At 44.6% G+C, this 57,671-nt stretch carries 46 protein-coding genes (2 of these 46 cut by a window edge); 43 read left to right on the top strand and 3 right to left on the bottom strand.

Going from position 1 to position 57,671, the window contains the following annotated elements:
- The 20 genes from AAEM60_RS21570 to AAEM60_RS21475 form a co-directional block, all read left to right on the top strand.
- On the top strand, positions 1-2,383 hold the 3' portion of the coding sequence (locus AAEM60_RS21570) for an alpha-mannosidase (protein ID WP_341357113.1). It extends 767 nt beyond the left edge of the window; 2,383 of the gene's 3,150 nt are visible here — the last part of the coding sequence; its start codon lies off the left edge, out of view; it ends in the stop codon at positions 2,381-2,383.
- A 152-nt stretch (positions 2,384-2,535) separates the two neighbouring features.
- Positions 2,536-4,305, top strand: coding sequence for a sensor histidine kinase (locus tag AAEM60_RS21565; RefSeq protein ID WP_341357112.1), 1,770 nt, complete (start codon positions 2,536-2,538; stop codon positions 4,303-4,305).
- A gap of 3 nt (positions 4,306-4,308) precedes the next feature.
- On the top strand, positions 4,309-5,796 hold the full coding sequence (locus tag AAEM60_RS21560; protein WP_341357111.1) for a response regulator transcription factor: 1,488 nt from the start codon (positions 4,309-4,311) through the stop codon (positions 5,794-5,796).
- A gap of 163 nt (positions 5,797-5,959) precedes the next feature.
- The gene (locus AAEM60_RS21555) at positions 5,960-6,898 is read left to right on the top strand and encodes a sugar ABC transporter permease (RefSeq protein WP_299744349.1); all 939 of its coding nucleotides are present in this window, start codon (positions 5,960-5,962) and stop codon (positions 6,896-6,898) included.
- Between the two features lie 143 nt (positions 6,899-7,041).
- Entirely contained in the window at positions 7,042-7,896 is an 855-nt protein-coding gene (locus AAEM60_RS21550; protein WP_299744555.1) for a carbohydrate ABC transporter permease, read from the top strand.
- Positions 7,897-7,966: 70 nt separating this feature from the next.
- Complete coding sequence (locus AAEM60_RS21545; RefSeq protein ID WP_341357110.1) at positions 7,967-9,421, top strand: ABC transporter substrate-binding protein; 1,455 nt, start codon at positions 7,967-7,969, stop codon at positions 9,419-9,421.
- A 110-nt stretch (positions 9,422-9,531) separates the two neighbouring features.
- Complete coding sequence (locus AAEM60_RS21540; protein WP_341357109.1) at positions 9,532-10,413, top strand: ROK family protein; 882 nt, start codon at positions 9,532-9,534, stop codon at positions 10,411-10,413.
- A gap of 222 nt (positions 10,414-10,635) precedes the next feature.
- Positions 10,636-11,583, top strand: coding sequence for a mannose-6-phosphate isomerase, class I (gene manA, locus AAEM60_RS21535; protein ID WP_341357108.1), 948 nt, complete (start codon positions 10,636-10,638; stop codon positions 11,581-11,583).
- 164 nt (positions 11,584-11,747) lie between these two features.
- The gene (locus AAEM60_RS21530) at positions 11,748-12,488 is read left to right on the top strand and encodes an alpha/beta hydrolase-fold protein (protein ID WP_341357107.1); all 741 of its coding nucleotides are present in this window, start codon (positions 11,748-11,750) and stop codon (positions 12,486-12,488) included.
- A gap of 25 nt (positions 12,489-12,513) precedes the next feature.
- Complete coding sequence (locus tag AAEM60_RS21525) at positions 12,514-13,830, top strand: sugar ABC transporter substrate-binding protein (RefSeq protein ID WP_299744362.1); 1,317 nt, start codon at positions 12,514-12,516, stop codon at positions 13,828-13,830.
- Between the two features lie 64 nt (positions 13,831-13,894).
- On the top strand, positions 13,895-14,641 hold the full coding sequence (locus AAEM60_RS21520) for an N-acetylmannosamine-6-phosphate 2-epimerase (RefSeq protein WP_341357106.1): 747 nt from the start codon (positions 13,895-13,897) through the stop codon (positions 14,639-14,641).
- Positions 14,595-15,449, top strand: a complete 855-nt coding sequence (locus AAEM60_RS21515; RefSeq protein ID WP_299744368.1) for a MurR/RpiR family transcriptional regulator — start codon at positions 14,595-14,597, stop codon at positions 15,447-15,449. The genes AAEM60_RS21520 and AAEM60_RS21515 overlap by 47 nt, the downstream gene beginning before the upstream one ends.
- A 27-nt stretch (positions 15,450-15,476) precedes the next feature.
- On the top strand, positions 15,477-16,385 hold the full coding sequence (locus AAEM60_RS21510; RefSeq protein WP_299744371.1) for an ROK family protein: 909 nt from the start codon (positions 15,477-15,479) through the stop codon (positions 16,383-16,385).
- Entirely contained in the window at positions 16,382-17,257 is an 876-nt protein-coding gene (locus AAEM60_RS21505) for a sugar ABC transporter permease (RefSeq protein WP_341357105.1), read from the top strand. Before AAEM60_RS21510 ends, AAEM60_RS21505 begins: the two co-directional genes overlap by 4 nt.
- A 6-nt stretch (positions 17,258-17,263) precedes the next feature.
- Positions 17,264-18,157: a carbohydrate ABC transporter permease gene (locus AAEM60_RS21500; protein ID WP_299744377.1), complete on the top strand. Its 894-nt coding sequence runs from the start codon at positions 17,264-17,266 to the stop codon at positions 18,155-18,157.
- Entirely contained in the window at positions 18,157-20,718 is a 2,562-nt protein-coding gene (locus tag AAEM60_RS21495; RefSeq protein WP_341357104.1) for a glycoside hydrolase family 38 C-terminal domain-containing protein, read from the top strand. The genes AAEM60_RS21500 and AAEM60_RS21495 overlap by 1 nt, the downstream gene beginning before the upstream one ends.
- Positions 20,715-22,235 carry a DUF4127 family protein gene (locus AAEM60_RS21490; protein ID WP_341357103.1) on the top strand — a complete coding sequence of 507 codons (1,521 nt, stop codon included), beginning with the start codon at positions 20,715-20,717 and terminating at the stop codon, positions 22,233-22,235. The genes AAEM60_RS21495 and AAEM60_RS21490 overlap by 4 nt, the downstream gene beginning before the upstream one ends.
- Positions 22,232-23,116, top strand: coding sequence for an ROK family protein (locus tag AAEM60_RS21485; RefSeq protein ID WP_341357102.1), 885 nt, complete (start codon positions 22,232-22,234; stop codon positions 23,114-23,116). Before AAEM60_RS21490 ends, AAEM60_RS21485 begins: the two co-directional genes overlap by 4 nt.
- A 62-nt stretch (positions 23,117-23,178) precedes the next feature.
- Positions 23,179-24,750, top strand: coding sequence for an FAD-dependent oxidoreductase (locus AAEM60_RS21480; RefSeq protein ID WP_341358032.1), 1,572 nt, complete (start codon positions 23,179-23,181; stop codon positions 24,748-24,750).
- Between the two features lie 235 nt (positions 24,751-24,985).
- The gene (locus AAEM60_RS21475) at positions 24,986-27,346 is read left to right on the top strand and encodes a family 10 glycosylhydrolase (protein WP_341357101.1); all 2,361 of its coding nucleotides are present in this window, start codon (positions 24,986-24,988) and stop codon (positions 27,344-27,346) included.
- Between the two features lie 274 nt (positions 27,347-27,620).
- Here AAEM60_RS21475 and AAEM60_RS21470 read toward each other — a convergent pair whose 3' ends face one another.
- Positions 27,621-27,938, bottom strand: coding sequence for a DUF948 domain-containing protein (locus AAEM60_RS21470; protein ID WP_341357100.1), 318 nt, complete (start codon positions 27,936-27,938; stop codon positions 27,621-27,623).
- A gap of 165 nt (positions 27,939-28,103) precedes the next feature.
- Here AAEM60_RS21470 and AAEM60_RS21465 point away from each other — a divergent pair, with 165 nt between their 5' ends.
- On the top strand, positions 28,104-28,388 hold the full coding sequence (locus tag AAEM60_RS21465; RefSeq protein WP_341357099.1) for a hypothetical protein: 285 nt from the start codon (positions 28,104-28,106) through the stop codon (positions 28,386-28,388).
- Positions 28,389-29,005: 617 nt separating this feature from the next.
- Here the strand turns inward: AAEM60_RS21465 and AAEM60_RS21460 are convergent.
- The gene (locus AAEM60_RS21460) at positions 29,006-30,754 is read right to left on the bottom strand and encodes a M4 family metallopeptidase (RefSeq protein WP_341357098.1); all 1,749 of its coding nucleotides are present in this window, start codon (positions 30,752-30,754) and stop codon (positions 29,006-29,008) included.
- Between the two features lie 232 nt (positions 30,755-30,986).
- Here AAEM60_RS21460 and AAEM60_RS21455 point away from each other — a divergent pair, with 232 nt between their 5' ends.
- The 4 genes from AAEM60_RS21455 to AAEM60_RS21440 all read left to right on the top strand — a co-directional run bounded on the left by AAEM60_RS21455 (position 30,987) and on the right by AAEM60_RS21440 (position 34,998).
- A complete protein-coding gene (locus AAEM60_RS21455; protein WP_341357097.1) occupies positions 30,987-31,766 on the top strand; it encodes a DUF4047 domain-containing protein in 780 nt (259 codons plus the stop codon).
- Positions 31,735-32,280, top strand: coding sequence for a signal peptidase I (locus AAEM60_RS21450; RefSeq protein ID WP_299744404.1), 546 nt, complete (start codon positions 31,735-31,737; stop codon positions 32,278-32,280). Before AAEM60_RS21455 ends, AAEM60_RS21450 begins: the two co-directional genes overlap by 32 nt.
- Before the next feature lie 82 nt (positions 32,281-32,362).
- Positions 32,363-32,995: a TasA family protein gene (locus AAEM60_RS21445; protein ID WP_341357096.1), complete on the top strand. Its 633-nt coding sequence runs from the start codon at positions 32,363-32,365 to the stop codon at positions 32,993-32,995.
- 347 nt (positions 32,996-33,342) lie between these two features.
- Entirely contained in the window at positions 33,343-34,998 is a 1,656-nt protein-coding gene (locus AAEM60_RS21440; RefSeq protein ID WP_341357095.1) for a cell wall-binding repeat-containing protein, read from the top strand.
- A gap of 162 nt (positions 34,999-35,160) precedes the next feature.
- Here AAEM60_RS21440 and AAEM60_RS21435 read toward each other — a convergent pair whose 3' ends face one another.
- A complete protein-coding gene (locus tag AAEM60_RS21435) occupies positions 35,161-35,814 on the bottom strand; it encodes a hypothetical protein (protein ID WP_341357094.1) in 654 nt (217 codons plus the stop codon).
- A gap of 397 nt (positions 35,815-36,211) precedes the next feature.
- Between AAEM60_RS21435 and AAEM60_RS21430 the strand changes: the two genes are divergently transcribed.
- The 18 genes from AAEM60_RS21430 to AAEM60_RS21345 form a co-directional block, all read left to right on the top strand.
- Positions 36,212-37,459 (top strand): sugar ABC transporter substrate-binding protein, encoded by a 1,248-nt coding sequence (locus AAEM60_RS21430; protein ID WP_299744561.1) that lies wholly within the window; start codon positions 36,212-36,214, stop codon positions 37,457-37,459.
- 59 nt (positions 37,460-37,518) lie between these two features.
- Positions 37,519-38,460 (top strand): sugar ABC transporter permease, encoded by a 942-nt coding sequence (locus AAEM60_RS21425; RefSeq protein WP_341357093.1) that lies wholly within the window; start codon positions 37,519-37,521, stop codon positions 38,458-38,460.
- Positions 38,461-38,474: 14 nt separating this feature from the next.
- On the top strand, positions 38,475-39,308 hold the full coding sequence (locus AAEM60_RS21420; protein ID WP_299744417.1) for a carbohydrate ABC transporter permease: 834 nt from the start codon (positions 38,475-38,477) through the stop codon (positions 39,306-39,308).
- 29 nt (positions 39,309-39,337) lie between these two features.
- Positions 39,338-40,597, top strand: coding sequence for a Gfo/Idh/MocA family oxidoreductase (locus AAEM60_RS21415; RefSeq protein WP_341357092.1), 1,260 nt, complete (start codon positions 39,338-39,340; stop codon positions 40,595-40,597).
- Between the two features lie 100 nt (positions 40,598-40,697).
- Entirely contained in the window at positions 40,698-41,417 is a 720-nt protein-coding gene (locus AAEM60_RS21410; protein ID WP_299744423.1) for a GntR family transcriptional regulator, read from the top strand.
- A 65-nt stretch (positions 41,418-41,482) separates the two neighbouring features.
- Entirely contained in the window at positions 41,483-42,682 is a 1,200-nt protein-coding gene (locus AAEM60_RS21405; RefSeq protein ID WP_341357091.1) for an SIS domain-containing protein, read from the top strand.
- Positions 42,679-43,530 (top strand): tagatose-bisphosphate aldolase subunit GatY, encoded by an 852-nt coding sequence (gene gatY / locus AAEM60_RS21400; protein WP_341357090.1) that lies wholly within the window; start codon positions 42,679-42,681, stop codon positions 43,528-43,530. The genes AAEM60_RS21405 and gatY overlap by 4 nt, the downstream gene beginning before the upstream one ends.
- Positions 43,523-44,494: a 1-phosphofructokinase gene (pfkB, locus tag AAEM60_RS21395; RefSeq protein ID WP_341357089.1), complete on the top strand. Its 972-nt coding sequence runs from the start codon at positions 43,523-43,525 to the stop codon at positions 44,492-44,494. The genes gatY and pfkB overlap by 8 nt, the downstream gene beginning before the upstream one ends.
- Entirely contained in the window at positions 44,472-45,398 is a 927-nt protein-coding gene (locus AAEM60_RS21390; RefSeq protein ID WP_341357088.1) for an ROK family protein, read from the top strand. The genes pfkB and AAEM60_RS21390 overlap by 23 nt, the downstream gene beginning before the upstream one ends.
- Before the next feature lie 61 nt (positions 45,399-45,459).
- Positions 45,460-46,629: an N-acetylglucosamine-6-phosphate deacetylase gene (gene nagA, locus AAEM60_RS21385; protein WP_341357087.1), complete on the top strand. Its 1,170-nt coding sequence runs from the start codon at positions 45,460-45,462 to the stop codon at positions 46,627-46,629.
- 334 nt (positions 46,630-46,963) lie between these two features.
- On the top strand, positions 46,964-50,383 hold the full coding sequence (locus AAEM60_RS21380; protein WP_341357086.1) for a S8 family serine peptidase: 3,420 nt from the start codon (positions 46,964-46,966) through the stop codon (positions 50,381-50,383).
- Between the two features lie 215 nt (positions 50,384-50,598).
- Positions 50,599-51,660 carry a ribosome small subunit-dependent GTPase A gene (gene rsgA / locus AAEM60_RS21375; protein WP_341357085.1) on the top strand — a complete coding sequence of 354 codons (1,062 nt, stop codon included), beginning with the start codon at positions 50,599-50,601 and terminating at the stop codon, positions 51,658-51,660.
- A gap of 44 nt (positions 51,661-51,704) precedes the next feature.
- Complete coding sequence (locus AAEM60_RS21370; RefSeq protein WP_341357084.1) at positions 51,705-52,994, top strand: helix-turn-helix transcriptional regulator; 1,290 nt, start codon at positions 51,705-51,707, stop codon at positions 52,992-52,994.
- Positions 52,995-53,116: 122 nt separating this feature from the next.
- Positions 53,117-53,281: a hypothetical protein gene (locus AAEM60_RS21365; protein WP_341357083.1), complete on the top strand. Its 165-nt coding sequence runs from the start codon at positions 53,117-53,119 to the stop codon at positions 53,279-53,281.
- A 235-nt stretch (positions 53,282-53,516) separates the two neighbouring features.
- Positions 53,517-54,101: a hypothetical protein gene (locus AAEM60_RS21360; protein WP_341357082.1), complete on the top strand. Its 585-nt coding sequence runs from the start codon at positions 53,517-53,519 to the stop codon at positions 54,099-54,101.
- A gap of 621 nt (positions 54,102-54,722) precedes the next feature.
- On the top strand, positions 54,723-55,967 hold the full coding sequence (locus AAEM60_RS21355; RefSeq protein WP_341357081.1) for a hypothetical protein: 1,245 nt from the start codon (positions 54,723-54,725) through the stop codon (positions 55,965-55,967).
- A complete protein-coding gene (locus AAEM60_RS21350) occupies positions 55,954-57,192 on the top strand; it encodes an arginase family protein (protein WP_341357080.1) in 1,239 nt (412 codons plus the stop codon). Before AAEM60_RS21355 ends, AAEM60_RS21350 begins: the two co-directional genes overlap by 14 nt.
- Positions 57,167-57,671, top strand: partial view of a hypothetical protein gene (locus AAEM60_RS21345; protein ID WP_341357079.1) — the 5' portion only. 749 nt of this gene lie beyond the right edge of the window; the window shows 505 of its 1,254 coding nt (coding positions 1-505); it begins with the start codon at positions 57,167-57,169; its stop codon lies beyond the right edge, outside the window. The genes AAEM60_RS21350 and AAEM60_RS21345 overlap by 26 nt, the downstream gene beginning before the upstream one ends.

Genomic DNA, 57,671 nt, shown 5'->3' with positions numbered 1-57,671 from the left:
GGAAAAGGCAAGGAGGACATTCTACACAGTCCTAAGGTTGATGGATCTTTATCCTGACTACACCTTCCTGCAAAGTCAACCTCAGCTTTACGCATGGGTCAAGGAGGAAGACCCGGAATTGTTCGAAGCGATCAAAGCGAAGGTCGCCGACGGTCAGTGGGAGGTGGAGGGCTCCATGTGGGTGGAAGCCGACTGTAACATTCCGTCCGGTGAATCCTTCGTCCGGCAGCTTTTATATGGGAAAAGGTTTTTTGAGAAAGAGTTCAATAAGAAGACGCGGACATTATGGCTTCCTGACGTATTCGGCTACAGCTGGTCCCTTCCGCAACTATTAAGGAAATCCGGCATTGATACGTTCATGACGACGAAAATCAGTTGGAACCAATACAACCGGATGCCCCACGATACCTTCCAGTGGAGAGGGATCGACGGATCGGAAATCCTGACCCATTTCATTACGACGCCTGAACCGGGAAGACCCGCGGACTCATGGTTCTATACGTATAACGGGCTGATTACGGCTGAAACCGTAAAGGGCATTTGGGAAAAGTACCGTGATAAAGACTTGAATAAAGAACTGCTCCTGGCATATGGATACGGAGATGGAGGCGGCGGCGTCAACCGTGAGATGATTGAAATGAAACGCCACCTCGATACCGTTCCAAGCATGCCGTCCGTAAAATCTGTCAATGCCCATGACTATTTCGAGAAACTTCATGATACAGTCGGGAAATCCGATCAGTACACTCATACGTGGGATGGGGAATTATATTTGGAGTATCACCGGGGTACGTATACCAGTCATGCGAAGATGAAAGAAATGAATCGCAAGCTGGAATACGGGTACCGTGAAGCGGAACTTCTCTCTTCCTGGAACAGTGCTGTGAATGGATGGGATCACTATCCACAGGCGCTCCTTGAAAAAGGATGGAAGATGATTCTGCTCAATCAATTTCACGACATCATCCCGGGTTCATCAATCACAGAAGTATATGAGGATGCCCATCAAGATTACGAAAAAGCTTCTGGAATCAAAGATACGATAATTACCTCTCAAGAGAACCAGATCTTTGATGGGGATAACCATTGGTCATTTCTCCATCCACATCAATATACATCACCGGTCCTCGTCACCGTGCCTGAATCCAATGGTGTTTATGAGCTGGATGGGAAAAAGGTCGAGACCCAGACTCTGTCTAATGGTGATACCCTCGTCCTGGTACCTGAAACGAAGCCTTTCTCCTATCATACACTCAGTTTGGCAGGGAAGGGGGAGAAGGAAAAGGGGATGTTAAGTAACATTGACTTGAATGAAAGAAGATGGGAAACACCGTTTTATCACATCCGCTGGAATTCAAATGGTCACATTACAAGTCTCTTCGATAAAGAAGAGGGGAGGGAGATGATTCAGGAGGGAGCAGCGGGCAATGTGCTGAAACTTTACGAAGACAAGCCGCTCGCCCACGATGCCTGGGACATTGACCTATACTATGTGGAGAAATCGACACCTATTGATTTCCTAAAGGAGTGTACTATACTTGAAAATGGACCATTAAAAACAACTGTGGCATTCACATGGAAAACTCCGCAGATGGAGATTTTCCAGAAAATCCACTGTTATACTCATACAAAACGCATCGACTTCGAGACAGATATCGATTGGACGGCCAGACAGCAGCTTCTCAAAGTGGAGTTTCCAGTCAGCATCCGGTCCACCGAAGCGATTTACGATATCCAGTTCGGAAACGTCAAACGCCCAGCCCATTGGAACACTTCTTGGGATATGGCGAGATTCGAGTCGGTTGGTCATAAATGGGCGGCACTCAGCGAACCTTATTATGGGATCGGTTTAATGAACGATAGTAAGTATGGCTACTCGATTAAAGATAATGTCCTTGGCCTTTCTTTACTAAAAGGTCCTGTATATCCAGACCCCAAGGCGGATATAGGGCATCACCATTTCACCTATTCACTGTATCCTTTCGCTGGACAAACGTCCAAGCATGATATAGAGCGGGAATCCACTTACCTGAACACACCGTTTCGGATCGTCCAGGGAGAAGTCCGATCAGGATTTCAGGAACCCTTTCTGTCAATTTCCGGCCATGGCGTCATCATCGACACGGTGAAAAAAGCGGAAGATCGTGAATCCCTGATTGTCCGTCTTCATGAAATGGAGGGTGCACGCTCGTCCGTCACCGTCACCAGCTCATTGCCGTTAAGTGCATGGCGGGAAATCAATCTTATGGAAGATGAAAGCATCACGGATTTCAATGAAATCCCATTATGTTTGACGTTCAGTCCTTATGAAGTCAAGACGATTGAAATCGCGATAAAGGGGCAGAACTCTGGGCGTCCCAATTGGAGTGAACCACGGTTATAAGCAGCTCGTTGTTCCGGCACCCATCAGGGAAGTCACCATCATCCGGACAGGACCACCGGATTTGCCCATTTGATCAAATCGCAGGTAAAGAACAGGGAACAGGCGCTTTCAGGCTGCTGTTCCCCTTTTGCCTTATGTTAGGGGTTACATAAATGAAAGCGTTCCTATTTTTCAAACGAATAAGCAAGAGAATGTTCTATCGGGTGTTTTTAACCTATTCCCTCATCATTTTCCTTACCATGTCTACCTTGTTTGTCTTTCTATCAGAATACTACTCTGACTTTATCGTTCAGCGGGAAATTGATAGACAAGAAGCGGTGATCGATGAGATCAAATCGGACATACATGCCAAGCATCAATTCGTCAGTCAGGGTATCCGTCAGCTTTATCAAGAAGAACGGTTGATTGAAGATTTGGCTTTCGCGTTACAGCATGACTACCAAGAATACATCGGCTATCGTTTAGATAAATTCTCAAGCAGTGATTCCTTTGTTCCTTATAATTTCGATATTTATGTGAAGAACTATTTTTCCAGAGATCCAGAGTCCGTCGCCTTGCAAGTTCGAAATGAAAATTTAGGAACAGAATATATGTACCTGTTTGATCATAGTAGGTGGAATCAACATAATCAACCTCAAGAAGACACGGGTGTGATGGTAGAAAACCAACCCCTTTCCAAGGAAACGTATGTCGTGCCCAAAGATATGTATGTTGTGGAAGAACAAATAAACGATCCCGTTTCCATGGACCGGTTGGGAAAAGTACGGGTCTTTTTCAGTTATGAGAATATAGATCGGTTATTATCACTGAAAGAGACCCCTTCCAAAGGATCTTTCTTTATTACAGATATGAAAAAAGAACTCTATTATTCTTATGGAAATGCTCCTGAAAAGCTTCTAAAGGATTTATCCTATCGTGCGGTTCAAAAGAAAATAGACTTGGATGAGCGTTACTATATTCAATCCTCCATCGAGCCGACGAGTCAGCTCATGATCACCGCTGTCATTTCAGAAAAGGAAATGGCCCAGCTCCTTACCTATAAATCAACCATTCTTTCTATTATGGTTTTGTTGACGGTTTTGTCTATTTCCCTTCCTTACATCGCATTGCGTGGCTACTCTAAACGAGTGGATGAGATTCTTAGTAAGATGAAGGAAGTACAAGAAGGGAATTTATCGGCAAGAATTATCACCGCTAATGTAGATGATGACCTAACAGATATATCTCACACCATTAACGAAACATTGGATGATCTAAATGACTACATTGATCGAGTCTACTTATCCAAGTTGAAACAAAGAGAAGCGGAATTGGCCAACCTTCAGGCGCAGATTAATCCCCACTTCTTATACAACACACTGGAAGCCATACGGATGAAATCATTGGCCGAGGGTGGGCGGACATCGGCCAAAATGATTGTCCAACTGGCTCAGTTATTTCGCTATTCATTGAAAACAGAAGACCTTGTCAAGGTTGAGAACGAAATCAACCATGCACACCAATATATTGAATTATTTAAAATACGATTTCAGAATCAGCTCATCAACGATTTCCACGTAGAAGATAAAGTGAAGGATTATTATATGCCTCCATTTGTCTTACAGCCCTTGATTGAAAATTACTTATTGCATGGATTCAGGAGGGATATTGAAACCAACCAACTAACGGTCTCCATTTATGCGGATAGAGGTACCCTTTTCATAAACATAGAAGACAATGGAAGTGGCATTGAGCAGAAAAAGTTGGAGGATATCAAAGCAAGGCTGAAGCAGGAAGAAGGAAACTCCGATTCCATCGGATTGGGAAATGTTCACAGGCGCATTCAATTAAAGTATGGTTCCGGTTATGGGGTGGAAATCCGTAGTCTGCCTCATGTCAAAACTTCCGTCACGGTTAAATTACCGCTAATAAGTGAGGTGTAGAAAGTGATTAGAGTTATGCTGGTTGACGATGAACCGCTTATTCTTGAAGGATTGAAGTATATACTCGATTGGGAAGACCTCGGATTTACCATTGTAGCGACAGCAAAGGATGGCCTGGAAGCGCTCAAGCTATCCAGGGAAGTGGAATTTGATGTATTAATCACTGATATCAAAATGCCCGAACTAACCGGCCTGGAGTTGATCGAGAAGATAAACAAGGAAAAAGAATCGATTAAGTCCATTATTCTTTCAGGCTTTCAAGAGTTCGACTTAGTGAAAAAAGGCCTGGAACTTGGTATTGAGAATTACCTGTTAAAGCCCATTAATGAAGAGGAGCTCTTGTCTACCATCCTTCATTTGAAAGAAAAAATAGACCGGATATCGCTAGAAGAAGAGTCTATCCTTATCCTCAGGGATCACTCCATTTGGAGGTGGCTGATGGGAAAAATGACGGACAATGATTTTAAAGAAAGAATCTCGTTCTACCCAAGGGTCAATATTCAAACACCTCTTCGTCTGGGTTTGGTAAAAACTGAATTGGAAGAAGCGATACACCTCCAGAAAACGATCGAGGAAGAAACGAGTACATTGGCGGTCACGACACCTTCAGGGGATATTCTGCTTATATGGTCTGAAGAGTCTTTTGAAGCAGAGAAAGCGGAGGTCTCCTTGATTGTTGAACATGAGTGTAACGGGAAAGAACACGTTGTTGTCATGAGTAGAAGAGTAGATGTCATCGATGATGCCCAGAAGGTGTACAGGGAGTTAGAAATGGCGTGTGAATTGAAGATGCTGCTGCCGGATCAAGATCATCGTATAGCAGAGGAAATGCACCTGAAAACGTCAACATCGGACAAGCAGACGATCAACTATTTGAAACCGGATATTCTGGAGCACTTAGCGAATCAGGAATATGATGCTGTTCGGAAATATTTAAGTGGGACCTTCACTCAGCTTGAACAGGATAAAGAGGTATTCATTATTAAAAGCATGATGCTGGAATATTTCTTTCAGATGAAAAACAAGTTTCTGATTTCCTTGGAGTATACTCAATACGTTCAATTAATCCATCAGATCCTTTACCTTCATGGCAAGGAAGACGCCCTTGCCATCATGGATCAGTGCATCAGGTACATTGAACAGGAGGATAGTGGAGAAGAGAGGAAAAGTCCAATTATTCAAACGGTTCTTACGTATATCCATCAGAACTACTCTGAAGACATGTCCTTGAAAACACTCGGTCATCGTTTTCACATCAACCCTATCTATTTAGGACAATTATTTCAGAAGGAAGTCAAAGATTCGTTCACCAAATATCTGAACCATCTGAGAATTGACAGGGCCAAGAAACTCTTGATGACTTCACATGAAAAAGCGGGTCATATCGGTAAAAAAGTAGGTTATACAGATGCTACTTATTTCTATAAACAGTTTAAAAAATACGAACGTGCAACCCCTTCCGAGTGGAGGAAACAACATTCACAGGCATGAGAAAAAGTCTCTTTTTAAGAGGCTTTTTTTCATAGTTTCCTGAAAATATAGTTTATTTTCAGGATTGTATTTATTTTGACCAGTAAATCTAAGATATCTCAACTTTTTATCATGTAAGGGTTTTCATATAATTGACGTATAGAGTTAAGAAAGGAGGAAAAACATGAGCAGAGTCAATCGATTTGTTAAAAATGTGTACGATAACCGCATATGGCTATTCATGATTTTACCAGGGTTCATATGGCTCATTGTCATGAAATATATTCCCATGTTTGGGCAGATCATTGCATTTAAGAACTTTCGGTTTCACCCGGATGGCTTCTTTGCCAGCGTATTTCACAGTGAATGGGTGGGATTCGAAAATTTTCAATTCTTGTTTAGTACAAATGATGCGTTTGTCATAACGAGAAATACCTTACTCTATAACATCCTCTTTATCGTAGTCGGACTGATCTTATCTGTAGCCGTAGCCATCATATTAAGTGAAATCACGAAGCAGAAATTAGCCAAAATCTATCAGACTGGAATGTTATTTCCTCATTTCTTATCGTGGGTGGTAGTGAGTTACTTTGTATTTGCCTTTCTAAGTGTAGACAAAGGATTATTTAATAGTGTTTTGGCTTTCTTTCATATTGAGCCCGTTTCGTGGTATAACGAACCAAAATATTGGCCTTATTTCATCACCGTCATCAGCCAGTGGAAAGGCGTAGGATTCAGCAGTATTGTGTATCTTGCCGCTATTGTCGGTATCGATCGTACGCATTATGAAGCTGCGATGATCGACGGAGCCAATAAGTGGCAGCAGATCCGTCACGTCACCATCCCGATGATCATGCCGCTCATTGTCATATTGACGATACTGAATATTGGCAGCATCTTCAGTGCCGATTTCGGGTTGTTCTATCAAATCCCCCGTGACTCAGGTCCCCTTTACTCTGTAACGAATGTTATTGATACATATGTTTACCGGGGATTGATGACAATGGGAGATATAGGAATGAGTACAGCGGCTGGTTTATACCAAGCAACCGTTGGATTTATCTTGATTCTACTAACGAACTATATTGTGAGAAAGATTGATGAGGATAATGCCTTGTTCTAAGAAAATATCTTAGAGAGAAAGGAGAGTACTAGATGGAGACATCTACTAATGTCACGACGAGTTACCAGAAGGAAACAGATAAGAAAAAAACGAAGAAAAAAACGTATAACCCTTATGGATTTTCAGGTAAGACGAGCATCTTCATGCATCTATTGCTTGGTACCTTCGCCTTTCTATGTATCTTTCCGTTTTTATACGTGATCATCATTTCCCTTAGTAATGAACAATCTTTAGCGGAAAATGGTTATCAGCTTATTCCGGAACAGTGGAGTTTAGAGGCCTATAAATATTTATGGGAAATGAAGGCCCAGGTTATAAGAGCTTATGGTGTAACGATCTTAGTTACGGTATTAGGTACGTTCATCAGCGTGACGGTCATTGCGTTATACGCCTATGCGATATCAAGAAAACAGTTTGTATTCAGAAAGCAATTTACGTTTATCGCCTTTTTTACGATGCTATTCAGCGGAGGGATGGTTCCATTCTACATCGTGATGACCCAATTCCTTGATCTGAAGAATTCGATGTGGGCCTTGATTCTCCCGATGGCGGTCAATGCTTTCTACATCATTATCATGAGAACGTTCTTCCTAAGATCCGTACCGGAAGCCATCCTTGAATCGGCCCGCATCGACGGAGCAGGAGAGTGGAGAATTTTCTTAACCATTGTGCTGCCGTTATCTGTTCCAGGGATCGCAACCATTGCACTATTCAATACCCTAGCGTATTGGAACGATTGGTTCAACGCTCTCCTTTTCATTGACGATCCGAACTTGATACCATTGCAATCTCTTCTAATGCGGATTGAGAACAATATGGACTTTATTAAACAGAATGCCATGCTTTCAAACCAAAACAGCTCAATCCTGGAATCAATTCCACAAGATTCAGCCAGGATGGCCATGGTAGTGATTGCCACTCTTCCGATTGCTTTATCGTATCCGTTCTTTCAGAAGTACTTTATAAAAGGACTGACTATTGGAGGAGTAAAAGATTGATCGTATTCATAGAAGGAGAACAATTCCTTTTTTGATAGAGCAACTATATTAAACGAACTGGGGGATGGAAATGAAAAAAGTAGGGGTATTTTCACTTGTATTGGTGCTGCTTATAGGGATGCTGGCAGCGTGTAGCGGAAAAAGTTCAAGCGGGGAAACATCAGGTGACTCCACCGATGATCATGTTACTCTGACCTGGTATTTAATCGGAACTCCTCAAAAAGATGTTGACGATGTCATGAAAGAAGTGAACAAGTACACGAAGGAAAAGATCAACACCTCTATCGACCTGAAACTCCTGGATTGGGGAGAGTATAATGACCGGATGCAGGTGATCACAACTTCCGGGGAAGAGTATGATATTGCCTTCACAAGCTCATGGGCCAACAATTACGCGTTGAATGCAAGAAGGGGAGCCTTTGTTGGATTAAATGAGTTAATGGATGAATACGGGAAAGACATGAAGAAACTAATTGATCCGGCATTCCTTGAGGGAGCCAAGATCGACGGGGAACTTTATGCAGTACCGACGAATAAAGAAGTAGGCCAGCAAGCCGTCCTTTCCTTTAATAATGAACTGGTGAAAAAACATGGACTGGATATTTCAAACGTGAACTCCATTGAAGATCTGGAGCCACTGCTCGCTGTCATTAAAGAAAAAGAAAAGAATGTCACACCTATTGCCACATTTGATGCGTATCTTCCTTTCGACTCCATCCTTCAAGAGGAGTTGCCATTTGCCTTCCGTTTGGATGGAAACACGGATGAGGTTGTGAACAAGTACGAAGAAGATATTACGATGGAAACGTTAAAAACGATGCATGAATATTATAAAAAAGGCTATATCCAAAAAGATGCAGCAACAAGCACAGACTCATGGCCACTGGAAACGGCTAACTGGTTCGTCCGGAAAGAAATTTATCAGCCATACGCAGAGGCCATCTGGTCCAGATCAGCAGGATATGAAATCGTGACGAGAGAACTTCATGAACCGTATATCTTCAATAACTCGGTCACGGGTTCCATGCAAGCCATTTCAGCCACTTCTAAACACCCTGAAAGAGCCATGATGTTCTTAAATCTATTAAACTCCGACGAATATTTAAGGAACTTGCTCGATAAAGGAATCGAAGGGGTTCACTACGAAGAGAACGAAGATGGAACGATCAAGGACTTGCCTGCTCGTGTTGAAAACTATAACATGCCGAGCTTTGCCATCGGGAATCAGCTGATCCTGAAGCTTTACGAAGATGATCCGGCAGACAAATGGGACGCATTTGAAGAATTCAATGAAAGCGCAAAAGCGTCTCCGGCACTTGGTTTCTACTTTGACTCCAATCCTGTTCGAACGGAAATTGCAGCAATCTCGAATGTCACAAGTGAATTCTCTCCTGCCTTGTTGAAAGGTGCTGTAGATCCTGAAGAATACTTACCGGCTTTCAATAAAAAGCTGGATGAAGCCGGAATGCAAAAAGTACTGGATGAAATTCAAAAGCAATACGATGAGTGGAAGAAGGAACAGTAGAAGCGCTTCATACTAGGAGCATCTGATTACGTGATGAGCAGCAACAGTAAATAATTTGAAGAGAAGGGTTCATACAAATGGGAACCCTTCTTTCAGTTGGAGGGAGAGCCATGTTATATGGTGCAATAGAAGCCGGTGGAACGAAATTCGTTTGTGCCGTCGGGAATGAGAAGGGGGAAATCATCAGCAGGACGGTCTTTCCGACTCAAGATCCTGAAACAACATTAGGGAACGTCTACTCATATTTTTCAGACTACACGTTAACTTCGATTGGAGTGGGCTGCTTTGGTCCAATCGAATTAAATAAAAACAAGGCAAATTTTGGGCAGATTTTAAATACTCCTAAACTTTTGTGGAAGAATTTCAATATCTATCAAGCCCTCTCCTGTCACTTTTCTGTCCCTGTTTTTGTGGATACAGATGTGAATGCAGCTGCATTGGGAGAATTTCATACAGGAGCTGCACAGGATTCTGACAGTTGTTTATATATAACCGTCGGAACGGGTATCGGAGCGGGATTTGTCCAAAATGGAAAAGTGTCTAAGGGACTCTTCAATACCGAAATGGGCCATATTTATGTACCTGTGCATCCGGAAGATCCTTTTGAAGGCGGTTGTCAGTATCATGGAAATTGCTTAGAAGGCATGGCTTCTGGTTCGGCTATCCTTACCCGATATGGAAAGAAAGGATACGAGTTGGAAGAGGTGAAGGCAGTTTGGGAGCTTGAGGCCTACTACCTGGCCCAAGCCATCGTAAACTACAGCTTGATCCTCGCCCCAGAAAAAATCATATTGGGCGGGGGGGTCATGAAGCAAACCATCCTTTACACACTCATTCGAGAAAAAGCAGCAAAACTTCTTAACCACTATGTCCAAATAGACGACTTCGAACAGTATATTGTGCCTCCCCAATTGAATGACAATCAGGGAGTGATCGGCTCGCTGTTGTTGGCTAAAAGGGACATGGGGACAGGCACCCTGTCCCAAAAATGAAAGAGACGAGGGGATTCCCTCGTCTTTATTAAGGTTCTGGGACAAGGGACCTGTCCCCCCCGTCCCACCACCCTGGGACAAAGGGCCACAACCCCGTCCCCCAAAAAAATAAAAATAATTAAAGGGTTTTCATTCATACATCGGGAACATGAATCATAGTAACCAAAGTGTCCCTTCTTTTCACCTGGAATGGAGGGGCGAATCTATCATGAGGAGGCTGCTATGAAACAACCATTATTTCTTAAACCTGTATTTCACGAGAGGATATGGGGCGGAACGTCATTGAAGTCGAAGTTCGATTATGAAATTTCCTCGGAGCTGACGGGAGAGTGCTGGGCGATATCGGGACATCCGAACGGCCAGAGTACCGTGAAAAATGGTACGCATGCGGGAAAGACGGTCGGGGAGCTTTGGGAGGAGAAGAGGGAATGGTTCGGTGATCATCCTTCGCCGGTCTTTCCGTTACTCACCAAGATCCTGGATGCCAATGACGATCTTTCTGTTCAAGTTCATCCGGATGACGAGTATGCCAGAGAGTATGAAGAGGGAGAGCTCGGGAAGACGGAGTGCTGGTATATCATCGATTGCGATGAAGGGGCGGAGCTGATCTTCGGGCATAAGGCAAGGACGAAGGAAGAGTTTGTGAGGATGATCGAAGACGGAAAGTGGGACGATCTTCTACGGAGGGTACCGATCAAGCCAGGGGATTTCTTCTTTGTCCCGAGTGGAACCATCCATGCTCTTTGTAAAGGCACGTTGGTCCTTGAGACCCAGCAGAACTCGGATACGACATATCGCGTCTATGATTATGACCGGCGGGATCAGGACGGGAAGACCCGTGAGCTGCATGTCCGTCAATCCATTGATGTCACGGCGGTCCCTCATCAGACGCCCGAAGTGAAGCACAAGGTGGAAAAGCGTGATGGGGCCGAGGTGACCACTTATGTGGAGGCGGATTATTTCACCGTTTATAAATGGCGCATCAATGGCCGGGCCTCTTTTCAACAGGATCAACCCTTTCAGCTTGCCAGTGTGATAGAAGGCGGGGGAATGCTCCATGTAAGTGGAGAAAAGCTCTCGTTGAACAAAGGCGATCATTTTATTTTACCTTCTGGAATGGATCATTTTGAGCTTGAAGGCGACATGGAGATCATTGTATCCCACGTATAAAAAGTGAACAGGGCCCTCATTTATGAGTGTTCGAGGCACCACTATGGATTTTTGTGGAGCATTATTCCACCAAAAAAATAAAAAATGGAGAACATATTCACAAAAGCGCTTTCATATGCTAGGATAGAAACAAGCTAGGAAATCTCAACCATGGAAGGGGGAAAATGGTTTCGTTGATTTCAAGTTTAAGAGAACACCAGATGATGAGTCATACCTTAGGCAAAAAACTACTCTACTATACCCTGGAAGTTAAGCAGGGACACAGTGCTGCGGTGGATATCTTGTTTGTCCAGGATGGTAGGGATTACATCGAACTGGGTCAACTTCATCAGGCACTGCATCAAGTCTTACAGGGGGAAACCGGCAGGGGTCTTCATCTCCTTCTCGTACTCGTTCCTCCATCCACCTCAGAAGAACGCTATCATTATTATCATCCATCAGGCAAACACCATGATCAGTATATTCAATTCTTCAACCAAGAGCTTGTGCCGCACATTGAAAAACGGGTTGAATCTACAGGAAAAGAAAGCCGGAAGACAGGACTGCTGGGAGATTCCCTCGGGGCTGCGATCTGTCTCACGATCGCATGTGATCAACCACAGAAATGGACCCATTTGCTCCTTCAATCCGGAGCGTACACAGATTTTCACGCTTGTAAAATTCGGAATATTGAAACAAAAGCACCTTGGCATGTGTATCAGACCGTCGGAATCCAGGAAATATCCGTCATCTATCCGATCACAGGCGAAGCCTTCTCCATCCTCTCGGCCAATCGCGCTCTTCATGAAAGGCTTCAACTCATCACAGAAAACCATACATATGTCGAAGAAGATGAAGACCATTTATGGGATTTCTGGAGAAGGGACCTTCCAAGGGCACTGCACTCATTTTTAACAAAGGGGTAACAACAGCAACTAAAAGGGGAAAGGGATGAACAATATGTTTAAAAATGGAAAGTTTCTATTAACGCTCATGTTGATGTTTGCTATGCTATTTACAGCTGCCTGCAACAGCAGCAGTTCAAGCTCTTCTGAAGGACAAAAAGAGGGATCGAAAGATGATCCGGTGGAAATCGAATTCTGGACCATGCAGTTATCTCCGACATTCGATGATTATTTAAACGGTGTCATCGCCGATTTTGAAAAGGAAAACCCGAATGTGAAAGTGAAATGGGTCGACATTCCTTGGGGCGATATGGAAACGAAGATTCTTTCAGCGGTCGCTTCAAAGACGGCTCCTGATGTAGCGAACTTGAATCCTCAATTCGCGGCTAAATTAGCAGAACTTGATGCACTGGTGAATATGGATGAAATGGTACCGGAAGATGTAAAGAGTGAATACTTCGAGAACATCTGGACTTCCAACACGTTTGATGGGAAGACGTTCGGTATTCCTTGGTATCTTTCTTCTCAAGTGACGATGTACAACTCAGAGATCTTCAAGGAAGCAGGATTGGATCCTGAGAAAGCGCCGGCAACGTTCGATGAGCTGAAAGAAGTGTCTAAAACGATCAAAGATAAAACGGGTAAATACGCATTCTTCCCGGCCCTTGATGGAAGTCACCTTCTAGAGACAATGGTGATGATGGGCGTGGACTTAACCAATGAAGATATGACGAAAGCGACGTTTAACACGGCTGAAGGGAAAGAAGCGTTCAACTTCTTCGTGGACCTTTACAAGAATGATCTGATCCCTCGTGAAGTGTTGACGGAAGGCCATTCAAAAGCGGTTGATTTATATCAAGCGGGTGAAATTGCGATTTTGGCATCAGGTCCACAATTCCTGACGATTGTAGAAGAAAATGCTCCTGATATTTTAAAAGCAACGAAAACGGCTCCGATCATCACGGGTGAAACAAATAAGAAGAACGTAGCGGCGATGAACGTCGTTGTACCGAAGCAATCCGAGCATCAGCAAGCAGCAGTGGACTTCTCGATCTTCCTGACAAATGCTGAAAACCAGGTGGAATTTGATAAACAGACGGCAATCCTTCCATCCATCGAAACAGCGTTAGACGATCCATACTTCAGTGAAGAGCCTGCAGATGCGACTCCGATTGATAAGGCGCGTATCGTGTCAGCCGGTCAATTGAAGGACAGTGAAGTGCTGATCCCGCCGATGAGTAATTTCGAAGAGCTGCGCACAGCCATGAACGAAGCCCTTCATGCTGCGATGCTTGGGGATATGACAGTGGATGAAGCATTGGAACAAGCCGAAATGAAATGGAACGAAACACTATCTAAATAAGGGAATGACGGAAAGGGAGTCTATCTCCCTTTCTGCATTTCAATGAAAGCACGGTGATGACAAGATGATCAGCAAGGAAATCGTTTTTGAACAACTGAAAGGAAAGCTGGTGGTTTCCTGTCAGGCTCTGGAGAATGAACCGCTGCACGGAGCGGATGTCATGGGGAAGATGGCAAAGGCAGCGTACGTCGGTGGGGCATCGGGGATCCGGGCGAACAGTGCAGCTGACATTCAAGCGATCAAGCAATATGTGGACTTACCGATCATCGGTTTGGTGAAACGGGACTATCCGGGAAGCGAGGTCTACATAACAGCTACCCGAAAGGAAGCGGATGAACTCATCCAGGCAGGGGTGGACATGATCGCGATGGATGCGACAACCAGACCGAGGGCGAACGGTGAATCCTTGGAAAGTCTGATGACGTATCTGAAGGCGAAAGGTCAAACCATCATGGCAGACGTTTCTACATATGACGAGGCTGTGAATGCGGCAAGACTTGGGGCAGATTGTGTCAGCACCACCATGTCAGGGTACACACCCTATTCACCCCAGCAATGCGGACCCGATTTCATTCTATTGAAAAGATTGGTTGAAACACTCCACGTACCGGTGTTTGCTGAAGGCCGGATTTCGACTCCGGAAGATGTCAATCGTGCACTTGATTTAGGTGCTCATACGGTTGTGGTAGGATCTGCGATTACGAGGCCACAGGAGATTACGAAAAAGTTCGTGGAATCCATACAGAATAGAGGAGGGACACAAGATGCACGCACAAACGGCGTCAAAGAGCAAATTAGGCGGATTGATTAATAGTTACTTTCCTTCCTTGACGAAATCGGAACAGAAAGTAGCGGCAGTCGTGCTGGACCAGATGGAAAAGGCCCTTTACTATTCCGTCACCGACCTTGCAGATGTGGCAGAAGTGGGGGAAACGACGGTGTTACGGTTCTGCCGGAAGATCGGCATGAAGGGCTATCAGGAATTCAAGTTGGCGATCGCCAAGGATTTATCCTCCCTTTCCCAAGAAGAAGAATCAGACCCAAGTAAACCGACGGGGTTCATTCATTCGATTGCTTCCTATACGAAGAATGCCATTGATGAAACCGTCAATAAATTGGATGATCCTTCTTTGGAGAAGGCGATACAACTACTGGCCGGAGCAGGGTCCATCCACTTCTTCGGAGTCGGAACATCAGGTCTGACGGCTCTGGATGCGAAAAATCGCTTCTTGAGAATCGGATACCGTTCCGACGCCGTCATTGACCCCCATATTCAATCGATGACGGCTGCAACCGTGAAGGAAGGGGATGTGGTGGTCGGGTTAAGTATTTCAGGGAGTACGAAGGATACCATTGATTCCCTGTCACTGGCGAAGGAAAATGGGGCGAGTGTGATCGCCATCACCTACTATGCCCGTTCACCGATTACGAAGCTTGCCGACGCGGTTCTATTAAGCGGAGGGAAAGAATCCCCCCTTGAAGGCGGGTCGATGATTGCGAAGATTTCACAGCTGTTTGTCATTGATCTATTATGTACGGGCCTTGCCCTCAACAATAAAGAGTTCTCCCTCGGGATGAAGGAAAAAACCGCAAGAGCTGTCGTGGACAAAATCTATTAAGTAGCCAGGGGAAAAGTGGGTGACATAATGAATGCCATCGGAATCGATGTAGGGGGTACTGGAGTCAAAGGATCGATTATCCGTGAAGATGGGACGATCCTCTATCATGAAATGGTCCCCACCGATATTTCACAAGGTAGAGAAGGAATCCTCCAATCAATCTATAAGGTGATTGACTTACTACTGCACAAAGATCAAACAGTCATTGGAATTGGAATCGGCACCGCAGGGCGTGTCGATCGGGAGAAGGGGGAAATCGTCTTTGCGACGGCCAATCTCCCTTCCTGGCAAGGGACCAATGTGAAAGTGGAGATCGAAACAAGATATGGGCTGCCCTGCGTCGTGGAGAATGATGCCAACGCGGCTCTTATAGGAGAGCTTTGGAAACGGGAAGGAAATCCCGAAACGGCGGTCATGCTGACACTCGGTACTGGAGTCGGGGGAGCGAATGCCATAAACGGTCAGATCCTAAATGGCCATCATCATCAGAGTGGGGAATGGGGACATGTTGTGCTCGTTCCCAATGGAAAGCCATGCAATTGCGGGAAGAGGGGATGTCTGGAGCAATACCTGTCGGGTACAGCACTGGTTCAGGCCGTTCTCACCGAAACGGATCTTTCTTTCCGGCATGGCTCGGAGATATTTGAGGAATATTCAAATGGAAATCAACAGGTCAAACAGGTGGTTGACCGATATCTGGATCATCTGGCCATTGCGGTATACAACATTTCGGTGGCCATCGATCCGGAAGTCGTGTTCATTGGTGGAGGAGTCATCGATTCCAAGAGCCATTGGTGGGCCGGCTTCCAACATAAATTGAAGGAATATTTTGTCAAATCCAGCATTTATCCTGCTGTCCTGGGTAACAAAGCTGGAATGCTTGGAGCCGCGAAGCTACTATTTCAAGTGATGGAGAAAAGAGGGGAGTCCGTTTGAGAAATCATCCGTTAACACCATTTCTATTTTTAATACCCGGCGTCATCATCCTGGGTGCGTTTATCTTCTATCCCATGCTCAATGCCATCTGGTTGAGCTTCACCAACTATAATATCGTGACAGAAGCCGAATTCATCGGGCTTGAGAATTATAAAGAATTATTTTCCGATGCTCTATTTTGGAAAGTGCTCGGCCAGACCTTATTATACTTACTCATTGTCGTCCCGGCCCTTGTTATCCTCCCGATCTTTCTCGCCATCTTAGTCAACCAGCAGGTAAAAGGAATCGGATTCTTCCGTTCCGCTTATTATGTACCGGTTGTCACATCGATGGTCGTGGTGGGGATCGCATGGAAATGGGTGTATGCCGATAAAGGGATCCTGAATTACATACTGGAATCGGTCGGCCTCATATCAGAACCGGTGAATTGGCTGACGTCGACGTCTACGTCCATTTTCGCCGTAATGGTTGTGACCATTTGGAAAGGGCTTGGCTATTATATGGTCATTTACTTAGCGGGACTGCAATCGATCTCTGATGATCTATATGAAGCAGCGGAAATCGATGGGGCAAGCAAATGGAAACAAATCTGGCATATTACGATTCCTCTATTGATGCCTTCCATCATGATTGTCACCATTATGTCATCCATCTCCGCCATGAAGGTATTCGAAGAGATTTACGTCATGACGGGCGGCGGGCCGCTGAACAGCTCGAAAACACTCGTATTCTACATTTACGAAGAAGCCTTCGATAAGCTGCAGATGGGCTATGCAAGTGCAGCCGGGGTGATCCTATTCATCATCACACTGATCTTCTCAGTGATCAATATTACATTCATGAGCAAAAAAGAATCTGCGATAAAGGGGTGATTCTCCATGAGTTCTCCTTCTCTTGGAACCAGTAAAGAAAATCCAACCGTACTTTCTGTCAAAAAGCCAATCAATGTCAAAAAGGTGGCGAAACGCGTTCTTCAATACGCGACCCTCCTATTCGTCACACTCATCATGGTCGGTCCATTCCTATGGCTCCTGGCGACGTCCCTGAAATCAGGCAGCGAGAACATCTTCTCGTACCCGCCACAATTCATACCTGAAAAAATCACGTTCGGAAACTATGTGGAAGTGATGGAATTCTTCCCGTTCTGGCGTTACTTATTCAACAGTGTCATCGTGTCGGTTGTCACTGTCCTATTGAATATCGTGTTCTGTTCATTGGCGGCCTATCCGTTGGCACGGATGAACTTCCGCGGGAAAAACATCGTCTTCGTCCTGATCCTCAGTACGATGATGGTGCCGTTCCAGCTTCTGATGATCCCGATTTATCTCTTGGCTCTGGACTTGGGTCTTCAAAACACGTATGCAGGTTTGATTCTTCCCCATGCCACAACGGCCTTTGGGATTTTCCTTATGCGTCAGGCATTCCTTACGATTCCATATGAGCTGGATGAATCGGCACGGATGGATGGGGCCAATGCGTTCCAAATTTGGTGGAGAGTCCTGATGCCGTTGGTGAAACCTTCCCTCGTCACCCTTGCGATCTTCACCTTTATGATGGCATGGGGCGATTTCCTCTGGCCGTTGATCATTTTAAATGACACAAGCATGTACACCTTACCGCTCGGAGTGAATACATTGGCCGGTTCCTTCTCGGCGAACTGGCGTTATATCGCAGCAGGATCGATCATTTCGATTCTTCCGATCATCATCATCTTCTCCATCCTGCAGCGCCACTTCATCGCAGGCGCCATGAAAGGGGCGGTGAAAGGATAATGGATAACAAGTTGACCTGTCATATCGTCTTTCAAACCCACTGGGACCGGGAATGGTATCTGCCCTTTGAAGTGTTCAGGCATCGATTGGCGCAGGTGATGGACCGGATCGTTTCCGGTCTTGAAACCGGTGAACTGAAGCAATTCGTCCTGGATGGTCAGATGGCCGCTTTAGAAGATTACTTTGATGTGTGTGAAGGCGCCATGAAAGAAAAAGTCCTTCATTTAATAGAAGAAAAGAAAATCATCATCGGACCATGGTATGTACTCGCTGATGAGTTCCTGGTGAGCGGGGAATCCCTGATCCGGAACCTTGAAGTGGGAATGAAGCTCGCCGGCCAGTACGGGGAATCCCAGAAGGTCGGGTACTTACCGGATACGTTCGGGCACGTGAGCCAGATGCCTCAGCTTTTAAAAGGCTTCGGGATTGGTAACGCGATTTTGTGGCGTGGCATTCAAGCCCGGACGTCCGAATTCAACTGGGAATCACCGGATGGATCCCGTGTCTTTACGGCCTTTTTGCCGGAAGGGTACTACCAGCCGTTACTGAATGAAGACAATGTAGAAGAGCAAATGAAGACCTATGTGGAAAAAGTCACACCGTATGCGACGACTTCCCATATTTTGTTGACCAACGGCGGCGATCACTTGATGCCGAAGCATGGGGATTTGATGGGACGAATAGAAGATCTTCAAGGAGAAGTGGAGTATAGATCGAGTACGTATGAAGAATTCTTGGCAAGCGTCCAAGCCGAGATATCAGCCGACCTTCCCCTGTATGTAGGGGAGATGAGAAGCAATGAACATATTTACGTCCTTCCGAATGTCCTTTCGACGAGAAGCTATTTAAAGCAGCAGAATCAAGAAATGGAAGACGAGCTGACAGGGTATGCAGAACCCCTTGCCGTTCTTTGCAGCAAAGGGAAGTATCCCCACAGATACCTGGAGGAATCGTGGAAACTGCTGATGCAGAATCAACCCCACGACAGCATATGTGGCTGCAGCATCGATGAAGTCCATCGGGAAATGGAGACGAGGACGATGATGTTGAAGCAGAGGCTGGAGTCCATTCAGATGGGTTCCCTATCTCATGCCGGCGTTCAGGATCCGATGTTCTCAGGAAACGGAGCGAGGAAGCCATTTGAAGATAACAGTGTGTTCACTGTCTTCAATCCTCATCCAAGGTCGTTCAAGGGCTGGGTTTCGGGAGAAATCTGGTTGAAAGAAGATCGGACGTTTCATTTGAAAGATCATACTGGAAAGTTCTATACCCCTGTCATCAAGAACAAGAGGAGTGGAAGGCATTTTGCTTCGCCCCTCGATGCGTTTCCCGATTTTAAAGAAGGAACGTTTTACGACGTTGAGTTTTATGTTGAGCATCTTCCGGGCACCTCCCTTTCAAGCTTCAGGGTAGAAGCGGGGGAATACGAGGAATTGCTGGAGGCGAAGGGCGAGGCAGTAGAAAACGAGTTTTACTCCGTTGAATTGAGTGGGGATGGAACCCTTGTGTTAGTAGATAAAGAGACAAGGAGGAGGCACGCTGGATTACAACGATTCTATAGTTCACTTGACGCAGGGGATGAGTACAACTACTCCCCACCGGTGAACGATGTAAAGACGTATGCGGAGCGTTTTTCTTCCCCGACCGTGAGGAAGTCATCCGGCGTTCAGGAAATGACATATGAGCTGAAGCTTGAAACCCCGGCAGGATTGGATGAGACAAGGACCGGTCCATCTGATGGATCTGTCATGACCACCATCCAAATCAAGATTACCTTACGGGCTGGTGATCGAAAGATGTATGTGGCCTACACCATCGACAATCACTCGAAGGATCAACGTCTTCGTGTGCAATATCCTTTAGGGGGTTCCACCCGTTACACATATAGCGATACAGCATTTGATGTAGTGAAGCGAACAGCAAGGAAAGAGGAACAATTTGATGCTCCGAAGCAAAATGAAGTTCCGGTGGTAGTCGAGCCTTCCCTTTCTTTTGTTCGGTCAGAGAGCGGGTTCACGTTCTACCATCGTGGTTTACAGGAATACCAGGTGACAAGCTTAGGGGAACAAGATGCGTTGGATATCACGTTGATCAGGAGTGTCGGCTGGCTGTCCCGGGATGATCTCAGAACCCGCGGCGGAGGGGCCGGTCCGAGTATGGAAACGCCTGAAGCCCAATGTATCGGCCGCTATACGTTTCATGCCGCATTTGAATTTACACCGGATAAAGGTCTGGGACGAGTAGCGACGGATGCTCATGTCTACCGTGTACCGCCTAGGATTTATCCCGGGGAGACACAAGAAAATGAGTTAACGGGGTTAGTAGAATTTGATAATGAAGAAGTGCAGTGGAGCTCACTCAGACGGGTTGCGGATGGAGTGGAGCTCCGTCTATGGAACCCGACAGATCGGGTGCAGCCTGTGACGTTCAAATCCCATGCCGAGGGGATCGAGCGTGTGGATTTTCTGCATGAACGATTGAACACGGTAGAAAACGCGGCGGATCAGCTCAACCCGAAAGAAATTACTACTTTCCTATTAAAAGGAGGAAGGAATGCATGAACAGAAAGATTGCCCTCCTGCCTGTCGATGGTAGACCGGTGACAAGGGAGCTCCCGAAGCAGATCGCATCGATCGGAAATTGGGAGGTGTTGATTCCAGATAAAAGCTTACTCGGCTTTTTGAAAGAGCCCGGGGATATGGCTGCACTGGAAAAGTGGATATGGAAAGTGGCGCCTGAAGTAAACGGATTTGTCCTGTCCATTGATATGCTGGGCTATGGCGGCCTCGTTCCGTCACGTGTATGCCTGGATGGGAAAGAAGCCATCATACAGCGAATCGGCGTCCTCCGCTCATTGAAAGAGAAGTACCCTGACAAAGCATTGATGGCGTTCAGCTCGACTATGCGCATTTCCAATAACTATGTAAACGAGGAAGAGAAGGAATATTGGAGTGATTATGGAGTCGAGCTTTGGGAGTATTCGTATCACGTTCACCGCTTTGATAAAACCGGGGATGTCGACTCCAATCAAAAGGTCCGGGACTTAAAGGATCGGATACCTTCAGACATTCTGGAAGACTATTTATCAACCAGACTGAAAAACTTTCAGGTGAATGAATCCCTGTTGGAAATGGTAGAAGGCAAAATCATCGATGTCCTTGTCTTCCCACAAGATGATACTTCTGAATATGGGCTGAATATAGGGGAGCAGGAAGAGCTCTCAGATCAAGTGGCGGAACGGGAATTATTCCAAAACGTCTTTATCTATCCCGGAGCCGATGAGGTCGCCAATACGCTTGTGGCAAAGATGATCTATCAGCTGGAACAAGTGGAGTTTCCGACCTTCTACCCTATCTACAGTGGGGAAATCGGGGCATTGTCGACTGCGATGTATGAGGACCGTCCGATATGTGAATCCGTGAAGGGTCAGATTTATGCCTTTGGCGGCTATACGGTCGATCAAGGGGCAGAAGCGGATATCGTGTTCGCCGTCAATGTTCCCGGAAAACGCCAGGGAGACCTTGCCCTGCAGAAATTCCTTGGAGAAGTCGACACACCGCATCGCAACATCGGTGAGTGGATCAAGCGCATCGCTCATTATCTCCGTCAGGATAAGCTGGTAGCGGTAGCCGATACCGCCTATGCCAATGGGGTGGACTCAAGGATGCTTCCCAGACTTCTTGCAGAGATAGAGGTTTCCCGATTAGCGGGATTCGGAGGCTGGAATACAGCGGGAAACACATTGGGAACAGTCGTTGCACAGGCAGCCATGGTCCATTTGCAGAAAAAGAAGGCCACTCTCCCCCAAGAAGAGGTAAAAGCGAGAGTACTGGAAGAAATGACATTGCGATTACTGGATGACTACGTCTATCAGTCGGTTGTCCGTCAAGGGGTGCGTGCCGGGATCGATGAGGCAGCAGTGGGTCATGAAAAGCTTTTGATTACAGTGAAGGAAGCGTTCTTGAAAGAGTCTGGGGCGTTTCTGGCAAAACACGGTCTTTCCTTTCCCCTTGAAGACGTTTATCTGCCCTGGAACCGGACCTTTGAAATCGGCTTGAGGTGGAGGGATGAGTCATGACGCTCAGGATCGGTGTCGATTTGGGCGGGACCAATATCCGTGCGGCCCTCCTCGATGAAAAGGGGACGATTCTAAGGGATGTAAGGGAGAAAACAGAAGCCCATGTGGGACCGGTGAGGATCATTGCGAAATTGATTTCACTAGTGGAACGTGTCAAAGGGGAAGAGCAGGTGAAGGGGATCGGGATCGGGTGCCCGGGACCCCTGGACGCAAAAATGGGCACCATCCTCTCACCTCCCAATCTACCGGGATGGGACAGGATTTCACTGGCATCGATTGTGGAAGAGCATTTTCAATTACCCGTGAAGGTGGATAATGATGCGAATGTGGCTGCAGTGGCCGAAGCATTGCTCGGAGCAGGTGCCGGGTGTGAAAGCGTGTATTACTTGACCGTGAGCACAGGCGTCGGCGGGGGGCTCGTCATTAATGGAAAGGTCTTTCAAGGGGCGGATGGATACGCGGGAGAGGTGGGGAATATGATTGTCGTTCCAAACGGGATCAGCCACCCTTCTTTGAACGCCGGGGCCCTCGAAACCCTCGCAAGCGGCACCGCCATTGGATTAGCGGGTGCAGGGAAGGGGATTTACGGTGGGGCTGAGGAAGTATTCATGGAAGCCAAAGCAGGAAATCAGGCTGCCCAGACGATCATTGATGCGGCCATTGAATATCTGGCCATGGCCATCGCCAACCTGACTCATGCAATCAATCCTGAAGTATTCGTCGTGGGTGGTGGAGTCATGAATTCAGAAGAACAGGTCCTGCTTCCCCTAAGGGAAAAAGTAAAGGGATATGTCTATCCCGGCTTGAAAGAAAGCGTCACCATCGTTCCGTCACAGCTTGGATCGAATGCAGGCGTGATCGGTGCAGGGTTCATCATTTAATCAAACGTTTGTTTAATGCTTGTAACAAGGGGAATCGCTCCCTTTTCTAAAGAGGTGAAATGATGTCAGAGAATATAAAAACAGATATTGTCATCATTGGTGGGGGAATCGGTGGCTGCACGGCGGCCTTGGCTGCGTCAAAACGCGGTCATCGAGTCATCCTGACAGAGGAAACTGATTGGATCGGCGGCCAGTTGACCAGCCAGGCTGTCCCGCCCGACGAACATCAATGGATTGAACAATTCGGCTGTACCAAAACGTACCGTCAATTCCGCAATCGTGTAAGGGAGTATTACCGGACACACTACCCGTTAAAACAAGAAGCCCGTCAAAATGAAAGGCTGAATCCCGGGAATGGCTGGGTCAGCAGGCTCTGTCATGAGCCGAAAGTGGCTCTTAGTGTTCTTCAGGAGATGCTGGTTCCTTATGTGAGCAGTGGGAAGTTACAGATCTACACACATTATCGGGTAGTGAAGGCCGCCGTTGAAGGGGATGATGTTCAATCTGTGACCGTTCAGCATACTGGAAGCAGAAAGGAAATAGAGCTTCAGGCACACTATTATCTCGATGCCACGGAAGTAGGCGATCTCCTCCCCTTAGCTGGAGTGGAGTATGTCACAGGTGCCGAATCCAAGCGGGATACCGGGGAGCTCCATGCACCCGAAGAAGCAAGACCGCAGGATATGCAGTCATTCACCTATGTGTTCGCGGTGGATTATGTAGAGGGTGGGAATTTCGTCATCGACAAACCGGAGCAGTATGAGTTCTGGAAAGACTACCAGGCACCATTCCTCCAGCACAAGCAGCTAAGCTGGTTTGCACCCGACGCCCATACGGGAGGTTCGAAGGAATTCGCCATGTTCCATCATGAAAACCTCTGGGGACTGTGGGATTACCGCCGCATCATAGACCCGTCCTTCTTTCAAGAGGGGATGTATGAAGGGGATATTTCGCTGATCAACTGGCCCCAAAATGATTACTGGTCAGGATCGATCATCGACGTCAGTGAAGAAGAATATGAAAAACATATCCATGAATCCAAACAATTGAGTCTATCCCTGCTTTACTGGCTGCAAACCGAAGCACCGAGACCCCATGGTGGAAAAGGGTATCCGGGACTGCGTCTGCGGGGGGATATTTTAGGGACAGAGGATGGCCTGGCCAAGTATCCCTATATCCGGGAATCCAGGAGGATCAAGGCCGTCACCACTGTTGTGGAAGATCATATCAACGCCAACGTCAGAGGGGATCAAGGCATCCAGCACTTTGAAGACTCCGTAGGGATCGGGTGCTACCGGATCGATCTTCACCCTACGACGGAAACCAATACCTTCTTCTATGCCGAAAGCTATCCGTTTGAAATTCCATTAGGTGCGCTGCTGCCTGTAAGGGTGAACAATGTATTACCTGCATGTAAGAATATTGGCTCCACTCATATTACGAATGGCTGCTTCCGCGTTCATCCGGTGGAATGGAATATCGGGGAATCAGCGGGCTATCTTGCCGCCTTCGCCATTGAAAAGGGAGTTCTTCCCCGCAAAGTAAGGGAGGATGAAGGGTTGTTGCAACAATTTCAAGAGATGCTTATGCAGGAAGGGATTGAATTGCGCTGGCCTGAGGTAGGGCCGATTTGATTGGAAGGCCCCATTAGAATGGATTGGGTGTATCTAATGGGGAGTCCGATTCAGCATCAATGGTAATGATTAAGTTCTAGATTCATTCGTGACCATTTATCTATTTTGGGTGAATTAATCCAACTTATCTAAATTTTGTGAAGAATTATTCCTTTTATTCTGAAAATTATGATAGTATTGAATTGCCACATCATGATAGCGCATACATACAAAAACGACTATATGGAGGTATTGTATGAAGAAGTGGTTGGTAGGAAAGAAAATGGTGGTGCCAGCTATGGCAATGGCATTGGTCGTCCCTGCATTTCAAGCCCCGGCACTAAAAGTGGAAGCAGATGAAAGCGAAGAGACGAAGGTAGTGGATGAAGATGGCATCAGCATCACCGTCGATGCTGAAAACAATCGCAACAACACGAACAAGCTGGTATTATTTGATCCTACGTTCAGTTATTTTACGGAAACCAATGGATCATCGTATGAGGTGATTCTGGAGCAGGAAGAAGGCTCAAGTTATCAAGTGGTCGAGTCAGGCAAAGGAGATAGTGCGATTCCTGAGGATGGTATCGTCCTTTCCACTGGTCCCCAAACGACAGATGAGATCATGACGTTCTTAAAGAGCCTGGATGAAGGGGAAACGGTTTGGATCAATGAGCCGGTGGAAAGAACGTATTCCGCTGTCCTCGATGACGTGGATCCAACAGATGAATCCAATCCGGATGGAGCGCCGTTCCCGGGTAACCGCGGAGCGAATCAACTTCTTGTATATACACCGGCATTCGGGGCAAGCACCGGCACTAATCCTTATGGGTATGAAATCACGGTAACCGGGGGAGTTGTCACGAAAGTCGGTGGAGGAGACAGTGCCATTCCGGCTGACGGGTTTGTCGTGAGTGGTCACGGGACGGAAGCGGAATACTTGAAGAAAGCGGAAATCGGCATGAAGGTTGAGTATGATGCTGAAGGGAATATCAAATTGATCCGTGATGCGTCCACCTATATATTCAAGAGCGAACAAAATTTACAGGAAGCGAAGCAAAGCATCGCTCGTGCAGAAGAAAACTTCATCGATGCAGACTTTGAAAAGGCGAACGCTTCTATCAAGCTGGCACAAGAGCTCCTGAAAAAAGCGGATGACATCCAAAACGAAGATCCGCAAAAGGCGCTGGCATATACAGAGCAAGCCACTCAGGCTGCATACGACGCGTATTATTATTCCCTGCCATCTGAAGTGGGCGAACAGAGAGCGATCTGGTATCGCCCTGAAGAGAAGGACCTTGACGATGTCATCACGACATTGGACCGCATGGAGGAAGCGGGATTCAATTCCCTATACCTTGAAACCACCTTCTGGGGATATACCATCTTCCCAAGTGACACCATGGAAGCGTACGGATTACCGAAGCAGCACCCTAACTTCGCCGATCAGGATTACGGAAAGTACGGATCGGACATTCTGAAAGCCTTCATCGAAGAAGGAAAAGAGCGCGGGATCACGGTTCAATCATGGACGGATGGCTTCATGATCGGCCACAGCAGCCTTGGACTTCCATCACAGTTCAAGAAGTATCCTGAGTGGAGTGCCGTTCAGCGAAATGATGAGCCGGGAACACCAGGTAGTGACTCAAGCAGCAATTATTATTGGTTGGACATAGCCAATCCTGAGGTTCAGGACTTTATGCTGGAAATCTATAAAGAACAGCAGGAGGACTACGAAATCACCGGTGTCAACATTGACTATATGCGCTATCCACACCATTCTTTTGATAAGAGCTATGGGTTCAGTGCATCGAATCGTGAGCGTTTCGAAGAAGAGTTCGGGGTAGATCCTATGAATCTGCAAGAATCCGATGAGCTATGGGAAGAGTGGGAGCTTTGGTTGCGCGAACAGGAGAATGTGTTCGTGGAGAAGCTTCATGATCAGAGTAAAGGAATCGACCCATCCTTCATGATGACCGCGACTCCGGAGCCGGGTCCTGAAGCTGTATTGATCAGTGACTGGGTGGACGATATCGACGGCGTCATCCCGCAGGCATATGGGCATGATTTCAATAGTATCCAGTCCACGGTGATCGCGAGTAAGAAACTGACGCCGCCATCGATGATGTACTACACAGGAATCTATTCGTTCTATCATCATCTGGGAGAAAAAGCAGCCGTCAATGATGTATTGGCAGCAGCATACGGAACTTCAGGAGTGAATATGTTTGCTTTCGGGCAGGCAAGCGCTCCTTCCGTGGACGCTTTGGGTAAAGGACCATGGAGACACCAGGCCGTCAATCCTGGAGAGACACCGAAAGAAGCCGTCCTTGCTACGGTCAAGCAACTGAAGGAACAGACAGCCTCCATCTATATTCCAAAGGGAGCCGTAAACAAAGAAGAAGGAAAGGAACTAGAAAACAACCTTCGTAAATGGGAAAAGATTATAGAGCGCCCTGATCAATCATTGGAGATGGAAAAAGTAGAAGAAGAGTTTGAGAAGTCGATAGAATTGGTGAATTCAATGGAAACGTTGAATGAAGTAGTCAAAGAACGAGTAGTAGAGAAGATGAACAAAGTGCATAAATGGTTGAATTATCACTATGAGAAGCAACAATAGGTAAGTAATGGGACGGGGGGACAGGCACCTCGTCCCATTTTTTTTGTATTTCTATTAAACTGCTTAAAGGATGTATTATACATTTCGTCTCGTGTAGACGTTGTATTCTGTTGGTTTGGGTCCACTTCGAACCCTGTTCCAAGGAAGGGTTGGGCGGGTTCTCACGCGCTTCTATATTCACAATGAAGAATAATCTTCTTAAACCGTTTTGAAGGCGATTAAAATTTCCACAAGAAAGGAAAGAGGCCGGTTGTCCCGGCCTCTTCTTTCGTGCTCACTTCAATTTAATCTGCACCGAATTCCTCTCCTGCGCATGAATGGTTTTCGGATTCCTCTTTTGCAAAGCGTTCCTTTTCACCGAACTGGTCACATTTTGTAACATATCACCCACATCGTGAACGGACTCTAGTAAAGGGTCGACGGCTTTCATTTTTCCTTTTACGTCATCCGAGATCTGGTTGGCTGTATGAATCAGTTCTTCTGCTTCCTCTGTCACTCCGTTCACGGCTTTCCTAGCGTCAGAAAGCGTCTTTTCCGTTTCAGCAAGTGTTGTCATTACTCTTCTTAATAAAGTGGGAACTAAATTAGGCATGACCACGTTCATCTAGAAGTAGTGATCACCATGAGGGATGTGGATACGTTATTTGTATCAAGACCCTCCAGTCTTTGTGTTTGCATTTATCCCATTAGCAATACTTTTGTGAAATGATGGTATAAACCTCCACGCTTCCCCATACTTTGAAATGAGGTGATGGAGATGGAGATGCAAAAAGAATTAAATGAAGTGCATACAAGAGGAAATGGGATGGCGGTGTCGGCCCTTGTTCTTGGGATAGTCGGGTTCGTACTTGGTCTCGTGCCGTTTCTCGGATGGTTCATGCTTCCTGCCTGGATCCTTGCGATCGTCTTTGGTGCCGTGGGCTTGAAACGTGGGCAGTCGAAGGGGATGAGTTATGCGGGTCTTATTCTTGGAATTGTAACTTTCATTTATAAATTTGGGTTTTGGATCCTTGTGGCCGCAGGGTCTTCTGCAGGAATGTAAAATGTAGGGGTAATTGAACCTTACCTCTTTTTTTAATGGTGGGACGGGGGGACAGGCACCTCGTTCCATTTTTTAGTTGTAACAGTTACTGCGTCGGGCTGGGTTTTGAGATTGAATTGATGCTCATCAGATTCTAATCTGTCTATTTGGTCCGAATACTGACGGTAAGTTGCGGAATTTTTAATTGAGATGAGATATTGAGAGTTCTATAGATACATATTTGGGCCGGAAATGATGATGGAGGGCCTCTTTGCTGAATAATTGATCCTGATTGGACTATATTCAATCCTGTATTCGGATAATTGATCCTTTCTTGAATTTATTGATCCTGTTTTCGATTTATTAATCCTCTTTATAAATAATTAATCCTACTTGTCGAATTTTCTTTAGGTGGTCAGGTAAACGTGATTCCTCTGAAACTTAGATGTTATCTGTCTAGAATAATGGAAGAGTCTATAAGGAGCCTGTGCTCTAAAACGACCATCTAAGGAAAAAGACTTCTATCTATAGTAAAGAATCTAAAATGAAAAAAACGAGGGGGTCTAACCCCCTCGTTTCTATATGGTTTCTGGGACAAGGAACCTGTCCCTATGTCCCACCATCAGCCTTCAGTCTAATTATTCTGCCGGCACCCCAACAGCATCATAAGCATCGATGACTGTTTGTGTCTGCGCTGACGGTTGTCCATTCTTATCCGGAAACTTATCGCGAGTAGCCTGGATGGCAGCTTCGCGCATTTCTTTAAATCCAGAAGAAGGTGTCAGATACTTTGTTAATGCGCTGTAGTAGATAGCGCCTGTTTGACTGGCACCAAGTCCAGTGACGGTTACGCCGTTGTGTGTACCACCTTCGGAAATCAGGTAGGCAGCTTTATTGTTGATACTGCTGTTAATATGCACGCCGCCTTTATCTAGTTCTCCTACATAGCGGTCTTCATAGTGATCCGGATAGCGGTTATCCCTCATTTCGTATGCTGCAGGGAGTGTTTTGGAACGCGGATCTTTCATTGAACGAAGACCACCATCTCCTGCTGTATTTGGGGTATAAATATCCTCACCCATTTCCCACTCTGAAGGATTTGTATAAGAACCGGAAGAGTACATTTCAGATATTTCTCCAAAGATATCCGCTAACGATTCATTGATGGCACCTGATTCATTTTCATACGTCAAGTTTGCTGTATTTTGAATGACACCGTGTGTAATTTCGTGACCTGCCACGTCCAATCCACCGGCTAATGAACCTAGACGGATCCCATCACCATCTCCGTACAGCATTTGCTTTCCGTTCCAGGCAGCGTTATTCCACTTAGAACCGATATGAACCGTACTGATGTATGGCATACCCTTATTGTCTATACCGTTACGCTTGTGGGCACCTTGAAAGTATTTGTTTATTTTATCAGCATTTGTATGGGCTGAAACAGCTGCCGGGTCATAGAAGAAATTAGTAGAACTTTTTGTATTGATTTCAAATCCAGTGAATCCCAGAAGTGCTGAAAGCAGGATGAATGGTGTTTCAGGCATACGGCGGGCATCAAACGTCGCAATAGGGACAATATTAGGCTGACCAAATGATCCCCCCGCGATAGAACCGCCATATAAATAGCTGGTTCCAGTTGCCATATCCTTTCCTACAGGGAATGACTGCATTTTTCCAAATACGTTTAATCCTCTTCCTACCGCTACAGAAAGACTTGTTGGGTCCACTTCATGCATAGCGTTGAAGTTGTTTACTACCTCTCCGTTTGTTGCATCCACGAAGTAATGGAAATAGCCTGGAGTCGGGGTGGAAGTAGATACTTTCACTAAATAGGTTAAGTAGTATTTCCCTTCATACGGATAAATCGTTAACTCTGTGTCGATGCCATCGTACGTTTTTAGTTCATTTAGTCCTATTTCGGATGCTACAGCTGCTTTAGCGATGTTCTCTGCTTCTTCCTTATCAAGTTCTGCTTCCGTTGGGATGATGGTACGGGCAAGCTTTTGTGTAACGTTACCAAACGATGCGTATACATTGTTATTTTTATCTAACGCAACGGTTTGGCCGGAACCGTAAATCGGAATGCCATTATACTGCTCGACAGTACGCACATGGTATGTACCTGTTTCGCTATCCGCTTCCTCGCTGATAATTTTGAATTGCTCTCCTGCAGTCAGGGATTTTGTTTTCTCGAGTACTTTTGATTGAAGGAACGCCTTCACAACCTCTTGTTTACTCAGTCCCTCAGCTTGTACTGAAACGACGCTTGATGATCCTGCAAATCCAGGTACAGATGGTACTAGTCCTCCTAATGTTACTGATAATGCCAGTACTGCAGGAATGGCTGCTTTTTTACTCATTTTCTTCTGCTTTTTCTTTTTCAAGCACTTTCACCCTCTCATCGAGATAAGATATCTAACAATTTAAATTATTGAGAAAATGAACAGTGAAATCAATTGGGTTATTTCTTGTCTGATTTCATGCGGTTTTTTCGATTCACGGCTGAATTCGACAAAATCTCTTCCTGTTTTTCAATGAGAATAACCCAATTTCATTTGTTTAAACATTCTGTATACTTAGAGTCAAATGAGTGGTTCAGCAAAGGGGAGTGATCATTTGAGGGGCCGAATCCATAAAACCATTCTACTGTCTTCTTTATGTTGTATGGCCTTTTATGCCGGGACTCAGCTGGTAGGAGAAACAGAAGCGGCATTTTCAAGCCGGGTTTCAACAGATCCGATCACCATGAGTGCGGCGTTTGTTTTTCCGGCAACCATTCACGAGCTTGAGGAACGAGCACAGAAGGTGTCAAAAAGCATGGAGCACACTTTTCATACCGTCGTTGCTCCTTCACCCGAGGCATCAATGGAAGAATTACATAGGCAACTGGATGAGGTGACAGCCATGAAAGAGGAGCTGACTCGCCAACTTGGCACTCTGCAAAATCTGTATGATGAAGTGTCCGCGTATCATATGGACATTCAAAACCAGGGAGTAACGAACGCCCATACATATGATTATGTACGTGAGGGTTTTCAGCATGTTGCTGGAATGCTGGAAGTGGTACAAGCAACAGTCGATTTTTCACATATAGAGGCCATTCGTACTTCTATCCTATTGCAGATACAGAACCTGGAAGATCAAGAGAAACCTTCTATAGAATCAACCCAGACTAATCCAGACCCAGAAACCCCTTCTATAGAACAACCTCAGACGAATCCAGATCCAGAGAGCTCTGAATCTCAGGATGAAGCATCAACGGAGATAACTGATGAAGCACCAACGGAGATAACTGATGGTGAAAAAACGGAAATTAATGAAGAAACATCTACGGAAATAACGAATGATAAGCAGGTGACAGCACATGAAGAAGAAACTGTGGAGTATAGTCAGTAGTGTAATAGGAACAATCCTCCTTGTGATGATATGTTTGGCAGCATTTATTGTTCTTTCTTCTAGACTATCAGGAGGGGAACCGACCTTTATGGGATACCAGGTAAAAGCAGTATTATCAGGATCCATGGAACCGACATTCAAAACAGGGTCCATTATTTCCATCAAGCTGGGGGATCAGCGTACTTCTTATAAAACAGGCGATATCATTACCTTTCGCATGGAAGATAAGCTCATTACACACAGAATCACCGATGTCATACAAGAGAATGGACAAGCAGTGTATAAAACCCAAGGGGATAACAACAACGGGCCTGATCTATGGACGGTTCCCGCACAAAATATCATCGGAAAGTACACAAACTTTACGATTCCATATATAGGATATGCACTTAATTATGCCAATTCAAAAGCCGGCTCAGCTCTATTGTTAATTGTTCCAGGGATCTTATTGCTGATTTCTGCATTCCGTTCCATTATCGTTGCGAAGAACGAGCTTGAAGGAAGCAAAGCATGATGTCTTGGTTTCATCTCCTATGTATCAACAAAAATACATAAGAGTTTACTATATTTTTCTATTCATAGAGGAGGATTTATTGATGAGTTTTACAAAGAATGTAAGTAAAGGAATCATGAGTGCAGCGTTAGGTTTATCATTGATTGGGGGAGGAACATTTTCATACTTTAGTGATGCAGAGGCAACACAGAACACCTTTGCTGCAGGTACACTGGATTTAGCGATGAATCCAAGCACCGTTGTTAACATCGATAACATCAAGCCGGGTGACGAAATTTACAGGGAATTCACTCTGAAAAACAATGGAACACTTGATATTTACCAAGTTTTATTAGACACAAAGTATCAAGTGGAAGATGTAAAAAGTGATAATACAGGGGACATGGCAGAACATATTAAAGTAACGATCATGTACAATACAAGCAGTGCGACCAACATTGCGGTTGAAACAACATTAGCTGAATTAGTAGGAGAAACACCGGATGTAACGGCAATCGGTTCGTTTCTTGGAAGTAACAACGAGACTGGTGCCCTGCCAGTACCAGATGGAATTCCTGCAGGAGAAGAAGAAAAAATCTTTGTACTATTCGAGTTTGTAGATAATGGCGAAGATCAAAACCAATTCCAAGGTGACACACTAAAAGTTGACTGGACATTTGACGCCAAGACAGGAAGTTCAACCTACCACGACGACACAGACCCGGATAATAATTAATGGGACATGGGGACAGGCACCCTGTCCTAAAAATGGATAGAGACGAGGGGATTCATCCCCTCGTCTTTATTTTGGGTCGAGAAGGGCTGGGTCGAGACCACTTATATCATGAAGGAGTGGCAAATAGTAAGCTAAAGGAAAGGGTTCACCATGATCCTAACAATAAAAATAGCAAAGATTCCATCCATAAGCTTCTTATTAAAAATAGATTTTTCGTGGGGTCCTGCCCCCTGGCACCCAATAGAGTGGGTCAAAAGTTATGTTTATAGATAAAAAGTAATATTAACCCAAATACATAGTATAATAGACTTGTTGTAAAAATAACCCAAATTCTAAGGAGGCAAAATGTGAGGAAAATTCTAAGCATTCTAGGTATGATTACGATGTTGTTAGTATCTGTATGTACAGGGGGAACGGTGAAAGCTTCTACTGTACAGGGAGATACTTTGGAGAATGCGGAACCAATCAATCTTGACCATGAGTATGAAGGAACCATGGAATCGACTGAAGATGTAGACTTTTACCGTTTTACACTCGATAAGACCGGAAATACGGTTATTCAATTTAATCGAGTGGAAGGCGCTACATGGGATGTGGAAATCACCGATGAAAATGGTGACCCTTATACGCATTTTAGTACTAGATATCATTCAGGGGTCACGGGTGCTGAAGAGGTGAATATCGGCTTGCCTGCGGGAGAATATTTTATCAAGGTGAGCACTGACTATCACAAATCCCCAGGGGTCCCATATACGTTCATGGTCCAACAAACCCAAAACGATTATTATGAAAAAGAATTCAATGACAAAATGGAAGCAGCATCTTCCATGCAATTGAACAAAACCTACAAAGGTCACATACAAACATATGATGACAAAGATTATTTTACATTTACCTTAGATCGTACCGAGAGGATTGCTTTCAGTATAGAAAGAGATAATGAAGGATCATGGAATGCCCTCCTTGTGGATGAAAATGGGAAGGAATATGTCAATCTGGACACAGACGTCCATTTTGCCGAGTATGGTCCTGATGTAGAACGGTTGGAGCTTCCTGCTGGAACGTACTATGTGAGATTGGAAAACAATTGGGGTACCCCGAACATGCCATATGCGTTTAAAGTACAGGAGTTAACAGACAGGATACAGGGAGCGAAGCGCTACGACACAGCAGTAGAGATTTCAAAGCAGGGCTTCAAAACCTCTGACACGGTTGTGTTGGTCTCAGGGAATGACTTCCCAGATGCCCTTGCAGGTGGACCACTGGCTTATTATCACAATGCCCCGATTCTGTTGACGGATAAGGAAAAACTTCCGATTGCTTCCTGGAGAGAGGTTCAACGACTCAAAGCGAAGAACGTGATCATCCTCGGTGGTGAGGGAGCCGTTTCCAATCAGGTTGTGGATGAATTGGAGTACCTTGATATTTCTGTGAAACGAATCGGTGGGGATAACCGTTACGAGACAGCTGCGTATGTTGCGAAAGAAATTCCATCCACAAAAGCTGTGGTCGCAAACGGTAAAAACTTTCCTGATGCCCTGGCTGTAGCACCATACGCTTCAAAGAATAGCATCCCGATTCTATTGACTGAAAAAGCTTCGTTACCGGATGCGACAAAAAAAGCACTTGCAGGGAAGGCAAATACCATTATTGTAGGTGCGGCAGGTGCAGTCAGTGAGTCAATAGAGAATCAACTCCCAAGCCCGGTTCGCTACGGTGGAATAAATCGCTATGAAACAGCTAAGTTGATTGTTGAAAACCTGGCACTGGGGAAAAACACGGGATATGTTGCGACAGGAAAGAACTTCCCTGATGCCCTTGCAGGATCTGTATTGGCAGCAAAAAATAACTCGCCTATTTTGTTGGTCAGCGATAACTCTATACCAAGTCCGACCAAATCCCTCTTGATGGGTTATTCTTATTACATGGTATGGGGTGGACCGGGTGCGGTTACCGATAACGTTGTGAAGGAATTGGATGCTAATTTGATACAAATCAAATAAGTGATAAAGGAAGCATAGGGATATCCTGTGCTTCTTTTATATCTCTGCCTTTGGTTATTTCATCCCATCTGCAATCGATCTGAAGTCTCCTCAATTTTAGGTGTAAGGAACTTTATATACACCTTATCCTTCCGTATTTCAAACATATGCAATGCCTGTTTATTACGGTAGGGCTTTTTCATAGTCACCCAACAGCTCATAGTTGTAGCCTACCTGATAATGCAATTGGTCTAATCCCCATAGAAGCTCTTCTTCGAAACACCATTTGATGGCGTCGAGACAATAGGCCGTCGAATCCTCGAGTTGTCCTATGCCGGTCAGTACTCTGGCCATGTTATAAAATATTCGGCTTTTAATGGATTTATCCTGTAATAGATCAGTTGTTTGTATACACGTTTCAACTTGCTTGAAATAATAGAGTGCTTCTTCGTAGAGGCACAGTGAAAAGTGGATGGTGCCGACGCTGGAAAGGATCTGCATTTCTCTTTCGGACATCGCTTTTTTGCCATTGGCGCTCATCTGAAAAGCGTGATCTAATAGTTCAAAGGAGGTCTCTGGATCTTTTTCTACTTCATATTGATAGATCCCTTTATGCCAGTAAAGAAGCTGGAGGTTTTCGTTATCTCTATAGAAAAGTGGATTCTTTTCCTCTGTCTTGACCAAATCCATCATTTCCTCGTAGTGTCGGTTGACCCTCAGATATCTTAACTGTTTCTCTACTTCCTCAACATAATCCAGCCGCGGGGTGGTTCCGATTTCAAAGAAAGTTAACGTCGACGCCAAGTTTGACAGCGATCTGATACAAAGCCGTGGCACTGGTATAGATGTCTCCTTTTTCGATCCGGCTGATGAGTGGCTGGGTGCAGATCTACTCAGCAAGTTCCCCTTGTGTGATCTCGACAATCTTTCTCATTTCCTTTATATTCGGGCAGGTTCCTAAATATAGGGGCATTTGGGACAAGGAACTTGTCCCCCCGTCCCAATGTAGAATTCTGTCGATATAATTTTTAGAAAATTTAAATTAAAGTGTTCATCTTCCGGAATGGAGGTGTTATACTTTGTTTAACTGGTAATGACATCATTACGAATCTGAGCATCCTGAGTTTTATGCCAGGTAATACAACCCTTATACTTTAACTGGTAATAACATCATGACAACATGTAGGGTAGTACTTGTTTGTGAATATCACTCGAAGAAAGAGGGGGAAACATGGTGAGAAAGGGTCTTATGGTTTTACTATCGTTAGTGCTTGGAGTGTTTGGATTACTGGCAGGATGCAGTGACAGTTCTTCAGGGGAATCGAAGGACGGAAAGGTCGAGATCAGTTATGGGTTCTGGGATAAGAAGCAAGTACCAGCGATTGAAGAAATCATTAAGCAATTTAATGAAGAGCATCCGGACATTAAAGTGAAGACGGAGCTGATTCCCTACGGGCAGTATTTTCAGAAGCTTGAGACTGCCGCAACCGGGGGCGCATTGCCGGACGTGTTATGGATGAACGGTCCTCATATTGTTCAATATGCGGAAGGGAAGGTACTTCTGCCACTGAGCGATCTTGCAGAAAAAGATGATTACAGTCTGGATAATTATCCCGAGTCGCTCATTGATCTGTATACCGTAAATGATGAGGTATATGGAATTCCTAAGGATTATGATACGACAGGGTTATGGTATAACAAGAAAATTTTCGACGAGGCCGGTGTCTCTTATCCTGATGATACATGGGATTGGGATATGTTAAAGGAAGCGGCAAAGAAACTGACGAACAAGGATAAAGGGGTATGGGGCTTCGCTGCTGTGATGGGGAATCAAGGTGGTTATTATGATCTGATTTGGCAAAACGGAGGCCACGTGATTTCAGAGAGTGGAAAGTCGGTTGGATTTGATCAGCCAGAGGCGATCGAGGCATTAAAATACAATATTAGTTTCATAGAAGAGGGATTATCTCCGACTCAAGCCCAGATGAATGAAACGGCAGCTTCGGATCTGTTTTCATCCGGGAAGATTGCCATGATGTTCGATGGTCCTTGGATGGTACCGGAATATAAGAAGAATCCTGATTTGGACGTAGCGGTTCTGCCTAAAGGAAAGCAAAGGGCTGTTTCGATTCATGGATTGTCCAATGTCATCGCAGCCAATACCAAGCATAAAGAAGCTTCGTGGGAGTTTGTGAAGTTCCTGGGTTCCAAAGAGGCAGCCGAAGTGTTTGCAGAAACAGGTACGGTCATACCTGCCTTTAATGGTACTCAGGATGCCTGGTTGAATTCTGTTCCGGAGTTGAATCTTCAAGCGTATATCGATGGAGCTGAGTATTCGAATCCACTTCCAAGTGTGAAGAACACAGGGGCAATCTGGCAGTATGAAACAGATATCCTCAAGAAGGCCTGGGCGGGTGAAGAGAGTGTAGAGAAAGTGGTAAAAGAGCTGACTGAGAAAGCAAATAAAGAACTGGAAGAGTAGGGATGCGATGAAGGGAAGAGGGATCTTCTCTTCATTTTCTAACAAAGGAGGAGAATAAAATGGAACCGCTTCCTCTCCAGGTTGAAACGAAGCGAAAGCTTCACGTGCTTTCGTATGCCAGTACCAAGAAACGCTCAGATTATCTTTGGGCTTATATCATGATCGCTCCAACGATGCTCGGACTCTTTGTCTTCTATTTATGGCCGATGCTTCAAACGTTTTACTTCAGTTTTACCGAGTGGGGGGCATTTGGCACATACAAATGGATCGGGTTAAAGAATTACTCACGGATGTTTTCGGATGTGAATCTTCTGCAATCATTCAAGAATACAGGGATCTATATCCTTTGTACCGTACCATTGGGGATATTTCTTTCGATTCTTGTCGCTGTTTTGCTCAATCAAAAGATTAAGGGGACAACGGTTTATCGGACTTTGTACTTTCTGCCTGTCATTACTATGCCTGCAGCGATCGCTATGGTGTGGAAGTGGCTTTATAATTCCGATTTTGGATTGTTGAATTACTTGTTATCCTTTATAGGAATAGATGGACCTCAGTGGTTGACGAATCCGGATATCGCCCTGTATTCGATTATCGCGGTGGCGATTTGGAGCGGGATCGGCTACAACATGGTCATTTTCTTATCGGGACTGCAGGGGATCCCGAAAACCTATTACGAAGCGGCTGAAATCGATGGGGCAGGGCCCGTGACGATGTTTTTCAAAATCACTTTGCCATTACTGTCTCCGGTCATTTTCTTCGTGTCGATCATGTCGTTGATCGGAGCCTTTCAATTCTTCGACCTGATCTTTATGATGATTAGTAAAAGCAGTACGGCATTGGAGAACACGCAGTCCATCGTCTATCTCTTTTATCAGCATGCCTTTGTATTGAACGACAAAGGATATGCAGCTGCGATTGCGGTCCTGCTATTAGCGATGATTCTCATCATTACCGTTATCCAGATGGCACTGCAGAAGAAGTGGGTTCATTATGATTGAGGAGGGGATGGCATATGCAGAAGTCGATACAGTTTATTAGGAGTAAGTCTTTTCTCATCCATTTCATCCTTATCATGGGCTCGATTGTGATGTTGTTTCCCTTTGTGTGGATGATTCTCACGTCATTGAAAACCTATGCAGAGTCCATTCAGGTTCCCCCTGTGATGATACCGGAAGACTTTCAGTGGAAAAATTATGAAGAGGTTTTCACGCTGCTTCCATTCTTTAAGTTTATGTTAAATACCTTTATCATTACGGTGCTTCGGACGGCGGGGCAGTTATTTCTATGCTCCCTTGCTGCCTATGCCTTTGCACGGATTGTGTTTCCAGGAAGGAATCTCCTGTTTGTCCTGGCGTTATCCGTATTGATGGTGCCGGGTCAGGTGTTCCTGCTTCCCCAATATATGATCATGGTGAAGCTTGGTTGGCTCAATACGCTTCAAGCCGTTGTGGTGCCTGGGTTATTTAGTGCCTTTGGAACATTTCTCTTAAGACAATTCTTCATGGGATTACCGAAGGAGTTGGAGGAGGCGGCCAGACTTGACGGGTGCAATCATTTTCAAATCTATTGGCGCATCATGCTGCCACTCGCCAAGCCGGGTTTGATCGCCCTTGGTATCTTCACGATTCTATGGTCGTGGAATGAACTGATGTGGCCGATGATCGTGAATAGTTCACCGGATGCCATGACATTGGCCGTAGGATTATCCTCTTTACAGGGGCAGTATGGCACCAACTATCCAATCTTGATGGCAGGCTCATTCTTGGCTGTTTTACCGATGTTGATTTTGTTTATCATATTACAGAAGCAATTTATAGAAGGAATTGCGATTACGGGTGGAAAATAAGTTGATAGGCAACTAAGGGAGGAATGACAATGAAAGCAGCATTAATCGGGGCCGGGAGCAGAGGTTTCTACGCATACGGATCCTATGCACTCCAGTATCCTCATGAAATCGAGTTTATCGCTGTGGCGGAACCAGATCAAGAGAAGCGGGAGAAATTTGCGGAAGCACATGGCATCCCTGAGAATATGAGATTCGAAGACTGGCCCGATCTGTTGGATCAAGATAGGCTTTGTGAAGCACTGTTGATCTGCAGTCCGGACCGGGACCACTATAAACCTGCCATGCGAGCCATTGAAAAGGGTTATAGTATTTTATTGGAGAAACCGATGTCACCAAGTCCCCTTGAAACATTGGAGATTGCTGAAGCAGCTGAAAAGCATGATACACTGCTGAGCGTATGCCACGTGATGAGATATGCCCCATTCTATCAGTCTCTTAAAGACGTGATTGATCGGAAGGTAATAGGGGATATCGTTTCCATTCAATGGAATGAAAATGTCGGCTATTTCCATCAAGCCCACAGCTTCGTCCGTGGGAACTGGCGCAATTCCAAGGAATCGAGTCCGATGATTCTACAGAAGAGCTGCCATGACATGGATATGCTTGCCTGGCTGATAGGCACGGACTGCAGAAGTGTTTCTTCCTATGGGAGTCTTTCCTATTTTAAAGAAGAGAATGCTCCCGAGGGATCCACCCATCGATGTCTCGATGGGTGTAAAGTGGAGAAAGAATGTCCGTATTCCGCAGCGAAATGGTATCTTCATGACCGGGATGTGTGGCCTGCGAATGTGGTGTCCCCGAATCCGAGCATCGAAAGCCGTTTGAAGGCGATCCAGGAAGGCCCCTATGGACGTTGTGTGTACCGCTGTGATAATAATGTGGTGGACCATCAAGTTGTTAATTTACTGTTTGATGGGGATGTCACGGTTTCGTTCACGATGACGGCCTTTACGAAGGAAACGTACCGCAATTTCAAAATCATGGGTACAAATGGGGAAATCAGCGGCCATGACGCTGACAATGAAATAATCATCAAGCATTTTGCCGGGAAGAAGGAAGTGATTCATCCTCCAACGGTAGATGGCGGACATATGGGTGCCGATACGAGCATCATGCAGGATTTCATCAACCGGGTTCGCACGAAGGATAAAGGGACACTGACCTCAGCCAGAACGTCTTCCCAAAGTCACTTGATCGCTTTCGCAGCGGAAGAATCAAGACTGAAAGGTGCGACCATCGAATTAAAAAAGTTTCAGGATGAATTGGAGAAAGCAAAAGAAAATGCCTAATGGAAATATCTATCATGCCATCGAGTGATAATTGTCGCAATTTTATGTATAATGGTTATACAAATGGTTATGACAAAGATACCACTAAAAGGAGTTTAACATGATAGAAAAAGATAATCGCCTACCCTTGTATTACCAACTTATGGATGAGCTATTGGGTAAAATTGAAAGCGGGGAGCTTGCTGAGCAGGAGCAGTTACCCTCTGAACGGGAGCTATGTGAATCATATAAAGTAAGTCGGACCACCGTTAGGCAGACAATGCAGGAGCTCGAAAAGGGAGGATACATCTACAAGGTTCACGGTAAGGGATCCTATGTGTCCCCGAAAACGTATAAGCAGAGTCTTGTGGAATTCTACAGCTTTACAGAAGAAATGAAAAAAATCGGAAAGCAGCCATCGACGAAGGTCGTTTCCTTTGAAAAAGTACCTTGTGAAAGTACCATAGGAAAAAAGATGAATCTGACAGCGGAAGATGAGGTCTACAAGATCACCCGATTAAGACTCGCCGACAGAGATCCAATGATTTATGAAACATCCTTCGTACCAGTGGGGCGTTTTCAACACCTCACCAAGGAAGAGTTGGAGATCACCCCAATGTATGAAGTTTTCCGGTCGAAGTATGATGTGAATATCACACGAGCACTGGAAAGCTTTAATGCCGTCAGTGCCCAGGCAGTCGAGGCAGACATGCTGACGATTGAGGAGTATTCCCCCTGCCTGAGGCTTGAGCGTATAACCTTTGAAGAAAATGACGTCATTGAATATACCATCTCTATCGCAAGAGGGGATAAGTTTACGTATACGGTGGAACTAAAATAGGTACTTAAAGGTATCTATTCATTCTAACTGGTAATGACAACATTATCAGTACAGGAGGAAAACGTATGGAACTTTTACATTCAAACAAGTGGGAACATCAGCATTCCGGTGCAGTCCATACATCAAGAGAAATCACCCAACAGCCAAGACTTTGGAAACAAACCATCGAAATCATGCTGAAAGATCAAGACGAACTGAATCCATTTTTTAAGAGAATCAAAGAGAAGCATCCTCACATCCGAGTCATATTGACAGGTGCGGGCACATCCGCTTTTGTGGGGGAAACTTTACTCCCCCATATGAGAAAGCTTGCGAAAAGCCAAGACATGGCCCTGGAGTGTATTGCCACGACGGATGTGGTTTCCAACCCCCATCTATATTTAGATAGGGATGTGCCGACCATGATGATTTCGTTTGCCCGATCGGGAAATAGTCCAGAGAGCCTGGCTGCCGTTCAATTAGGCGAACAACTTGTCGATGATTTTTACGGGGTCGCTTTTACTTGCAATAAAAATGGATTATTGGCGAAGAAAACAAAGGAGAAATCCAATCACCTCGTCATCTATATGCCGGAGGAAGCGAATGATCAGGGATTTGCCATGACCAGCAGCTTTACGACAATGCTACTTTCCTCGTTGCTTCTATTTGAAAATGAACGTATTCTTGCCATGAAGGATCTTATAGAGAAAATCAGTCAGTCTGGTGAAGAGATTATTAAAAGTGCGGCACAAGAGGTAGAAAAATTGGCTGCTACCTCCTTTTCAAAAGTCGTTTATTTAGGATCCGGCGTATTTCAGGGACTGGCGAGGGAGTCCTCTCTTAAACTACTGGAACTGACAGGGGGAACCATTTCATCTTTCTTTGATTCTTCACTGGGCTTCCGGCATGGTCCCAAGTCGATATTGGACCAGGGGACAATGGTGTTTGTATACCTGTCGAGCGACCCTCACACAAGGAAGTATGACCTGGATATCCTGAAAGAACTTTACGGAGAACGGAGTCGGGGGAAAGTCGTGGCGGTCTCCTCCATTAAGGATGATGACGCCGAGAATCACTGTGATGTTTTTCTTTCGGTAGGTTTGGATACGATCAGAGAGGATATTTTCCTGACGTTACCATTTGTTATGTATGCCCAATTGTTTGCAATGTATAAATCAATCCACCTGGGATTCTCCCCGGATAATCCCTCTCCATCTGGGCTCGTGAATCGAGTCGTGAAAGGTGTCAAGATTTATCCTTATGAGAATGGGGGAGACAAAGTATGATTCATTCAAAGCGGTTGATTCTGGCCGATGCTCAGTCAAAAGGATATGCAGTCCCTGCTTTCAATGTTCATAATCTGGAAACGCTCAAGGCAGTCCTTGAAACTGCCCAAGATCTTCGTTCTCCTGTCATGATCGCAGCGACACCCAGTACCGTCCGATATATGGGCAAGAACTTCCTGATCAAGATGATGGAAGCGGCGGTGAAAAGCTATGATTTTCCTGTCTGCTTCCACCTTGATCACCACGAAAATCTGGATGATATCAAGAATCTGATCCATATGGGCGTTCAATCCGTCATGATCGATGCCTCCCACCATTCCTTTGAAGAAAACATACGGATTGTCAGGGAGGTCGTCGAATATGCCGCACCATTTGGCGTGGCGGTAGAGGCTGAGCTTGGTCGATTAAGCGGCATGGAAGATGACATAGAAGTAGACGAGAAGGATCAGATCTATACCAACCCGAAGCAGGCAGAGGAGTTTGTCAGGAGGACCGGCATTGATTCGCTGGCCGTTGCGATCGGTACTGCACATGGTTTATATAAGGGAGAGCCCAAGCTTGATATAGACCGGCTGGCGGTCATCCAGCAGGAAGTGGATGTCCCACTTGTCCTTCACGGTGCATCGGGGCTTCCTGATGAGCTTGTCCGCGAGACCATTGACCGGGGCATATGCAAAGTGAATGTAGCAACGGAATTAAAGATGGCGTTTGTCAAAGGGCTCCGCAGTTATCTTCAGGAGAATCCTGAAGCCAATGATCCACGCTATTACTTTAAAGATGCGGTTGTCCAAATGAAACAGGTGGTAGCGGAGAAAATAAAACTTTGCGGCAGTTTCAATCGTGGGTAGGTCCGTGATAGCAACCGTCACGTTAAACCCGGCGATCGATGTCCGCTATACTCTGTCACAGTTTCAAATCGGAGGGGTCAATCGAGTTTCTTCTATTGAAAAAACACCAGGTGGTAAAGGTCTTAATGTCACCAGGGTGCTATCCGGGTTAGGGAATCAAGTTACATGCACGGGATTTCTTGGTGGGAAAAACGGAGAATGGATTCAGAACCAGCTATCGCATATGAACCTTCACGATCATTTTGTTTCGATACAAGGGGAAACAAGGTCTTGCCTCGCTGTTCTCTCAAAGGGGGGCCAGACCGAGATCCTTGAACCGGGACCAGTCATTGGCACAGATGAAATCGAGCGTTTTAATCGAATGTTCGCTTACATCATGGATACAGTAGACTTTGTCGTTGTGTCCGGAAGCTTGCCGAGAGGAATACCGAACGACTTTTACAAAGGGCTTTCAGAAAAAGCCAATCAAAAAGGAGTTCGAATGCTATTGGACACAAGCGGGCCGGCCCTAACTGACAGTATGGACGGGAAACCTTTCTTGATTAAACCGAATAAGGATGAATTCAATGACTTGATAGGGAGAAAGACAAACTCTAAAAGTGATATGCTTCAGCAGGCACAATCCATATGTCAGAAAGGAGTTCCATACGTGCTGCTTTCCCTTGGGGGGGAGGGAGCCTTCTTAGTGAGTGAGAACAGGGTCCTCTTTGCAAGGATACCGAACGTGAACGTGGTGAATCCTGTCGGGTCCGGAGACAGCATGCTGGCGGGGTTCACCCACGCTTATTCCCATGGTTACCCCATAGAGGAAGTGCTAAAATGGGCTTGCGCATGTGGGATGTCAAACGCCATGTTGGAAAAGACAGGTTCCATAAATCCGGTTCATGTAAAACGATTTGTAAAGGAAATTGACGTCATTGAAATGATTGGGGGAATGGAAGATGAGTCATATCGCGTGTTTTGACATCGGGGGAACCTTTATTAAATATGGTGTTTTTGATGGACATGGACACCTACTTTCGAAAGGAAAGACAACGACCCCCATAAGCAATGAAATCGTTGATGTTCTAAATGAAAAAGTGAAAACGTTTCAGCTTGATCAACCCATTTCTGCCATCGGGATATCATCTTGTGGATTGGTTGATCATAAAAGGGGGATGATATTATTTTCAAATAATATAGAAGGATATAGTGGGGCGCAGCTTGGAGAAAAGTTGTCTCATTTGACCCACTTGCCTGTATCCGTTGAAAACGATGTGAAAAGTGCATGCCTTGGCGAGATGTGGCAAGGTGCCCTCAAAGGGAAGCGTGACGCTGTGTTTCTGACCCTCGGTACTGGAATCGGCAGCAGCATTGTGATGGATGGTCAAGTCATGCATGGCTCTGGGGGACTTGCGGGAGAGCTTGGCCATACCGTCATTGTTACAGGGGGGAAACCGTGCAGTTGCGGCAGAAAAGGCTGCTTTGAACGGTATGCATCCACCTCCGCTTTTGTCCAGGACTATAAGGATGAAGCCATACGAAATGTCATCGGAGTGGAAAACGTTTCAGGTGAAACGATCATGGAGCTTGTCATGGCGGGCGATCCAGTCGCCCTTGGCGTTTATCAACGGTTCATCCGTTATATTAGTATAGGAGTATCCAACGTGATTCATCTTCTCAACCCAGAAAAGATCATCATTGGGGGCGGGATCACAGAGGGTACCGGTCCTCTTTTCCAAGATATAAATAACCAAGTACGGAATGAAGTTATGGATGTGTACGGGTGTGAGGACAAGGTTATTGCTTCCGCCTTGGGAAATGATGCTGGATTATACGGAGCATGTTACCTTGCCTTAAACCGGTTGAACATGAAAGAATCAGTCTAGAAAGCAGCACCTCTGATGGTGTTGCTTGTTCTGTTTATTTATATTAAAGGGGATGAAGAACTTGAAAGCTGTGAAGGCTGACCACATATATACACCGGAAGGAATAGTTGAAAACGGGTACCTCCTCATTGAAGATGGGCGGATTTCAGGGATAACAAAGGAACCTCCATCATGTCCCATCATCGCTTTACCCGGTTGTTCTGCCATACCAGGAATGATTGATCTCCATATTCATGGAATCGCGGGACATGATACGATGGATGGAAGTGTCTCTTCCCTAAACGAGATGTCTAAGTCCCTTGCCAAATACGGCGTAACAGGGTTCCTGCCTACAACACTCACCCACGATCCCGAAAGTATCCGCAAGGCGGTTGGAGCAGTAAGAAGTGCCATCGGTCAAACGACAGGAGCCGAAATTCTCGGTTCCTATGTGGAGGGTCCATATATCACACCTGAACATAAAGGGGCACACCCTGTCGAGTACATGCGGGAGCTTTCTATTAAAGAAATAGAAGACCTGATTGATGCGTCGCATAACACCATAAAAGTCCTCACGATTGCGCCGGAAAAAGCTCATGCCATGGAGGTCATCCGCTACCTAGCGGGTAAGGGGATCCATGTTTCAATTGGTCATACCAATGCAGACTATGAAACCACGAATCTTGCTGTCTCCCATGGAGCAAAAGTCGCGGTCCATACATTCAACGGAATGCGGGGCTTCAAGCACCGTGACCCGGGATGCCTCGGCGCGGTCCTGACCAATGATGACTGCCTGTGTGAATGCATCGCAGACCTCCATCATGTCCATCCGGGGGCGGTCAAACTATTACATAAAGCAAAAGGAAGAGACAACATCCTATTAATAAGCGATTCCATGGCTGCCACCGACTTACCTGACGGTGATTACACTCTAGGAACAATGAACGTGAAAGTCAAGGACCGGATTGCCAGGACCGTAGAAACCAACTCCTTGGCGGGTAGTACAACGAATCTGTTAGACTGTCTTAAGAATATGACAGAGGTGCTGGACCTCCCCCTTGAGGACATTTTGCCAATGGTCGGTCTAAACCAGGCAAAGCTACTAAACATCGATCACGAAATCGGGACCCTAGAAATCGGCAAAAAAGCCAATATCGCCTTCATAGACCAAAACTGGAACGTCCAAGCCACATTCGTCAATGGGGAAGTGGTGTGGGACATGGGGACAGGCACCCTGTCCCAAGAATTATAGAGACAAGGGGATTCAACCTCTTGTCTTTATTTGGTTCTGGGACAAGGGACCTGTCCCCCCGTCCCAATCAAGGCGTAGGTTAGGGTACTTTCCCTATGTTTTATCCACTTGGGGTTATTTTAAATATATATTTATACAAATAAGGGATTTAATGTTTAAATAATCAGACTAATAGACTATTAAATGGAATTCTCTCTTCACCAAACCGGTATTAAATACCTTTAAAATTAAAAAGAAAAGTGCTTGAAAACCCCCATTTACGCAAGCGATCTCTCTATCTACTATTAAAAATAAGAATAGTTAGAATACAAGATAGTAGAGGGGAAGTAGAGTCATGAAGAAAAAGGTCGTACCATCTTTATTGGCATGTGTGATGGCTGCAGGGACGTTCGGGGCATCAGCAAGTGCGGAGTTTCAGTTTTCCAAACAAGAGAAGGTTCCACATTCCGTTTTGGCGGAGAAATCGAATCCATTTGCGGAACTACTCAAAGAGAACAATGATCCATTGTACGGTGTGGATCAGTCTTCCTTCGATCCGAATGAGAATGTAAGGATTGTCGTTGAGGTTGAGGTGAACAAGCATGCGAAGTCGTCGACGCACGCTCAAGTTGAAAAGGTGAAGAATGTCATTTCGGGTAAAAAGGACTCAAAGTCTAAAGTGAGACACACATTTTCAAAAGGTTTCAGTGGCTTCAGCGTGGATACAACACTTGGTGAGGTTCAAAAAATCGCTAAGCTGGATGGCGTAAAGGATGTTCGCATTTCCAAACAATATGAGCATACCGTTGTAGACAGCAAAGAGCTCGTTGAGGCCATGGATACATGGACGAAGTATAACACGCGCGGGGAAGGTATGGTCGTAGCGGTCGTTGATTCAGGTGTGGACCACCGTCACGAAGCGATGCAGCTTTCGGAAGAAGGAAAGAAAGCGGCGAAGTTAACGGAACAAAACCTTCAAGATGAGTTTCAACAAACCGAAGTGGACGAAGCCTGGTATACAGATAAAGTTCCTACAGGGTACGACTGGGCAGATAACGATACCAACGTCATTCCAACCTCAAATTCTCACGGAACGCACGTAGCGGGGATCGTTGGAGCCTATGAAGAAACGAAGAAAAAAGCAGAAGGGGTTGCTCCCGATGTACAGCTTCTAGCGGAAAAAGTATTCTCCGATAAGGGTGGCGGCGCTTATGACGATGATATCGCAGCAGGGATCTATCACGCCGTTGAAATGGGCGCAGACGTCATCAACCTTAGCCTCGGCTCAGATGCTGGAAACGTAGATTCAAATGATCCCGTCCAGCGCTCGATTCAATATGCCACAGAACAAGGCGTCCTGGTCGTTGCGGCGGCAGGGAATGCGGCTTACAGCACCAAGAACAATTTGCTGGAAAGGTCTCAATTGCCTTTTGCGAAAAACCCTGACATCGGGCTCGTGGGAGACCCTGGTGTGACACCGTATGCCCTACAGGTCGCTTCTTCAGAGAACGACATGATGACAGTGGACGGGCTGCGTTTGTCAGATGGAACTCTATTCGGCTATCAAATTCAGCCGGGGATCAAGAAATTGATCGGGACGCTGGATCCATCCAAGGAATACGAACTGGTTTATGTAGGTGAGGGGAATTCGGCAGCGGTCAAGGACCTTGACTTGAAAGGGAAGATCGCGGTCGCACAGCCATCGCAATACTATTCCCCCGCAACCTATATGCAGACCGCAGCTGCAGGGAAAGGTGCTGTGGCAGTGATGGTGGTTCCACCTCCCCAAGTGACATCGTATGCAAACCTATACTTCAGCCCGTACTTCATTCCGGCGGTCACAACCGATCAAGTGAATGGAAATGAACTCGCAGAGCGATTGAAGTCCGGTGAAGAAGTGACGGTGCAACTGACTGACGAAGTGCTGAAGGTTCAAAATACGGCAACCGAGCCGATGTCCACGTTCTCATCCTTTGGATCTCCAACGGACTTAAGCTTCAAACCTGAGATCACGGCACCAGGCGGGAAGATTTTTTCGACAGTGATCAATAACGAATATGAAACCATGAGCGGAACGTCCATGGCAAGCCCGCAGGTGGCAGGCGGAGCCGCGCTTCTTTTACAGCACTATTATCAGGAGCTGGGTCTTCCGAAAGAGATGGAAACGGTATTAAAAGCGAAAAACGCATTGATGAATACGTCTGAAACCCTGACGAATCCAACCAATGATCACTCGGTTTATTCACCAAGAAGACAAGGTTCCGGGATCATGAAGATCGACCGTGCGATGGAGACGCCATATCTCCTTGAACGTTCGGGTGTTCCATTAGAGCAGGCCGCTTCTGTTGCTCTGAAAGAAGTGGGACGCAGCTTTGATTTCACCTTGAATGTGGAGCCTTTAAAGAAAAATCTTGTGAAGCCTCAGCACCAATATGAGATTATGATCGATCTAATTACAGACGAAACAACCAAACAAACACATGATGGAGTGGAAAGAGAGTACTTAACGCTTCACACTGTACCGGTTACAGGGGCAGACATCAAGATCAACGGCAAGACGTACGATCCAGCGGAACCGTATCAATATAAACCGCACCGTGATGAGGAAGTGAAGATTTCAGTTGAATTGCCTGAAGAGCTGAGTGAAGGGCGCTTCATTGAAGGGTTTGTACGCTTTGTACCAAAAGGAAGCTCGGTAAATGAACTGACGACACTTTCCGTACCGCTTATGGGGTACTACGGAGACTGGGATTCCATGGCGAATGTGGATGAAAGCCCGGTAACAGGGGATGCATTCTTGGGGTATACGGTCCTGTTCAATGAAATTGATTCGTTGCCGATCGGATATGATCCGGCCACTGGAACCTTCAATAAAGAAAAGATAGGCGTGTCATCACGATCCGTCAGTGAGGGGGCTTATCCTTCCTTCACCGCGCTGCGTAACCTGAAGGAAATGTCCCTGAGCATTCAGGATGAAAAAGGGAACACCATTAAAGAGATAAGCAACTTTAGTGAATTCACAGAGGATGGAAGTCCGTATAAGTTCAGAAAGAACATCATGAGCTACAGAAATTACTCTTATAAAATGGAAGGATTATTCTGGAATTCTACTGACGACGATGGGAAAACGATAAAGGATGGACAATATTATTACGTCTATACGAGCACGTTAAACTATGAGGGTGCTGAACCTCAAGAGACCAAGATTCCGATAAAAGTAGATTCCGAAGCTCCTAAAGTAGAAGACATCAAGGTGGAAGAAATGCCGGATGGAAACTACCATATCAGCTGGGATATAACAGACACGGGTACCGGTCCTCTTGGCAGCCTGCTTTGGGTGAACGGAAAGTCCCAACGGATTCAAAACGGGGGATCAGAGTACATCTCAAAAGTGAAACCGGAACTGGTCACAATCTCTGCCATAGACAATGCCCGGAATGTGGGGGTTGCGTATCAGGGGGATGAAACGTATTTAAACGCCGAACCGCTTATTAACTATTTAGGCATCAACAATGCTTCAAGCGTAAGTGAAACCAAGCCACTGCGCCTGACGCTCTTCGGATACAAACGCCTTGATTGGCATTTGGAAATTACCGATGCACAGGGGAACACACTTGAAGAAGCAGACATCCATGACGAACATTCCATCTATAACCTGCCATGGGCTCCTGACAGTGATTATCCGGATGGGGACTACTATGTGAAGGTTACTGTGAAGGATGAGAGTGGATTGACGCTGTCATCTGTTCCGAGGAAATTCACGGTTAAGCGATAGATTGTGGGACGGGGGGACAGGCACCGTGTCCCGAAAAGTGATAGAGACGAGGGGGTTGATCCCCCTCGTTTTTTTATGTTCTGGCATCAGACCCTTTGTCTTAAACATAAGAAGGATATATTATCCATAAGAAAAATGTGGTATAGTATTATTTTAGAATATTCTTTAATATCTGATACTTTCAACAGGTAGGATTACACACAGGGGGGAAACGTATGGAATTATCGAAATTGGGTTGGAATTCATCATTGGCTGAAAGGTTTAATGAGTATAAGGAACTTGGTTATGAAGTAGGAAGAATTATTCTTGAACATAAAAACATTTACCGGGTTATAACCGAAGGAGAAGAACTGTTAGCAGAGGTGTCGGGTAAGTTCAGACACGTTGCAGAAGAAAGAAGCGAGTTTCCCGCTGTAGGGGATTGGGTGGCACTTTCTGTTCGGAAAGAAGAGAAAAAAGCTACTATACATGGGATTCTTCCCCGTTTCAGTAAATTTTCCAGAAGGGCTTCAGGTGAATCTGCCGAGGAGCAAATCGTGGCAACGAATATTAATACCGTGTTTTTAGTCATGTCTCTAAACAGTGATTTTAACCTCAGGCGGATAGAGAGATATCTTATTACAGCGTGGGAAAGTGGGGCAAATCCTGTTATTGTGTTGAGCAAATGTGATTTATGTGATGACATTGAATCACGTATCAACGAAATAGAAAGTATTGCTCCCGGAGTTCCAATCCATGCGATTAGTGCAACAGAAGGCGTTGGATTGGAATATTTGAAGGGATACTGTTTGGAAGGCGAGACAGTTGCACTTCTTGGTTCCTCTGGTGTAGGGAAATCAACAATATGCAACTATTTATTTGGAGCGAACAAACAGCAAGTAAAGGAAATCAGGGATAGCGATGATAAAGGGAAGCATACGACCACTCATAGAGAATTGATCATACTGCCAGAAGGAGGAGTCCTGATTGATACCCCTGGTATGAGAGAGCTGCAACTTTGGGATGTAGACAATAGTATGACAAAAAGCTTCTCAGATATTGAAGAATTAGCTAAATACTGCAAGTTCAGTGATTGCCGGCATGAAAATGAGCCAGCTTGTCGTGTGAAACAGGCTATTGAGGAAGGAATGCTGGATCAAAAACGATATGATAACTTCAAGAAGTTCCAGAAAGAACTAGCCTATTTAGACAGACAGACGAATAAAAGAACTCAGTTACTTGAAAAGGAAAAATGGAAGAAGGTCTCCGGTGATCGGACAAGGTCCAATAGAAGGTAGTCTGGCATTCAAATTCCAAAAAAGGTAGAAGAAGGGATGAAACATTGTTTCTAGCAGAAAGAATAAGGCAATTGCGAATTCATAAAGGAATGAATCAGTCTGAATTAGTGGAAGGTATTTGTTCCATTACGTACCTTAGCAGAATAGAGAATGGAAAAATAAAACCTTCCAAGGCATTTTTACATAAAATCTCTGAAAAACTGGATGTAGCCATTGAATATTTAACAGATAACGATATTACCAATTTTGAGGCGACCATCCAAGAAACGATTGACCATTATAAAGTAACGAACCATATGTCGGAAAGGGAAATCTCCTTTTTAGAGATTCATTCTATGGAGATGCATCCTGTACCTGTTCTGTTGCAGATCCATGGAGTCTTATTGCATTATTATGTTCGGATAAATTCAATGAAAAATACGGATCGTATCTATACCAATTCTCTGAAATTATTACCTGATCGCGTACACGAATACTATCCTGAAGATTCTATGTTTTACTATATCGCCTGCGGAAACTATTTCTATCAAAAGCAAAACTTCCATAAAGCTGATGACTATTATTCAGAAGCGGACAGATTGATGGAAGATGATGAGAGCATTCAAAGGGCTCATTTGTATTATAATTTGGGCTTGGTCAAGCAGAGGTTGAACAAAAAACAAGACATCAGTCGTCACTATACATTGAAGGCTTATAAATTATACAAACGATTTGAAAACACCACTAATATCATCTCTGTGCTCATCACTTTAGGCGTTCAATATCATTTAGACCAAATGTTTGAAGAGGCGAAAGACTGTCTTTCAAAAGCTAAATCATTGGTGGATGAATATCATGATAATACATTTGAAGGAATGATAGAATACAACTATGGAAGAGTTTATCAAGGGATGAAAGAGTTTGACCAGGCTATTGTACATTTCAAGAAGAGTCTTACTATACATAAAGGGAATGATAAAGAAAGAATTTATTCTTTAAGAGGTTTAGTAGAAGTATATTCTGAGTTAAAAGAATGGAATCTGGCCAATACCTACTTAAATGAAGCCATAGAAATTGTTGAAACGTTGGATCTGCGCTATTTATATGTAGATATACATGCATTAGTAGCTGAATTATACAAAGTGCGCAGGGATGATTATAACTATGAGAAAGAAATGCAGCAACTCATTCACTTCTCTCTGGATCATCAGCAATTCTTGTTGGCAAAAAAGCATGCAGTCACGCTAGGCGACCATTATTATAATGTGAATGCATATAAAATGGCGGCAAAGTACTATCAGATTGCATTAAAAAATGACAATAAGGTAAAAGAGGCTCCCAAAATCTATCAATAAGTAAATAAATAGACCTAAATAATGGTATAATTGCGAGAAAAAGCACGGTGATTTTACTAGTTATTTTTAACCCCCTTCTTCATTTAAGATATGATTATCAGATGAAAAAGGGAGAGTTGAATATGTTGAAAATAAAAGTGCTTTTATTATCTTTATCATTCGTATTAAGCGGAACGGTCATATCTTACACAAAGGGAATTGAAAAGAACCCTGGTGATTCCCAGCAACAAATTCTTGTTAATGATGAATCTCAACCTGGTCCTTTTTCACAAGGCTATACAAGTTAATCAATCCTATTAGTAAAACCTGTTATCGAAGAGATAGCAGGTTTTTTTATATGAATTCGGGAAAGCAGATTGGATCCAACGGTTATTCAACGTCATTCTTGTAAAATCCTAAGGCTTAATTTTGACGTTATCAAGGAAATTTTAACGACTATTTTACTTATTTTAGTTAACCATATTCATCCATTATAGTTAATTTAGAAAGAAAAAACGTTAAGAAAGGAGGTAAGAGTCACAAGTGACGAGTGAGATTGGAAACCAAACAGATCCTCGCTATCAGAAGTCTGAAAGGAGCTTGGACAATAAAGGAATATTTCCCTTTCAAATATTTAAAGACACCATCGGATTTACTAAAAAACAATCGGGAACTGAAGTTGAAAAAATCCCACTGGTACACTTAAATACCTTAGCTCAGATGTTGTATGAAGTTATGGAAGAATTAAATCAATTAAACCTCCAGCCTATCGTTGTTTTATTAAGAGAAAACATAGTAAAAGGCGTAGGGGAGACTGGGGTTTATTGGTTTGATTTTTCAAATGAGACATTAGTTCCCTTTCATTCACTGGAAGTTGAAGAGTGGAACAAGCTCAAGGAACAATCTAAGTCATCTCTTGCAGTCGGGTTTGGTTTGAAGGTGAAAGATGATGACCAGGAGACCTTGCAGGAATCAATAAAAAAGGATAGTGAAGGAGTGAAAAAGGAAATGAAAAGAATTCTGGAATTACACGGTGAATTGGAAGATATAGTTGCAGAGAACCCAGTAGGTATCTCGAAACTTCCCTTGGCCTATCTTCATTGGATAAAAGGGAAAAGTGCCCTGTAAGTTAGCGGGGGTAAAAAGAAAACATTTTACTTACGGAGTACACTCAATTAAGAAATAGGTTAAACCAAAGATCGAGGGCCACAATAAAAACTCTTACCCGAAAATTGTATTGAAGGGAGGGGAATCTCATGGCAGAAATGAAAAAGAACGAGGAGAAAGTATCATTGAAGGATCTTGATATCCGTTTCTCTGAATTAAGAGACGAAGAGCTGGCAGCACGCCCAGTAACACATGTAGGTCACTAATACACTCACTAATAGAATGGGAGGAAATCATCATGGCAGAAATGAAAAAGAACGAAGAAAAAGTATCATTGAAGGATCTTGATATCCGTTTCTCTGAATTAAGAGACGAAGAACTGGCAGCACGCCCAGTAACACATGTAGGTCACTAATACACTCACTAATAGAATAGGAGGAAATCATCATGGCAGAAATGAAAAAGAACGAAGAAAAAGTATCATTGAAGGATCTTGATATCAGTTTCTCTGAATTAAGAGATGAAGAACTGGCAGCGCGTCCAGTAACACATGTAGGTCACTAATAGAATCTACATAATCACCGGGATATGAGGAACTGTGGCCCTCGATCTTTGGTTTAAACTTCTAAGGAGGAGTAATAAATGAGTCTATTTCAAGAGTTGCAAGCATCTACAAAGAATTTTATGGAACCGGCAGCATTGAAGAATCAATTGGACATTACAAACGTCTATGAAGCTCCATTTCATACACTCTTATCGATGGCCAAATCCGCCGGAACAGATGATTCTTATAGGAATAACCTACGCATTTATGTTAATGGTGAATCACGTGAGGATTTAGAAGAATATATTCTTTTGAATCCTCCTCATTCTTTCGGGGAAATAGAGGAATGGGGAAGAAGGACATTTAAAGGTCAGGATTTTCTTGTGGTTATCAACCGGGTCGAAAAATGGTATAACCCTATAGTTAATTGGTGCGGGAGCCTGTTCGAAGCAGCCAAAGGGCAACTCAATGAGGAGTTGTTGCATTTAGAGGTTACATATTTTATCGGAAATACGACGTATACTCCATTTGGGGTCCACATTGATGAGATTTCAGAGGCCCTCCATTTAAATCTGGGACCCAACGAAAGATATATGTATTTGTGGGAGCCAGAAACATATAAGAAAGTCAGAGGTTCATATGAACCATTGATTAATCCTTCCTCACAATTATTCTCTCATTCCCAGAAAAACACAATAGCGGAAAATGATTGGTTTTTCCTTCCAGCCAGTAAATATTTTCACGTTGGGGAGAATACTGATTTCAGTGTTTCATTAGCAGTCGCCATGATTAGATTTGATGAAAATGATCTATTTAAACGGGCAATGGAACTGGCCCGACATGAATTAGGTGATCCTGGCTCCATAGATATAAAATCCATCATTAAACAAACGCTTCACGTGGAAAATAATCAAAAAAACGGGATTATACCATTAAAAGAAATTATTAAATCCAGTGATCCTGCAGAAGAAGCCATTATTCAGTATGTTCTTCGAATCAGAAGTAATTTGGGGTTCAGAGTGCCTACTAAAACAACTGAAAAGGAATTTCCTGCTCTTGCTGCTTGGAAAGATAGCTCGATTTCATTGACTACTCCCTTCAAGCTGCTGGTGTTGGAAAAGGAGGATGGTCTGGATGTGTTTGCGAGGGCTAATATGATTAGCCTTGTCAAGCATGATGTCATTCTTGAAATAATGAAGAAGTTAAATATGGAATGCTCTTTAAACGTTAAAGAGTTAGTAAAGACATTTCATGATCAGGTCAATGAGGACTCCATCTATTTACTATGTAAAACCTTATATAAGTGCGGGGTCCTTGAGGTGGGAATTCATGAGTATGCTTAAACATTTTGTCCTCAACCCTACTATTGCAGTTGAACGAAAAGATGAAGTTCTGAACATAATCCTTCCCTTTGAGAAAAAGAAAATCCAAACGAATCTTCATTTCAGCAAAGTGATCGAGATGGTGAAAGAGCCCAGTAGCCTTGAAGAATTAGAAGAAAAGGGATTGACTGGAAAAGTACTGGAGTTATTGCTGGGTGAGTCTATCATAATCCCTCAGGAAGTGCATTCTCTCTACAGGAATGGACTTGTTACACAACCTAAGGATACCATCGGTGAGAAGTTGGATCTCAACCAATTGAAAAACAAGGGATTCAATCATCGATTTTGTTTCTTAGGCATTCCTGTATCCTACGAACATAAAGGGAATATGAGTCCCGTTAATGGAACAGCATTAATAAGATCCAATATCAAACTCTTTGATCCCATTCCCTCTGATGAAGAGTATTTACTCGATATGAATTACTCAAGAAGCTTCAAAGCGAAAAGCGTTACGCCTTATGACGCAGGAGATGTAAGCTATGATTCGCGGATTGAGACCATAGAAGATGTGAACAAAAAAGTAAGCTATATCGTTGATAAAATGTCTGATCACCAGCTGAAGCCGATTGTTCTGGGAGGGGATCACACGGTGACTTACCCAGTCGTCTCAACCCTTATGGATAAGTATGAAAACCTAACGATCATCCATTTTGATGCACATACTGACCGTTATGAAAGCCAATTAAGAAATACAAATGGTCTTACGATTGGAAATGTGTTCAGTGAATTAATGAAAGAGAAGAACTTTTATAAGTTAATCCAAGTGGGCATCCGCCAGTTTGAAAGAAAGTCTACGAATGAAATGGGATTATCGAACAGTTTGTATGTGTATTCATCGAATGATATTCATTCTATGGAAAATGCGACCTCGATCTTTTCAACCCTGGATAGAAATACTCCAATTTATATTTCATTCGATGTAGACGTGCTTGATCCTGTTCATGCACCAGAAGTGGCATGGCCGGTTATCGGGGGAATCTCCTATCATCAGGCGTCTTCCCTCATGGAGTACTTGAGTACCCATTTCAATGTGGTAGGCGCAGATTTCGTAGAAGTGTGTGCCGGAGATAAGAAGCCTAATTTAGCTGCATTATCAGCAGCCAACTTGGCTACCCAACTGATATTAAATCAACATAATAAAACATATAGAGGTGAAGAAAATGAAACTGGTTACCAAACCAAATAACGTTGATCCGATCGTAGCTGATAATTGGATAAAAAGGTTGATTCAAGAAACGAATGGCTTAGAAGACTATGCATTGATACCCGATATGCTGCTAAATCCAGAGCAAGTAACGACTGAACTGAAACATGCCATTACCAAAGTGGAAGGTCATAAAGAAAAAGCAAATTTAAGGGTTTTCATTGATAATGGCCAACGTTATGATCTTCTCGAAAAACTATGGAATACACGTTTTGACCATGAAGAGGATTTGGATGAATGGATTAAAGAAACGATCGGGTACGAAGATTACTGCTTTACCTTTAATGGAGTCATGAAATGGAATGACAGGCTACATACGAAAGTAACGTCTGAAGTAATCAGACCGATTATTGACCATGTTGGTGTTCCGCTTGCAGGAGTAGATGCGTATGCCTTTATTGCGAATGCCGGATATACGCCTTTTGGGATACATGAAGATCCAGACCATTCCTTGATCTTTC

Source organism: Rossellomorea sp. y25, assembly GCF_038049935.1.
In the GTDB taxonomy this organism is placed as follows: Bacteria; Bacillota; Bacilli; order Bacillales; family Bacillaceae_B; genus Rossellomorea.
The sequence above is the reverse complement of the archived record's forward strand: the minus strand, read 5'-3'. Positions and strand labels throughout refer to the sequence as shown.

Excerpts from the sequence above, each read along its gene's own strand:
- AAEM60_RS21565 (WP_341357112.1), top strand. The coding sequence starts at position 2,536 with ATGAAAGCGTTCCTATTTTTCAAACGAATAAGCAAGAGAATGTTCTAT.
- AAEM60_RS21555 (WP_299744349.1), top strand. The coding sequence starts at position 5,960 with ATGAGCAGAGTCAATCGATTTGTTAAAAATGTGTACGATAACCGCATA.
- AAEM60_RS21550 (WP_299744555.1), top strand. The coding sequence starts at position 7,042 with ATGCATCTATTGCTTGGTACCTTCGCCTTTCTATGTATCTTTCCGTTT.
- AAEM60_RS21545 (WP_341357110.1), top strand. The coding sequence starts at position 7,967 with ATGAAAAAAGTAGGGGTATTTTCACTTGTATTGGTGCTGCTTATAGGG.
- AAEM60_RS21540 (WP_341357109.1), top strand. The coding sequence starts at position 9,532 with ATGTTATATGGTGCAATAGAAGCCGGTGGAACGAAATTCGTTTGTGCC.
- manA (WP_341357108.1), top strand. The coding sequence starts at position 10,636 with ATGAAACAACCATTATTTCTTAAACCTGTATTTCACGAGAGGATATGG.
- AAEM60_RS21530 (WP_341357107.1), top strand. The coding sequence starts at position 11,748 with ATGGTTTCGTTGATTTCAAGTTTAAGAGAACACCAGATGATGAGTCAT.
- AAEM60_RS21525 (WP_299744362.1), top strand. The coding sequence starts at position 12,514 with ATGAACAATATGTTTAAAAATGGAAAGTTTCTATTAACGCTCATGTTG.
- AAEM60_RS21520 (WP_341357106.1), top strand. The coding sequence starts at position 13,895 with ATGATCAGCAAGGAAATCGTTTTTGAACAACTGAAAGGAAAGCTGGTG.
- AAEM60_RS21515 (WP_299744368.1), top strand. The coding sequence starts at position 14,595 with ATGCACGCACAAACGGCGTCAAAGAGCAAATTAGGCGGATTGATTAAT.
- AAEM60_RS21510 (WP_299744371.1), top strand. The coding sequence starts at position 15,477 with ATGAATGCCATCGGAATCGATGTAGGGGGTACTGGAGTCAAAGGATCG.
- AAEM60_RS21500 (WP_299744377.1), top strand. The coding sequence starts at position 17,264 with ATGAGTTCTCCTTCTCTTGGAACCAGTAAAGAAAATCCAACCGTACTT.
- AAEM60_RS21495 (WP_341357104.1), top strand. The coding sequence starts at position 18,157 with ATGGATAACAAGTTGACCTGTCATATCGTCTTTCAAACCCACTGGGAC.
- AAEM60_RS21490 (WP_341357103.1), top strand. The coding sequence starts at position 20,715 with ATGAACAGAAAGATTGCCCTCCTGCCTGTCGATGGTAGACCGGTGACA.
- AAEM60_RS21485 (WP_341357102.1), top strand. The coding sequence starts at position 22,232 with ATGACGCTCAGGATCGGTGTCGATTTGGGCGGGACCAATATCCGTGCG.
- AAEM60_RS21480 (WP_341358032.1), top strand. The coding sequence starts at position 23,179 with ATGTCAGAGAATATAAAAACAGATATTGTCATCATTGGTGGGGGAATC.
- AAEM60_RS21475 (WP_341357101.1), top strand. The coding sequence starts at position 24,986 with ATGAAGAAGTGGTTGGTAGGAAAGAAAATGGTGGTGCCAGCTATGGCA.
- AAEM60_RS21470 (WP_341357100.1), bottom strand. The coding sequence starts at position 27,938 with ATGCCTAATTTAGTTCCCACTTTATTAAGAAGAGTAATGACAACACTT.
- AAEM60_RS21465 (WP_341357099.1), top strand. The coding sequence starts at position 28,104 with ATGGAGATGCAAAAAGAATTAAATGAAGTGCATACAAGAGGAAATGGG.
- AAEM60_RS21450 (WP_299744404.1), top strand. The coding sequence starts at position 31,735 with ATGAAGAAGAAACTGTGGAGTATAGTCAGTAGTGTAATAGGAACAATC.
- AAEM60_RS21445 (WP_341357096.1), top strand. The coding sequence starts at position 32,363 with ATGAGTTTTACAAAGAATGTAAGTAAAGGAATCATGAGTGCAGCGTTA.
- AAEM60_RS21425 (WP_341357093.1), top strand. The coding sequence starts at position 37,519 with ATGGAACCGCTTCCTCTCCAGGTTGAAACGAAGCGAAAGCTTCACGTG.
- AAEM60_RS21420 (WP_299744417.1), top strand. The coding sequence starts at position 38,475 with ATGCAGAAGTCGATACAGTTTATTAGGAGTAAGTCTTTTCTCATCCAT.
- AAEM60_RS21415 (WP_341357092.1), top strand. The coding sequence starts at position 39,338 with ATGAAAGCAGCATTAATCGGGGCCGGGAGCAGAGGTTTCTACGCATAC.
- AAEM60_RS21410 (WP_299744423.1), top strand. The coding sequence starts at position 40,698 with ATGATAGAAAAAGATAATCGCCTACCCTTGTATTACCAACTTATGGAT.
- AAEM60_RS21405 (WP_341357091.1), top strand. The coding sequence starts at position 41,483 with ATGGAACTTTTACATTCAAACAAGTGGGAACATCAGCATTCCGGTGCA.
- gatY (WP_341357090.1), top strand. The coding sequence starts at position 42,679 with ATGATTCATTCAAAGCGGTTGATTCTGGCCGATGCTCAGTCAAAAGGA.
- AAEM60_RS21390 (WP_341357088.1), top strand. The coding sequence starts at position 44,472 with ATGAGTCATATCGCGTGTTTTGACATCGGGGGAACCTTTATTAAATAT.
- AAEM60_RS21380 (WP_341357086.1), top strand. The coding sequence starts at position 46,964 with ATGAAGAAAAAGGTCGTACCATCTTTATTGGCATGTGTGATGGCTGCA.
- rsgA (WP_341357085.1), top strand. The coding sequence starts at position 50,599 with ATGGAATTATCGAAATTGGGTTGGAATTCATCATTGGCTGAAAGGTTT.
- AAEM60_RS21365 (WP_341357083.1), top strand. The coding sequence starts at position 53,117 with ATGTTGAAAATAAAAGTGCTTTTATTATCTTTATCATTCGTATTAAGC.
- AAEM60_RS21355 (WP_341357081.1), top strand. The coding sequence starts at position 54,723 with ATGAGTCTATTTCAAGAGTTGCAAGCATCTACAAAGAATTTTATGGAA.
- AAEM60_RS21350 (WP_341357080.1), top strand. The coding sequence starts at position 55,954 with ATGAGTATGCTTAAACATTTTGTCCTCAACCCTACTATTGCAGTTGAA.